This window comes from Radiobacillus sp. PE A8.2 (genome assembly GCF_045635475.1).
Classification (GTDB): Bacteria; Bacillota; Bacilli; order Bacillales; family Amphibacillaceae; genus JBJGXI01.
The window spans coordinates 115,343-167,450 of record NZ_JBJGXI010000003.1 but is presented as its reverse complement, the minus strand read 5'-3'; the positions used below and the strand labels follow the sequence as shown (position 1 = coordinate 167,450).

48 protein-coding genes, 6 tRNA genes and 1 other annotated feature are annotated in these 52,108 nt (G+C 37.2%); of the genes, 47 read left to right on the top strand and 7 right to left on the bottom strand.

Annotated elements, in window-relative coordinates; translation table 11 throughout:
* Together ACI6MV_RS03110 and ACI6MV_RS03105 are read right to left on the bottom strand one after the other, a co-directional pair.
* Window positions 1–898, bottom strand: an 898-nt coding sequence (locus ACI6MV_RS03110) for an IS4 family transposase (RefSeq protein ID WP_407268449.1), incomplete at its 3' end; no start/stop codon positions are given.
* 921 nt (window positions 899–1,819) lie between these two features.
* A complete protein-coding gene (locus ACI6MV_RS03105) occupies window positions 1,820–2,749 on the bottom strand; it encodes a Na/Pi symporter (protein WP_407268448.1) in 930 nt (309 codons plus the stop codon).
* A gap of 192 nt (window positions 2,750–2,941) precedes the next feature.
* Here ACI6MV_RS03105 and rpsU point away from each other — a divergent pair, with 192 nt between their 5' ends.
* The 22 genes from rpsU to ACI6MV_RS02995 all read left to right on the top strand — a co-directional run bounded on the left by rpsU (window position 2,942) and on the right by ACI6MV_RS02995 (window position 25,533).
* On the top strand, window positions 2,942–3,118 hold the full coding sequence (gene rpsU / locus ACI6MV_RS03100) for a 30S ribosomal protein S21 (protein WP_186575744.1): 177 nt from the start codon (window positions 2,942–2,944) through the stop codon (window positions 3,116–3,118).
* Window positions 3,119–3,132: 14 nt separating this feature from the next.
* Window positions 3,133–3,579 (top strand): GatB/YqeY domain-containing protein, encoded by a 447-nt coding sequence (locus ACI6MV_RS03095; protein ID WP_407268447.1) that lies wholly within the window; start codon window positions 3,133–3,135, stop codon window positions 3,577–3,579.
* Between the two features lie 184 nt (window positions 3,580–3,763).
* A complete protein-coding gene (locus ACI6MV_RS03090) occupies window positions 3,764–5,071 on the top strand; it encodes an NfeD family protein (protein ID WP_407268457.1) in 1,308 nt (435 codons plus the stop codon).
* A gap of 24 nt (window positions 5,072–5,095) precedes the next feature.
* A complete protein-coding gene (gene floA / locus ACI6MV_RS03085; protein WP_407268446.1) occupies window positions 5,096–6,091 on the top strand; it encodes a flotillin-like protein FloA in 996 nt (331 codons plus the stop codon).
* Window positions 6,092–6,130: 39 nt separating this feature from the next.
* Window positions 6,131–6,619 (top strand): hypothetical protein, encoded by a 489-nt coding sequence (locus ACI6MV_RS03080; protein ID WP_407268444.1) that lies wholly within the window; start codon window positions 6,131–6,133, stop codon window positions 6,617–6,619.
* Between the two features lie 456 nt (window positions 6,620–7,075).
* Complete coding sequence (gene yqfC / locus ACI6MV_RS03075) at window positions 7,076–7,360, top strand: sporulation protein YqfC (protein WP_407268443.1); 285 nt, start codon at window positions 7,076–7,078, stop codon at window positions 7,358–7,360.
* Window positions 7,361–7,389: 29 nt separating this feature from the next.
* Complete coding sequence (gene yqfD, locus ACI6MV_RS03070) at window positions 7,390–8,619, top strand: sporulation protein YqfD (RefSeq protein ID WP_407268441.1); 1,230 nt, start codon at window positions 7,390–7,392, stop codon at window positions 8,617–8,619.
* Between the two features lie 3 nt (window positions 8,620–8,622).
* A complete protein-coding gene (locus tag ACI6MV_RS03065) occupies window positions 8,623–9,579 on the top strand; it encodes a PhoH family protein (protein ID WP_407268439.1) in 957 nt (318 codons plus the stop codon).
* Window positions 9,580–9,655: 76 nt separating this feature from the next.
* A complete protein-coding gene (locus ACI6MV_RS03060; RefSeq protein ID WP_407268437.1) occupies window positions 9,656–11,866 on the top strand; it encodes an HD family phosphohydrolase in 2,211 nt (736 codons plus the stop codon).
* Window positions 11,867–12,331, top strand: a complete 465-nt coding sequence (ybeY, locus tag ACI6MV_RS03055; protein WP_407268434.1) for an rRNA maturation RNase YbeY — start codon at window positions 11,867–11,869, stop codon at window positions 12,329–12,331.
* A complete protein-coding gene (locus tag ACI6MV_RS03050; protein ID WP_407268432.1) occupies window positions 12,309–12,692 on the top strand; it encodes a diacylglycerol kinase family protein in 384 nt (127 codons plus the stop codon). The genes ybeY and ACI6MV_RS03050 overlap by 23 nt, the downstream gene beginning before the upstream one ends.
* Before the next feature lie 309 nt (window positions 12,693–13,001).
* Window positions 13,002–13,904, top strand: coding sequence for a GTPase Era (gene era / locus ACI6MV_RS03045; RefSeq protein WP_407268429.1), 903 nt, complete (start codon window positions 13,002–13,004; stop codon window positions 13,902–13,904).
* Between the two features lie 121 nt (window positions 13,905–14,025).
* Window positions 14,026–14,175: a YqzL family protein gene (locus ACI6MV_RS03040; RefSeq protein WP_407268426.1), complete on the top strand. Its 150-nt coding sequence runs from the start codon at window positions 14,026–14,028 to the stop codon at window positions 14,173–14,175.
* Window positions 14,176–14,199: 24 nt separating this feature from the next.
* Window positions 14,200–14,952 (top strand): DNA repair protein RecO, encoded by a 753-nt coding sequence (gene recO, locus ACI6MV_RS03035; protein ID WP_407268424.1) that lies wholly within the window; start codon window positions 14,200–14,202, stop codon window positions 14,950–14,952.
* A 101-nt stretch (window positions 14,953–15,053) separates the two neighbouring features.
* Window positions 15,054–15,234, top strand: a binding site (T-box leader).
* Window positions 15,235–15,513: 279 nt separating this feature from the next.
* Window positions 15,514–16,398 carry a glycine--tRNA ligase subunit alpha gene (gene glyQ, locus ACI6MV_RS03030; protein WP_407268423.1) on the top strand — a complete coding sequence of 295 codons (885 nt, stop codon included), beginning with the start codon at window positions 15,514–15,516 and terminating at the stop codon, window positions 16,396–16,398.
* On the top strand, window positions 16,391–18,478 hold the full coding sequence (gene glyS / locus ACI6MV_RS03025; RefSeq protein ID WP_407268422.1) for a glycine--tRNA ligase subunit beta: 2,088 nt from the start codon (window positions 16,391–16,393) through the stop codon (window positions 18,476–18,478). Before glyQ ends, glyS begins: the two co-directional genes overlap by 8 nt.
* 29 nt (window positions 18,479–18,507) lie before the next feature.
* Window positions 18,508–19,314, top strand: coding sequence for a pyruvate, water dikinase regulatory protein (locus ACI6MV_RS03020; protein ID WP_407268421.1), 807 nt, complete (start codon window positions 18,508–18,510; stop codon window positions 19,312–19,314).
* A gap of 713 nt (window positions 19,315–20,027) precedes the next feature.
* A complete protein-coding gene (dnaG, locus tag ACI6MV_RS03015; protein ID WP_407268419.1) occupies window positions 20,028–21,848 on the top strand; it encodes a DNA primase in 1,821 nt (606 codons plus the stop codon).
* Window positions 21,849–21,883: 35 nt separating this feature from the next.
* Window positions 21,884–23,005 (top strand): RNA polymerase sigma factor RpoD, encoded by a 1,122-nt coding sequence (gene rpoD, locus ACI6MV_RS03010; RefSeq protein ID WP_407268417.1) that lies wholly within the window; start codon window positions 21,884–21,886, stop codon window positions 23,003–23,005.
* A gap of 279 nt (window positions 23,006–23,284) precedes the next feature.
* Window positions 23,285–23,647 carry a cytochrome c550 gene (gene cccA / locus ACI6MV_RS03005; protein WP_407268415.1) on the top strand — a complete coding sequence of 121 codons (363 nt, stop codon included), beginning with the start codon at window positions 23,285–23,287 and terminating at the stop codon, window positions 23,645–23,647.
* 67 nt (window positions 23,648–23,714) lie between these two features.
* Window positions 23,715–24,434, top strand: a complete 720-nt coding sequence (locus tag ACI6MV_RS03000) for a tRNA (adenine(22)-N(1))-methyltransferase (protein ID WP_407268413.1) — start codon at window positions 23,715–23,717, stop codon at window positions 24,432–24,434.
* Entirely contained in the window at window positions 24,415–25,533 is a 1,119-nt protein-coding gene (locus tag ACI6MV_RS02995; protein ID WP_407268412.1) for a Nif3-like dinuclear metal center hexameric protein, read from the top strand. The genes ACI6MV_RS03000 and ACI6MV_RS02995 overlap by 20 nt, the downstream gene beginning before the upstream one ends.
* Before the next feature lie 277 nt (window positions 25,534–25,810).
* On the opposite strand, the gene ACI6MV_RS02990 is transcribed toward ACI6MV_RS02995, so the two are convergent.
* Entirely contained in the window at window positions 25,811–26,761 is a 951-nt protein-coding gene (locus ACI6MV_RS02990; RefSeq protein WP_407268411.1) for a 4-hydroxy-3-methylbut-2-enyl diphosphate reductase, read from the bottom strand.
* Window positions 26,762–26,943: 182 nt separating this feature from the next.
* On the opposite strand from ACI6MV_RS02990, the gene ACI6MV_RS02985 reads away from it, so the two are divergent.
* Together ACI6MV_RS02985 and ACI6MV_RS02980 are read left to right on the top strand one after the other, a co-directional pair.
* Entirely contained in the window at window positions 26,944–28,257 is a 1,314-nt protein-coding gene (locus ACI6MV_RS02985) for a DEAD/DEAH box helicase (protein WP_407268409.1), read from the top strand.
* 225 nt (window positions 28,258–28,482) lie between these two features.
* Window positions 28,483–29,385 (top strand): deoxyribonuclease IV, encoded by a 903-nt coding sequence (locus ACI6MV_RS02980; RefSeq protein ID WP_407268407.1) that lies wholly within the window; start codon window positions 28,483–28,485, stop codon window positions 29,383–29,385.
* A 654-nt stretch (window positions 29,386–30,039) separates the two neighbouring features.
* On the opposite strand, the gene ACI6MV_RS02975 is transcribed toward ACI6MV_RS02980, so the two are convergent.
* A complete protein-coding gene (locus ACI6MV_RS02975; RefSeq protein WP_407268406.1) occupies window positions 30,040–30,324 on the bottom strand; it encodes a DUF2624 family protein in 285 nt (94 codons plus the stop codon).
* A gap of 166 nt (window positions 30,325–30,490) precedes the next feature.
* Between ACI6MV_RS02975 and ACI6MV_RS02970 the strand changes: the two genes are divergently transcribed.
* The gene (locus ACI6MV_RS02970; protein ID WP_407268404.1) at window positions 30,491–31,198 is read left to right on the top strand and encodes a transglycosylase SLT domain-containing protein; all 708 of its coding nucleotides are present in this window, start codon (window positions 30,491–30,493) and stop codon (window positions 31,196–31,198) included.
* Window positions 31,199–31,301: 103 nt separating this feature from the next.
* Window positions 31,302–31,748 (top strand): DUF4190 domain-containing protein, encoded by a 447-nt coding sequence (locus ACI6MV_RS02965; RefSeq protein ID WP_407268403.1) that lies wholly within the window; start codon window positions 31,302–31,304, stop codon window positions 31,746–31,748.
* A gap of 32 nt (window positions 31,749–31,780) precedes the next feature.
* Here ACI6MV_RS02965 and ispG read toward each other — a convergent pair whose 3' ends face one another.
* Together ispG and ACI6MV_RS02955 are read right to left on the bottom strand one after the other, a co-directional pair.
* Window positions 31,781–32,884: a flavodoxin-dependent (E)-4-hydroxy-3-methylbut-2-enyl-diphosphate synthase gene (gene ispG, locus ACI6MV_RS02960; protein ID WP_407268402.1), complete on the bottom strand. Its 1,104-nt coding sequence runs from the start codon at window positions 32,882–32,884 to the stop codon at window positions 31,781–31,783.
* 101 nt (window positions 32,885–32,985) lie between these two features.
* Window positions 32,986–33,393, bottom strand: a complete 408-nt coding sequence (locus ACI6MV_RS02955) for a hypothetical protein (RefSeq protein WP_407268401.1) — start codon at window positions 33,391–33,393, stop codon at window positions 32,986–32,988.
* 123 nt (window positions 33,394–33,516) lie between these two features.
* Here ACI6MV_RS02955 and ACI6MV_RS02950 point away from each other — a divergent pair, with 123 nt between their 5' ends.
* The 19 genes from ACI6MV_RS02950 (at window position 33,517) to ACI6MV_RS02860 (ending at window position 48,891) form a co-directional block, all read left to right on the top strand.
* Entirely contained in the window at window positions 33,517–34,143 is a 627-nt protein-coding gene (locus ACI6MV_RS02950) for an NfeD family protein (protein ID WP_407268400.1), read from the top strand.
* 218 nt (window positions 34,144–34,361) lie between these two features.
* Window positions 34,362–35,993, top strand: coding sequence for a Na/Pi cotransporter family protein (locus ACI6MV_RS02945; RefSeq protein ID WP_407268399.1), 1,632 nt, complete (start codon window positions 34,362–34,364; stop codon window positions 35,991–35,993).
* A 283-nt stretch (window positions 35,994–36,276) separates the two neighbouring features.
* Window positions 36,277–36,351, top strand: a tRNA-Asn gene (locus tag ACI6MV_RS02940).
* Between the two features lie 3 nt (window positions 36,352–36,354).
* Window positions 36,355–36,431: transfer RNA gene (locus ACI6MV_RS02935), tRNA-Met, on the top strand.
* A 21-nt stretch (window positions 36,432–36,452) separates the two neighbouring features.
* A tRNA-His gene (locus ACI6MV_RS02930) sits at window positions 36,453–36,528 on the top strand.
* Window positions 36,529–36,541: 13 nt separating this feature from the next.
* Window positions 36,542–36,618: transfer RNA gene (locus tag ACI6MV_RS02925), tRNA-Ile, on the top strand.
* A 22-nt stretch (window positions 36,619–36,640) separates the two neighbouring features.
* A tRNA-Ser gene (locus ACI6MV_RS02920) sits at window positions 36,641–36,733 on the top strand.
* Window positions 36,734–36,952: 219 nt separating this feature from the next.
* A tRNA-Phe gene (locus tag ACI6MV_RS02915) sits at window positions 36,953–37,025 on the top strand.
* Window positions 37,026–37,243: 218 nt separating this feature from the next.
* Complete coding sequence (sodA, locus tag ACI6MV_RS02910; RefSeq protein ID WP_407268398.1) at window positions 37,244–37,855, top strand: superoxide dismutase SodA; 612 nt, start codon at window positions 37,244–37,246, stop codon at window positions 37,853–37,855.
* A 155-nt stretch (window positions 37,856–38,010) separates the two neighbouring features.
* Entirely contained in the window at window positions 38,011–39,276 is a 1,266-nt protein-coding gene (locus ACI6MV_RS02905) for an MFS transporter (protein ID WP_407268397.1), read from the top strand.
* A gap of 76 nt (window positions 39,277–39,352) precedes the next feature.
* Entirely contained in the window at window positions 39,353–41,506 is a 2,154-nt protein-coding gene (locus ACI6MV_RS02900) for a peptidoglycan D,D-transpeptidase FtsI family protein (protein ID WP_407268396.1), read from the top strand.
* A 189-nt stretch (window positions 41,507–41,695) separates the two neighbouring features.
* Window positions 41,696–42,757 (top strand): PstS family phosphate ABC transporter substrate-binding protein, encoded by a 1,062-nt coding sequence (locus ACI6MV_RS02895; protein ID WP_407268395.1) that lies wholly within the window; start codon window positions 41,696–41,698, stop codon window positions 42,755–42,757.
* Between the two features lie 95 nt (window positions 42,758–42,852).
* A complete protein-coding gene (pstC, locus tag ACI6MV_RS02890; RefSeq protein ID WP_407268394.1) occupies window positions 42,853–43,794 on the top strand; it encodes a phosphate ABC transporter permease subunit PstC in 942 nt (313 codons plus the stop codon).
* 1 nt (window position 43,795) lies between these two features.
* Complete coding sequence (gene pstA / locus ACI6MV_RS02885; protein WP_407268392.1) at window positions 43,796–44,680, top strand: phosphate ABC transporter permease PstA; 885 nt, start codon at window positions 43,796–43,798, stop codon at window positions 44,678–44,680.
* A 15-nt stretch (window positions 44,681–44,695) separates the two neighbouring features.
* On the top strand, window positions 44,696–45,508 hold the full coding sequence (pstB, locus tag ACI6MV_RS02880) for a phosphate ABC transporter ATP-binding protein PstB (RefSeq protein WP_407268391.1): 813 nt from the start codon (window positions 44,696–44,698) through the stop codon (window positions 45,506–45,508).
* A gap of 18 nt (window positions 45,509–45,526) precedes the next feature.
* Window positions 45,527–46,186: a phosphate signaling complex protein PhoU gene (gene phoU / locus ACI6MV_RS02875; protein WP_407268390.1), complete on the top strand. Its 660-nt coding sequence runs from the start codon at window positions 45,527–45,529 to the stop codon at window positions 46,184–46,186.
* 140 nt (window positions 46,187–46,326) lie between these two features.
* Window positions 46,327–46,476, top strand: a complete 150-nt coding sequence (rpmG, locus tag ACI6MV_RS02870) for a 50S ribosomal protein L33 (protein WP_153736744.1) — start codon at window positions 46,327–46,329, stop codon at window positions 46,474–46,476.
* 70 nt (window positions 46,477–46,546) lie between these two features.
* Window positions 46,547–47,104, top strand: coding sequence for a 5-formyltetrahydrofolate cyclo-ligase (locus tag ACI6MV_RS02865; protein WP_407268389.1), 558 nt, complete (start codon window positions 46,547–46,549; stop codon window positions 47,102–47,104).
* Window positions 47,105–47,709: 605 nt separating this feature from the next.
* On the top strand, window positions 47,710–48,891 hold the full coding sequence (locus tag ACI6MV_RS02860) for a rhomboid family intramembrane serine protease (protein ID WP_407268388.1): 1,182 nt from the start codon (window positions 47,710–47,712) through the stop codon (window positions 48,889–48,891).
* 10 nt (window positions 48,892–48,901) lie between these two features.
* On the opposite strand, the gene ACI6MV_RS02855 is transcribed toward ACI6MV_RS02860, so the two are convergent.
* Window positions 48,902–49,771: a hypothetical protein gene (locus ACI6MV_RS02855; RefSeq protein ID WP_407268387.1), complete on the bottom strand. Its 870-nt coding sequence runs from the start codon at window positions 49,769–49,771 to the stop codon at window positions 48,902–48,904.
* Window positions 49,772–49,946: 175 nt separating this feature from the next.
* On the opposite strand from ACI6MV_RS02855, the gene ACI6MV_RS02850 reads away from it, so the two are divergent.
* Both ACI6MV_RS02850 and ACI6MV_RS02845 read left to right on the top strand, forming a co-directional pair.
* Complete coding sequence (locus ACI6MV_RS02850) at window positions 49,947–51,404, top strand: spore germination protein (protein WP_407268386.1); 1,458 nt, start codon at window positions 49,947–49,949, stop codon at window positions 51,402–51,404.
* Window positions 51,405–51,816: 412 nt separating this feature from the next.
* Window positions 51,817–52,011: a YqgQ family protein gene (locus ACI6MV_RS02845; RefSeq protein ID WP_407268385.1), complete on the top strand. Its 195-nt coding sequence runs from the start codon at window positions 51,817–51,819 to the stop codon at window positions 52,009–52,011.
* The last annotated feature ends 97 nt before the right edge of the window (window positions 52,012–52,108 follow it).

The following is a 52,108-nucleotide window of genomic DNA, read 5'->3' as shown; positions in this document are numbered from 1 at the left end:
CAAATAATCCAAACGTTTGGATTATTTGCCAGCGTGTTCGGTAGAGGTCACTAATCTCCTGTGCATTTATTTTTGCGTCATTACACACAATGGAAATATTGTTTCCTTCACTATCAACTGTTTCTATTAATCGTAAAGGATGTTTCATCTTACCGATCCTCACGATAGCATCTCGAAGGATAGATGAGGAAGGATCAACTTTTAATTCTTCTATCACATGTACAACCGTATTCGTTTTGATTCGAGTAACAAATCGAATTCCTTTTTCACAATAGGTATCAAACTTTGCAAAGTTGAAATAACCTCTGTCAAATACGTGAAGCGCATTTTTATCTAGCACAATCAATGCATCCAACTGTGTTTCGTCTGCCGGTCTAGCTGGTGTAACGATGACATCGTTTGGATAGGATTCACCATCGCAAAAAACAAGAGACGTGTGCATCTTTATCCCGGATTTTGTATCTCGAAAATCTGCCCATTCATATTGACTAAGGCACATGGAAAGCGTTGATGAGTCAATTAAATGAATCTTTCCGAGTGCTTTTTCAGCCTTCTTGGGACCAAGTATTAGATGTAACTTTTGAATCAAATGGTGCATGATAACTTGGAATATTTCAGATGGTATCTCACCAAACTTTCTGGAAAGTTGTGATTTACTGATACTCTCCAAACCTACTTGTCTTTGCACCGTTTTCTTACGTTTCACATTTTCACTTACTCGTCGTAAACTAGGCAGTCCTTTTAGCTGGGCATGGATAAAAAGCCTTGTAAACGTTAGTACATCTAGCTTTTTAACATACTTGTCAATCTCAGCATGATCAATCATTTTTTGAATAACTTTCGAATCTAATGGATGTATGTATTCCTTGAATACAGTTTTTATGGTATTATTGTCCATGGATGTATTCTCCTTATAATTAGGGATTTGGACAGGACTACCATACCCTAATTATAAGGTTTTTTTGTGCATTTTTATAGTTAAAATTGCCAATATTCCTAATCTTCTAACGATTTTTATTCCTATTTTATTCCTTGACTTTTGCTTAGAAAGTTTATGCAACGCTAGTGAGGAAATTATAAAATATACTAAATGTGGATAACATTAAGCATTAGCCAAGGCCAGCTCCGAGTGCCAGCGACTAGCGAGACTTCCCTCGCCTCCGTCCGATAAGTCATCATCGGTTCAGGTTTTATGGAAGGTCGACTAAATGCGGACTTGTCGTCCAACGTCGACATACCCCTTATGCAGGGGCATGTTTCCTTACTCCATCGAAAATATAGAACAATTTTCTTCGTGCGAGGTAAAGCTTCGAAGCATACTCTGGTCCTACGGTTCAGTCCAAATGTTTTCGGTGGGGCGAGTAATCGCACTAAGGAAAGCTACAATGAATATACACCGCAGAAACAAGTGAATTTATTGTTTCGAGTCCCAGTCCGTACGTCGCTAACCGGCGCTCTGCGCTTTTGTTCTTAGTCTTCACTGTAAACCTACTTGTCGGGGAATAAGCGGACACAGAAGCACTTATTTAACCTGAAATTACTGCTTGCAATCATACCCGGACAGGATGGCGCTTATTTACCCTCAACAGTCCACAGTAATAGCATTTTTATAAAAATAAGAGCGCTGGTGGCCGCTTAATTCCAATAAAGCATTTTTTGTCACAGATAAGAGCACTGATGTCCGCAAAACAACTCCCCGACTTCCGTAATGCATCATCACAGCATCTATACTAGAATTCACTACAAATAAATCACCTTCATACCACCATCACAAAAAAATCGCAACGGCAGACCCCATTGCGATTTTCAGCTACTATTTCTATTGTTTTGAACCATGCATTCGAACGATAAACTTTTCAAACATCCCTATAAACGGTAGCATACAAACAACCGTCAACAGATTAAATACCACAGAAATATGTGCCAGTTGCTGCTTAGCATCTGTTGCTAACAAGCTTGCTAGATCTGTTAACCAGCCAAGAAACGGCATGAATAGCAGTACGCCTAGTACGTTAAACCAAACATGAGACATCGCGACGAGCTTCTCTTCTTTTTTTAGTCCGATAATTGCTAACAGTGCAGTTATACACGTTCCAATATTTGCACCAAGTACAATTGCGATCGATGCTTTTAGTTCAATGATTCCTTCATGCAGGAAACTCATTGTGATTGCAATAGTTGCACTAGATGATTGGATTACGGCACTTACTAAGGTACCTACAAGAATACCAAATAAAGCAAAGTGGTCAGATATAGCTAAGCTTTCTTGAACAATCGGTAACTGGTTAATGGATTCTGCTAATGATTCAAAGCCCTGCAAGGCAACGAAAATACTTCCTAGACCCACAAAGATAGCACCAATCCCAAATATGAATCGGTTATTAATGAAAATTAAGAAAGCTCCAATTACAACAAAGCTCCATTCAGGAATAATGTTCGAAAAAGCCATTAGTTCACCAGTTATGGTTGTACCAATATTCGCCCCTAGAATTATACCAAGCGTCTGTTTAAACGACAGCATGCCCACGCTAACAAAGCCGATGGTGAGTACTAGCACGAGCGAGCTGCTTTGAAGGAACGCTGTAGCAACAAATCCAGTTATGATTCCTGTATAATGGTTTTTAGTCATTGTCGTTAATATATATTTAATTTTGTTGTAGGATAAATGGTATAATCCTACTCGAAGAATACTCATGCCCAAGAAAAAAAGCATAACAAATACTGCGGCTAATGAAAATAAATCCCCCAAATTGTCCACCTCGCTATAGTTTCATTGTATGGACAAGTGAGGGAAAAATGCTTAATTATTTCTTTAGTCTTGTTTTATTCTAAAAAAAGTTGACCAAGAAAAGGCATTATATTATAATTGGCAAGAGGCATATGGTACGTAATCATATGCTGTTACAATTTTGTTGTATGCTTCGGAGGGAGGGAAATTAGTATGTCAAACACTACTCGCGTTCGTAAAAACGAGTCTCTTGAAGATGCTCTTCGTCGCTTTAAACGCAGTGTATCTAAATCTGGTACATTAGCTGAATATCGTAAAAAAGAATTTTATGAAAAACCTAGTGTGCGCCGTAAGAAGAAATCTGAGGCTGCTAGAAAGCGTAAGTTCTAAAGAGGGTGTAAAATGTGTCACTATTAGAACGTCTAAACCAGGATATGAAACAAGCTATGAGAGCAAAGGATAAAGAAACCTTAAGCGTTATTCGTATGGTGAAAGCATCCTTGCAAAATGAAGCAATTAAACTGGGAAAAGATGAGTTAGCTGAACAAGAGGAATTAACCGTACTATCAAGAGAATTAAAACAACGAAAAGATTCCCTCCATGAGTTTAAAGAAGCTGGACGCGATGATCTTGTATTAAAACTCGAAGATGAATTGAAAATTTTACAAGTATATATGCCGAAACAGCTTTCTGAAGAAGAAGTTGAATCGATTGTTGTGGAAACAATACAGGAAGTGTCAGCTACTTCCAAAAAGGATATGGGTAAAGTAATGGGTGCCCTTATGCCGAAAGTTAAAGGTAAAGCTGACGGTGCGTTAGTGAACCAACTTGTTCAAAAGCACTTGTCTTAAAAAATTACATTACAATACGACGCACAGCGTTGTTTAAAAGATATCCCTTGTCACATTTGTGGCAAGGGATTAATCTTTTTTAATAAGGAAAAGATAAAAATGAAACTTCTCGCCTTTTATATCGTATATAATGGAGGAGATAGAAAGGAGGACGGTAGTGAGAAAACATATAATAACCTCTATCATGGTCCTAATCAGTCTAGTATGCATTATTCCTTTACTTTTTCAGCCTGCTCAGGTTACTGCAGCTGGTGAAGGTAAATTAGTTTATGTTATACCGATTAAAAAGGAAGTTGAAAGAGGATTGGAAGCGTTTCTAAAAAGGACAACTACAGAAGCAACTGAAGCAGACGCCGATCATATTATTTTTGAACTAAACACTCCTGGTGGACGGGTTGATGCAGCGGGTAATATTGGGGAAGTGCTGCAAGATTTAGAAATCCCAACCACCTCATTTATCACCGTTAAAGCATTGTCAGCAGGTTCCTATATTGCACTAAATACTGATTTTATATATATGAAACCTCAAGCGACAATGGGTTCAAGTGGAGTTATAAATTCAGATGGCACGGCAGCAGATAAGAAAGCACAATCCGCATGGTTAGATGCTATGCAGGGTGCTGCTGAATCCAAAGGTCGTGACCCGCTATATGCAAAAGCAATGGCCAATCCGGATATCGACCTTGCTGAATATGATGCACCTGTAGGCCAATATTTGACGTTAAGTGCTGGCGATGCAGTTGAAGTTGGCTACGCAGAAGCGATTGTTCGACATCGCAGGGCCTTATTGACTGAGCTCGAACTGGGTGATGCGGCAGTTGTTGAATTAAAGCCAACCTTAGCAGAAGAAATTGCACGTTTCTTAACGCATCCTACTGTGATACCAATCTTGTTATCATTAGCGAGTATTGGATTAATCGTTGAATTGTATTCTCCTGGATTTGGTATTCCTGGTTCTGTTGGATTATTATCCTTAGTCTTATTCTTTTATGGTCATATCGTAGCCGGTTTAGCTGGATATGAAGCAATTATTTTGTTAGTGTTAGGGATTGTTATGATCATAGCGGAGCTGTTTGTGCCAGGTGGGATTATAGGTATTCTAGGCATAGGTGCGGTTGTTGGAGCGTTGTTTATGTCTTCCAATAATGTAGGGCATATGGCGATGAGTATTTCGATTGCACTTATAGCATCTATTGTGGTGTCTATTATTCTATTTAAGACAATGGGAATGGAAAAAGGTTTCTTTAGACACATAATTTTAAAAGATGCTACGACAACAGACCTCGGCTATGTTTCATCTGTTAATCGGATCGAACTAGTCGGTCTAGAAGGAAATGCTGCTACAACATTACGTCCGGCCGGAAAAGGTATTTTTAATGATGAGTGGCTAGATGTTGTTTCAGAAGGTGGATACATTGCAAAAGATAGTACGATAAAAATCGTGAAAACAGAAGGATCTCGGATTGTTGTTCGAGAAGTAACTAAAAATTAACCAAATCATAGGAGGAATTCTTACATGACTATTGAAGGTATTAATCTATTACCGATTATTATAATCGGGATTATCATCATCGCGCTTGCAGTATTGTTAACTTTTATTCCAGTAATGCTATGGATCAGTGCACTTGCTGCTGGTGTGCATGTAAACATCTTTACACTCGTTGGGATGCGTTTAAGACGAGTTGTCCCGGCACGTGTTATTAATCCGTTAATTAAGGCGCATAAAGCTGGTATTGATGTTAATACGAACCAGTTGGAGAGTCACTACTTAGCTGGTGGTAACGTAGATAGAGTTGTCAACGCATTGATTGCAGCGCAACGAGCAAATATTGAACTTATTTTTGAACGTGCAGCAGCGATTGACCTAGCTGGTCGTGACGTATTAGAAGCTGTGCAAATGAGTGTTAATCCTAAGGTAATCGAAACACCGTTTATTGCGGGTATCGCAATGGATGGTATTGAAGTAAAAGCAAAAGCAAGAATAACAGTACGAGCTAACATTGACCGTCTTGTCGGTGGTGCTGGTGAAGATACAGTTATCGCTCGTGTTGGTGAAGGTGTAGTAAGTACAATTGGTAGCTCTGTTACGCATAAAAAAGTATTAGAAAACCCTGATTCCATTTCACACAATGTACTTAGCAGAGGATTAGATGCAGGAACGGCTTTTGAAATCCTGTCGATTGATATCGCGGATGTTGATGTAGGTAAAAACATTGGTGCGATCTTACAAACAGACCAAGCAGAAGCAGACAAAAACATTGCCCAAGCGAAAGCAGAAGAACGTCGCGCGATGGCTGTTGCACAAGAACAAGAAATGGTTGCTAAAGTACAAGAGATGCGTGCGAAAGTTGTTGAAGCAGAAGCAGATGTACCACTTGCTTTAGCTGAGGCATTACGTTCTGGAAACATGGGTGTGATGGATTATATGAATTATAAAAACATCAATGCTGATACGGATATGAGAAATTCTATCGGCAAAGTCTCTAAAGAAGATCATGAGGACGATGAATAAGCAACAGATGTACTTTAACAAATTGGAAGGAGGGTTTTAATGGATGAGTTAATTGGATTTCTACTACCGTTAATTTTTGTGATAGGTGGAATCCTAGGCTTATTTAAAAAGTCAGAGGATAGTAATGAAAACAAGCCTGTACAAAGAACTAATCCGAGTCCAAGGCCGACACCAACTCCCTCCGGTGGAATGGACCAACGTGCAGAATTGCAGCAAGAAAGTGAACCAGAACATAAAGGTGCAAAAACATTTCAAGAAAAAATGTACGATAAGCTAGAATCAATCGAATCAACTTCTGGCAATACTCGTACGAAAGAAATACAACAAAATGCAAGTATCCATGATGCCATAAAGGGTGAGCATACACCTCGTGCGTATAAAAAAACGTCAACGAATCGCAAATCAATGGTTTCGGTGAGAGGTCAACTTACTAAAAAAGGACTTGTCAATAGTGTCGTGATGGCAGAAGTATTAGGGCAGCCACGTGCTACAAAGCCTTATCGATATGGATGGAATCAAAACAAGTAATATACAGGGAACCTTGTCGCTTTTAGAGTGGCAAGGTCCTTTTTATATTCTGTGGACCAATCAGTGTTGGTTATGCGGCCGCAGCTGGGCTTATTTGTGAAAAACCTAAATACGTTAAGTTCTCTATCCACAGTGCTCAAAACATCACTACACACTGAATGACAACACTTTCTAAGACGCTGGACACCTCAGTTAATTTCTTCTAACTAGTGATAGTTATCAAAAATAGCCACCCACCTCTTTCTCTAAACAGCCACTTTGCATTTATCACAACAAAAAATTATTTCCATTAAACCTGTTTATCACTGATCTCATCTCTCTGAATATAATAACCAATGTATCCGGACATCTGCCCGGTTTTTTAATTTAATAATTATTTCCCATCTGTTTCGTTATGATTTTACTGTTCTTATAAGGTGGAAATGTTCATACATATGTATGGGAGAGGGGGCATCTTTGATGAAAAAATGGCAACAAAGAGTGGGCAATTGGTTAAGCGAACATCTGGAACTTCCTTCTGATGTGGTCCTCGAGCTTCCGAGAATTACAACCATCGGTCAATTACATGTATACATTGAAAATCATAGAGGTTTATTACTTTTTTCTGAGACCGAATTACGTCTTGATATGGATACAGGTTATTTACGTATTACTGGAGAACGTTTTGTATTGAAAATGATGTTGCCCGAAGAGATCTTACTCGAAGGCAAAATAAAAGCAATTATGTTTGTTGATGAATAGAAACTGGAGAGTTCGTAAAGGAGGCAGTTATGAAGAGCACGCAAGGCGTTTTTTTCACTGGCTATGTTACAGTTCGGGTGATGGGCCACCATCCTGAATTGTTTTTCGATTTATGTACAAGGTATCAGATTATGGTATGGAATATGAAGAAAATTGATAAAACAACCTGTGAAGGCAACGTACGCTTAAAGGATCTTAGTAAAATAAGAGGTTTAAGAAGAAAAACTACGTATAAATTAGCATTTAAAAATAAAAAGGGTCTTCCCTTTTTATCGAACAAGCTATGGCTAAGAAAGCCCTTATTGGCAGGTTTACTTATTAGTATTTTATTCGTAGTACTGTTATCGAATATTGTATGGGATGTTACGATTAAAGGGGTCCATCCAGAGTTGGAGCAACAAATTAATAAGCAATTAGTTTCTTACGGGATAGAACCGGGTGCCTTTAAATTTCACATTAAGACTCCTGGTGAGATTCAACAACAATTACTAACAGATATCCCTGAGTTATTATGGGTTGGTGTATCTGAAAAAGGGACAACCTACCAATTAGAAGGTGTAGAAAAAACGATGGTTTCTGAGCCAGAGAAACAAGGTCCAAGTAACTTAGTTGCTTCAAAAAAGGGTGTTATTGTGGACATGTTTGTTTCCAAAGGTAGACCAATGGTGAAAATAAATCAATTGGTAAACAAGGGGGACATGCTTGTATCGGGTAATTTAAGTGCTAATCAGGAAGTGAAGCAAGAAGATGAAGAGGACCAAGAACCGCAAAAAGAACAGCATTATGTCCATGCTGACGGTGAAGTAATAGCGACCACTTGGTATAAACTTACAATAGAAGTACCTTTAGATGCGAATTATGATGTATTAACAGGGAAAAATAAGAAAAAATATTTTATTAAAATTGGCCCGCTTTCAATTCCTATTTGGGGATTTACGAATCCGGATTACAAAGAAAAACAAGTGGAAACGCATGAGAAACCATTCTATTTTCTGCAATGGAAGTTACCTGTATACTTTACTTCCGAAAATGTACAAGAAAAACGTACAGTAGAAGAAAAACGTAATCAAGAAAAGGCAACAACGATTGCAATATCCCAAGCAGAGAAACAATTAAGAGCGGAACTAGGTAAAGATGCAGAAATTAGTTTTCAAAAAGTTTTGCACGAAAGTATAGACAATGGTAAAGTAAACTTAATCCTATACTTTAAGGTGCTTGAAAATATTGCAAAAAACCAACCAATATCTCAAGGAGATTGATGTATGCCTGAAGAGCTAAAAACAATCGATTTACATTTAGAAAATCCTTCCGAAGCACTATCTTTATTCGGGACTGAGGATAAACATTTAAAACAATTAGAGCAACAATTGAGCGTTTCAATCGTTACTAGAGGTGAACAGGTTAGTGTCTCTGGTACTAGTACAGAAGTTCCTTTAGTAGAAGAAATTTTGCTTGCCTTGCTAGGCATTATTCGCAAAGGCTTAACCATTTCTGAACGTGATGTGGTATACGCTGTAGAACTAGCGAAAAAAGGGAATATAAAACAATTTGAAACGTTATTTGAAGATGAAATTACAAAAAATGCAAAAGGCAAGTCGATTCGAGTTAAAACACTTGGACAAAGAAATTATGTTTCTGCGATCAAATCCCACGATTTAGTGTTTGGTATTGGTCCAGCTGGTACAGGTAAAACGTATTTAGCTGTTGTTATGGCGATTAATGCGATGAAGAAAGGTCTTGTCAAAAAAATTATTTTGACGCGTCCTGCAGTAGAAGCTGGGGAGAGCCTAGGCTTTTTGCCAGGGGATCTAAAGGAAAAAGTAGATCCTTATTTACGTCCTCTATACGATGCATTGCATGATCTTTTGGGTAATGAACATACACTTCGATTAATCGAACGTGGCACAATCGAAATTGCTCCATTAGCTTATATGCGTGGCCGTACGTTGGATGATGCTTTTGTAATTTTGGATGAAGCGCAAAATACAACACCAGCTCAAATGAAAATGTTCTTGACACGATTAGGATTTGGGTCAAAAATGGTAATTACAGGGGATATTACACAAGTTGATTTGCCAAAGGGTGTCGCTTCAGGATTAAGAGAGATTGAAGGTAAGCTTTCAGGAATAAAAGGCATATCGCTCATCTATCTAAAACAATCTGATGTTGTTCGTCATCCATTGGTCCAAAAAATCATTAATGCATACGAACAGGAATAACAGAATTAAACTTGCTAAGACCCTCCCCTCGGGTCTTATTTCTGTATAAACTTCTCTTTAGAAAAGAGGGTAAGCAATGAAGAATAAGTGGTATGAATTAATGAAATTCACTTTTAGGCAAAGAAAATGGATTCAACTAGGTATTCCAGCTTTGTTATTAGCTGCTATCTTCTTTTTGGCAACCTTATCTAATGTGTTTACGAAAACATATGATATTGAGCGGTTTAGCAATGCAAAGGAAACGATTCGTTCTCCAATTACGATTGAGAATGAATCAGAGACAGAACAGCGTATAAGAGAAGCAGTAGCATCAGTCGAAGAAAGATATACAATTTCTACGAAAATAACACAGGAGCGTGTCGGATTAGTAAATGAATTGTTTGAGGCTCTAGATATACTAGAGGAACAAGAGCAAGAACGAATAGCCCAAGAACAAATTGAAAAAGAGCAGCTAGAGCAGGAATTAGGAGAAGGGAAGGAATCCCCAGTTGTAACAGAACCTGAAACAACTACAGTCTTAACTGATTTTGAAAAAGTGCAACAGCTAAATCAACTACTATCTTCGGAGCTAACACAAGCGCTAGAAGATGATGATCTTTTAAAGATCGTTTCTGCCAGCCAAAATGAACGTTCTATCGCCAAGGAATTGTTAACTACATCCCTGTTAGATGTGTTGAATAGCGGTGTGCGTACAAAAAATGTGGAGGCAGCAAAGATAGATATAAATGACAAGCTAAGGTATTCTAGCTTAGGTGAAGATATTAAAGAAGCATTATATGCACTTAGTGATATGGCATTAGTAGAGAACTCTTTTTACGATTATGAAAAAACAAATGAAGCGCAAAAACAAGCAATTACGAATGTTGAGCCTGTCATGATTCGTGCTGGAGAAGTTATCGTAAGAGAAGGGCAAACGATAACGAACGAGATTTATGAGCAGTTGGCACTCGTTGGCCTATTGAATAATGATAGAAATATTTATCCTGTGATTGGTCTTGTTATCTTAGTTCTGTTAATCAGCGGCGTCGCTACTTATGAATTACATACTTTTTCTAAGAAAAACCTGCTTGATCCTGGTAAGATTGCATCTATTATTATTATTAGTGTGTTTATGATTGCTGTAATGAAGACGATAAGTGTATTCGCTGCTTCTGTTGATCAAGTGTTCTTACTTGTGCCAGCAGTGACTGGCGCGATGCTACTAAAAATCTTAATAAATGAGCGTTTAGCTATTGTGATGGCAATTATTTATTCAATTTTAGGTAGCGTTATATTTAATTTAGAAATACCAGGGGCACTTAATATGGAAGCTGCTTTGTATTTCTTTTTATCACAAATGGCTGGTATTGTTTTACTAATTAACTTGAAAGATCGGACCGCAATCTTGAAAGCGGGTGCTGGTATTGTTGTTGTACAAGTATTAACTGTATTAATATTTTTATTTCTTTCTTTCGAGAAATATACCATTACAGACGCTTTAGTTCAGTCCGGTTTTGCATTGGCTGCCGCCTTTTTATCAATCGTTTTAACAATCGGTATGCTACCAATATTTGAAACAGGATTAGGAATTCTTTCCGATACGAAGCTATTAACACTTTCTAGTCCAAATCACCCGTTACTTCGAAAAATTTTAACAGAAGCTCCAGGAACATATCATCACAGTGTAATGGTTGCAAATTTAAGTGAAGCTTCTTGTGAAGCAATTGGAGCGAATGGATTATTAGCTAGGGTAGCATCCTATTACCATGATTTAGGTAAAACGGTTCGACCGCATTATTTTATTGAAAACCAAATGGGAATTCAAAATCCCCATGACTTGATTGAACCGAAGCAAAGTGCAGATATTATTATTAGTCACCCTTATGATGGTGCTGCACTATTAAAAAAACAAAGACTCCCTAAAGAGATTATTGACATTGCGGAGCAACATCATGGCACGACATTGTTGAAGTATTTCTACTTCAAGGCAAAGGATAAATATAAGAATCTAAAAGAGTCGGATTTTCGTTACCCTGGTCCAAAGCCTAGATCGAAAGAAGCGGCAATTGTTAGTATTTGTGACTCCGTGGAAGCTGCTGTGCGCTCTTTGCAAGAGCCTACAAAAGAAAAAATCGAAAATATCGTTACATCGATCATTAACGATCGGTTAATGGACGGTCAATTGAATGATAGTTCTTTAACTTTTCATGAACTTGATCGGATTCATATTGCAATCTGCGAAACATTAAACGGTATTTTTCATTCGAGAATTCAATATCCAGACGACAAAGTAAAGGAGGCAAATTAAATGCACATTGATTTTCATGACCAAACCAATTCAATTGAGGAAGACTATGTTGACCTGCTTGACCGCTTAATAAATTTTGCTGGTAAACAAGAAAAAGTAACTACGGAAGCCGAGTTATCGATTAATTTTGTTTATAATGATGAAATTCAAGAATTAAATCGAAATTATCGTCAAATTGATAGACCGACAGACGTCATCTCGTTTGCGCTTCAAGAAAGTGGAGAAGGAGAAATGAAGATCATCGGTGAAGAGTTGCCGATTGTACTAGGAGACATCGTTATTTCTGTAGACAAGGCCAAAGAACAAGCAACCGAATATGATCATTCATTAGAGCGAGAACTTGGGTTTTTGGCGTTACATGGTTTTCTTCATTTGTTGGGATATGATCATATAAATCCAGAGGATGAAAAGGTTATGTTTCAAAGACAAGAGGAAATTTTAGATGCATTCGGACTTTCAAGGTAGTAAACAAAAGAAATGGATCGGTCTTCGTCCTGCCTTTCACGGATTGATGTATGTTACAAAAACAGAAAAAAACTTTCGAATTCAGCTTGTGATAACAGTGCTTGCCTTATTAAGCGGATTATTCCTGCGCTTAAATGGTCTAGAGTGGGTATTGTTATCTTTGACGATTGGATTAGTCTTAGCTCTAGAACTGGCAAATACAGCGATAGAACAGGTTATGAATCATTTATCGCCTGATTTTCATCCGATAGTGGGTAGGATTAAGGATATATCTGCTGGAGCAGTACTCGTTACAGCGGTTATTGCTATTGTAAATGGATGTATTCTATTTCTACCTAAGATTATTGCATTGATTTGGTAGACAATCAATTTCTTATACTGATGTTTCGCCGATTTCAAGGATATGATGTTGCAAAAGGGCTATAAAAGTAAGAAATTGACTACAAAGCAACTATTCGACAAAATGTTGTAATTGCAAACTACTTGTATATATTAAGAGAGAAAGCCTTTATACCTAAAGCTGGTTAAGTAAGGCTTTTTTCTGTTTTTATCTTCTGTATTTGAGCATCTATATATTAGAGGTTTTGTCGAAAGTATGAAACAAAGATGATTTTATAGTAAAATAAGAATAACCGAAATAGTGAATCGAGAATATGATGGAGGATACAGCATGGACCAAGCATACAAATCAGGATTTATTTCTATTATTGGAAGACCAAACGTAGGAAAATCAACATTTATGAATCGAGTTATCGGACAGAAGATAGCAATTATGAGTGATAAGCCGCAGACAACGAGAAATACCATTCAAGGGGTACTAACTGAAAAAGATGCGCAATTTGTATTTATTGATACACCAGGAATTCATAAACCGAAGCACAAACTTGGCGATTTTATGGTAAAGGTAGCAGAAAATACGCTGAATGAGGTAGACGTGGTTATGTTTATGATTAATGCAGCAGAAGGCTTTGGTCGAGGTGACCAGTTCATCATCGATCGTCTTCAAAAAGTTCGTGGTCCTGTATTTTTAATAATAAATAAAATAGACCAAGTACATCCAGAAAAGCTACTAGAACTAATTACGGAGTATAAGGACAAGTATGATTTCGAAGAGATTGTTCCAATATCTGCTCTAGAAGGTAACAATGTAGATCATCTACTGACTGTAATTAAACAGCATCTCCCAGAAGGACCGCAATATTATCCAGAAGATCAGGTTACCGATCATCCGGAACGATTTATTATGGGTGAACTTATAAGGGAAAAAGTATTACAGTTGACTCGTGAAGAAGTGCCTCATTCCATTGCTGTAGTGATTGAAAATATCGAAGAACGTGAAGACGATAAGCTATTATTGCAAGCTTCTGTGATAACGGAAAGATCATCGCAAAAAGGAATCATCATAGGAAAACAAGGATCTATGTTAAAGGAAATAGGTAAGCGAGCAAGAAAGGATATTGAATCGTTATTGGGTACAAAAATTTACCTGGAGTTGTGGGTAAAAGTGCAGAAGGACTGGCGTAACCGTCCGCATCAACTGCATGAATACGGATTCAGAAGTGATGAGTATTAACATACATGGTAAATATTTTAACACATGCTTCTAACTAAAAGAGACATCCTATTAATAGAAAGTTCATTAGTTTCCCGGACTTTTGAAACATCTCTTAAAATACAGAAAGGTGGGGTTTCTTGTGGCAGACTTACCATGGAAAATCTTTAGTCAAACAGGAAACATTGAAGCCTATTTATTGATGAAAGAAATGGAAACGATGCATGATCAAGATGGTACTTGTTCTGACTTTTTAAACAAAGATATGACAGAATTAGATACACAGATGTAATAAGCTTACGAGGTAAAGGGAACGGTGAAGGCATTGTTCGAAAAAGTAGAGGGAATTATTTTACGCACACAAGCTTATGGGGAAACACACAAGATTGTCAGGATTTTCACGAAAGAAAGAGGCAAAATTGGTTTAATGGCAAGAGGAGCTAAAAAACCGAAAAGTAGAATGGCTGCTATTACGCAGCCATTTATTCATGGTTCTTTTCTTATTCAGTCTGGATCTGGTATGGGAACATTGCAACAAGGAGAGGTGCTTACTTCTCTAAGAACAATTCGGGAAGATATTGTCCAAACAGCTTATGCGACATACTTAGCTGAGCTTACTGATAAATTACTAGATGAGAAGAAACCGGATCCATTTTTGTATCAGCAATTACTGCAAACCTATACGTGGATGACAGAGGGAAAAGATGCAGAAGTACTAGCAATCATATATGAATTAAAAATGTACCGCAAAGCGGGTTTTGCCCCGGTGTTACACGAGTGTGTCAATTGTGGGAATAAGGAGACACCTAATTCATTTTCGGTAAACCAAGGGGGAATCCTTTGTACGCGTTGCATGCATATTGACCCCAATGCTTACCATATGACAGATAAACTTGTACAATTAATGCGGCTATTTTCGACGATAGACGTAGCAAGAATTGGTGACATAAATATTAAGCAAGAAAACAAGCAAAAATTGCAACAAATCATGGAGGCGTACTATGAGCAATACGGTGGTTATTTCCTAAAATCAAAAAAGTTTTTGAAGCAGCTAGATCTATTAAAATAGTCGATGATTGTTAAGTCCATTTCATAGCTATGTAAAGAAATCATGAAATGGACTCAGTTGACAAACGTCGTAAAGTTAAGTATGATTTAAATCAAAATTGAGATATTGCTACGATGGAGAATAGTATGTACGGAACTTTCCATTAAGCGAGTCCAGGATGGTGAAAGCTGGATATGGAAAACGTAAGGAAGGCACTCTTGAGCATTTAAAATGATAAAAGTGGCTATTCGTTCGAAATGAATAGCAAGTAGGGTGGAACCGCGGAAAAATCCCGTCCCTATGTTTCTAATGGAGACATAGGGATGGGATTTTTCTTTGCAAGTTAAGGAAGTATCTAAATCCAGGAGTATCTAGCTCCGAGCGAATTCACGAATTGTCCTACGATAAGTCATCATCGATTAACGTTTTATCGAAGGTCGACTAAAAGCGGACTTGTCGTCAAACGTCGACATACCCCGATGGATAGGGATGATTTCTTTATCTCAGTATATTCGCTCCAGTCACTAAGTTTCTAAACGGGCGCACTGCGCTTTTCTTATTTCATACAGGAGGTAAAAAGACATGAATATTCAAGAAATGATTTTAACGTTACAGAAGCATTGGTCTGATCAGAATTGTATTTTGATGCAAGCATATGATGTTGAAAAAGGTGCGGGTACAATGTCGCCAATGACATTACTTAGGAGCCTAGGGCCAGAACCGTGGAATGTTGCCTATGTAGAGCCTTCCAGACGGCCAGCAGATGGTAGATACGGGGAAAACCCAAACAGATTGTATCAACACCATCAATTCCAAGTAATCATGAAGCCTTCTCCTGATAATATTCAAGAATTGTATTTGGAGTCGATTAAGGCACTCGGTATTGATCCATTGCAACACGATATACGTTTTGTTGAAGATAACTGGGAAAACCCTACCTTAGGTGCAGCAGGATTAGGATGGGAAGTTTGGTTAGATGGTATGGAAATAACGCAATTTACGTACTTTCAACAAATTGGTGGACTAGAAGCAAAACCGGTAGCCGTTGAAATCACCTATGGTATTGAACGACTAGCATCTTATATTCAAGATAAGGAAAATGTCTTTGATCTCGAGTGGACAACAGGTGTCACCGTTGGAGATATTTTTTACCAACCAGAATATGAACATTCAAAATATACGTTTGAAGAATCGGACACAGATATGCTGTTTACGTTATTTTCTACATATGAAAAAGAGGCAAAACAAATAATGGAGAAAGGACTCGTATTCCCAGCCTATGATTACGTTTTAAAATGTTCTCACACGTTTAACTTGCTAGATGCAAAAGGTGTGATATCTGTTACGGAACGGACAGGGTATATCTCGCGAGTACGTAATCTAGCAAGAGCAATTGCTAAGCTATATGTTGATGAGCGAGAGCGATTAGGATTCCCAATGTTGAAGGAGGCAAATCAAAATGTCTAAGTCTGATGTATTGATCGAGGTTGGCTTAGAGGAAATGCCAGCACGATTTTTAAACGATACACAAAAACAATTAGAGCAAAAAACAAAAGACTGGTTAACACAACTAGGGTTACCTTATGACCAGCTTTCTACTTATATTACACCACGGCGATTTGCAGTTAAAATCAAGCAAATTGAAGATAAACAGCCTGATGTGGAAGAAGAAGCGAAAGGACCTGCGAAAAAAATTGCTGTTGATGAAAATGGGAATTGGACGAAAGCGGCTATAGGCTTTTCAAAAGGGCAAGGAGTAGAAGTGGATGACATTTATATAAAAGAAGTAAAAGGAACGGAGTACATATTTGTCAAAAAGTTCGTTAAAGGACAGCAAACAGCTGCGTTACTTCCTAGCTTTAAAGATGTTGTTTTAGGACTTAATTTTCCTAAGAATATGCGTTGGAGTAATTCTAGTCTTCGTTTTATTCGTCCGGTGCGTTGGATTTTAGCTTTATATGGTGATCAAACGATCCCATTGGAAATTGCAACGGTAAAAGCATCAAACACGACAAATGGTCATCGTTTCTTAGGGGAAGAAATCCAAATATTGACCCCAAATGAATATGAAGAAAAGATGAAACAACAATTTGTACTCGTAAATCCAGAGGAAAGAAAACAAAAGATTTTACAAGGAATCAAAGAACTCGAGACTAAGCAGAATTGGAATATTGTAGTAGATGATGAGTTGCTAAACGAGGTTACTCACTTAGTAGAATATCCGACTGTTTTTTATGGTTCTTTTAGTGAGGAATTTCTATCTGTTCCGGAAGAGGCTTTAATTACCTCAATGAAAGAGCATCAACGCTATTTTCCTGTGCGGTCCAATACAGGTGAACTATTACCGCATTTTGTTGCAGTTAGAAACGGTGATGATCAATATTTAGATATAGTAGCAAGAGGGAATGAAAAAGTACTAAATGCTAGACTATCAGATGCGCGCTTCTTCTTTGAAGAAGACCAAAGACAATCGATCGAGAGAAATTTAGAGAAGTTAAAAAGAATGGTCTACCAAGAAGATCTCGGTACGATTGCTGATAAAGTTGGCCGGGTTACAATCCTTACTGAACAAATAGCTAACCTAATAGGTGTTAACGAGCAAGTGAAAAATAATGCAACAAGGGCTGCAGCAATTGGAAAATTTGATTTAGTGACAAATATGGTTTCAGAATTTACTGAATTACAAGGGATGATGGGTGAGAAGTATGCGTTGTTGTTTGGAGAAAACGAGCAAGTGGCACGTGCCATTAATGAACAATATATGCCGCGTAATGCAAATGATCAATTACCACAATCTACAGAAGGAGCAATCGTCAGCATTGCAGATAAATTAGATACGATTGTTGGTTGTATAGCCGTAGGTATTATTCCAAGTGGTTCACAAGATCCATATGCCCTTAGAAGACAAGCGTTAGGAATTTTACAAATCGTGCGAGACCAAAAATGGGATCTTTCTGTCGAAGCGTTAATTGAATTAGCCTTACAGCTATATAGAAATTCAGCAGTTGAAACGAACGATATGAAAAATGTAGAAAAAAGTGTGCGCGATTTCTTTCATATGCGTGCTGCATTTATTATTAAAGAGGCTGGCGTTGAACAAGATGTTATCGAGGCGGTTCTGTATGCTGGGATTGGCAACTTTGCATTTACGATTGAAAAAGCAAAAGTGTTAGCCGCAAAACGACTAGACCCATCATTTAAAGCAGTACAGGAAGCACTTGTTAGGGTGTGGAATTTAGCTGAGAAAGCCGACAGTACGGATGTTGATGAATCATTGTTTGAGAATGACTATGAGAAAGCACTGTATCAAACGTACGTGCAGACAGCAAGTGATTATAATCAAGCCTTAGAAAACAAGGATGCAACGCAAGCAATTGAAATGCTTGCACAATTTGCTGCACCGATTCATGCGTTTTTCGATCATACAATGGTAATGGCGGATGAGGAAAAGCTAAAGCATAATCGCTTAGCGATATTATTAAATGTAGCTAGTTTAATGTATAAGTATGCAAATCTATCTGTTATTCAGTGGAAGCAACAAGCATAATTTGTGGGGTAAGAGAGAGGAGGGAGTAGATGGAGAGACCAATTGTATATGTTATATCAGATTCGGTTGGTGAAACTGCAGAACTAGTCGTTAAAGCAGCTTTGAGTCAATTTAGCTACGAAGGGAATTATAAACTATTCCGAGTTCCCTATGTAGATAACTTAAATATTTTAAAGCAGACGATTGAACAGGCAAATCGAAATGGAGCGATCATCAGCTTCACATTAGTAGACCCGGTATTTCGTAAATACTTAAAAAAGGAAGCAGCAATTTACGGAATTGAATGTATTGATATTATGGGTCCAATGATGGATGCAATGGCAAGAGTATACAACCAAGCACCACGACAAGAGCCTGGTCTTGTCCATAAGCTGGATGAAGACTATTTTAAGCGTGTAGAGGCAATCGAGTTTGCGGTAAGATATGATGACGGGCGAGACCCAAGAGGAATTGGTCGTGCTGATATTGTGCTAATTGGTGTGTCAAGAACGTCTAAAACTCCTCTATCTCAATATCTTGCTCACAAAAAGTTCAAAGTTGCCAATGTACCAATCGTTCCTGAGGTGAATCCTCCTAGTGAATTATTTAAAGTGTCACCATCGATGTGTATTGGTTTAAAGATTAGCCCAGAAAAACTTAATGATATAAGACGAGAAAGATTAAGAGCATTAGGTCTAGGAAGTCAGGCTAGCTATGCCAACATGGAAAGAATTCAATTAGAATTACATCACTTTGAACAAATTGTTGATCGAATTGGTTGTGATGTAATTGATGTTTCGAATAAAGCTGTTGAAGAAACAGCCAATCTAATTATTAATATGATGAATAAAAAATGAGAAAAATGTTTAGCTCTTTTGATAGAGCTAAGCATTTTTATTGGGCTTTTTTTCGTAAAGTTTGTTGCTTCGTATTGGAAGTAAACGCCGACTTAGTTGGAAAGTGCATTTCCCACTCAGGAAATGCACTTTGCTTTCCGCGGGGGGCTAGTGAGCCTCCTCGAACAGATGAAGCCGTGGCCGCGAAAAGCGACTGCCTGGAGCGGAAATCACGAGCACTATGTCGGAGTTTAGTTATTTTGCTCAAAAACAAAAAATCATTAGAAAACAACCTTTTTTATTAAAAAAACTACGAAAAACGTAAAAAAACGCAAAAAAATCATAGCAATTTTTATTTTTTTGTATTATAATTACTTTTTGTGTAAAAATGGTTCTAAGATAACTGTTTTGAAAAATATCTAAAAAGTAGGAAGGATTCTTTCCGTTTTATGTAGAATATTTGTCTATGCACATATTTATAATATGATGCTTACACATACTGAGTGGTAAATGTCGCTCTTGAAGCGATCCATTTGCTCGTAATGTTTATAGCTAAATAAAAAGAGGTAAGATTATATTGTAAGGTTCAGCGTAGAAATATACATAGGAAGTGGATTTCTTTCATAATTTTTTTCGAAGAGAAAATTTTTTTTCGATTTTCTAAAAAAAAATGTCGAAATATGAAGGGATTTCTTTGTCTCTATAGAATAAATGTAAAGCATGGTGGTTTTCTAATGGCTGGACTAATTCCAGATGAAACGATTGAAGAAATTAGAAAAGCAAACGACATCGTTGATATTGTTGGAGAATACGTACAATTAAAAAAACAGGGTAGGAACTTCTTTGGGTTATGCCCATTTCATGGTGAAAAATCCCCGTCCTTTTCGGTTACACAAGATAAGCAAATTTTCCATTGCTTTGGCTGTGGTAAAGGCGGAAATGTGTTCACTTTTTTAATGGAATTAGAGGGCTATTCCTTTTATGAGGCTTTAAGGTTTCTTGCCGATAAGAGTGGTCACAATCTGCCAGAAGAGTCTTCGACAAATCAACCCAATCAACAGGTTAACAAAGAAACTCAAGATTTCCTTCAAGCCTATGAATGGTTAACTAAACTATACCACCATTTGCTAAGACATACAAAAGAGGGTAAGGAAGGCTACCAGTATTTAAAGGAACGGGGTTTCTCGGATGATACAATTGACACATTTCAATTAGGGTTTTCTCCTAATTCTAAGGATTTTATCGTTCAGTTTCTCGAAAAAAAAGGTTTTCACAAACAGTCGATGGTTAAGGCAGGATTGTTAACAGTAACAGAGCAAAATGAAGTGTTTGACCGTTTTAGAGGTAGAGTCATGTTCCCAATTCGAAACCATCAAGGCAAAGCAATAGCTTTTGGTGGTAGATCACTTGGAAGCTCTGAGCCTAAATATTTGAATAGCCCAGAAACAGAGTTATTTCAAAAAGGAAAGTTGTTTTATAACTTTGACTTAGCAAGAGGGAATATCCGAAAGCAAGGAGAAGCGATTCTTTTTGAAGGATATATGGACGTTATCGCTGCACATCAAGCCGGAGTTAAAAATGGGATTGCGACATTAGGAACATCAATAACTGAGTCCCAGGCAAAGCTTTTACGGAGGTATGTGGATACAGTAATTATCTGCTATGATTCGGACAAAGCGGGGTATCAAGCTAGCTATAAAGCAGCTAAATTACTCCATAAGATAGGCTGTCAAACCAAAATTGCATCGATGCCTGATGGATTAGATCCAGATGAATTTATCAGAACATATGGCTCAGAACGGTTTAAAAACGAGGTTATAGCAGCAAGTGACACGTATATGACATTTGTGATGAATTTTATTAAAAAAGATTATAATCTAAATCTAGAAGGAGATCGCATACAATATGTTGAAAGTGTACTTGATGAAATAGCATTAATTGAACGACCGGTAGAAAGAGAACATTATTTAAAGGAAATTGTCAATGATTTTGATTTGTCATTATCTACATTGGCTCAAGAAATCCAGTCGCGCAGGCAAAAGATAGGATTTAAACGGGATAAGCCTACTCAAACGAGCCATACTAAGATGACAAATAACCTGTATAAATCAACAAAATTATTACCTGCCTTTCATAATGCAGAAAAGTTACTGATTGCATATATGCTTTATGATATGCAAATAGCAGAAAAGGTGCAAGAGGAACTAGGCGCGTCATTTAATATTGAGATGCATAAAATAATTGTCACCTACTTATATGCGTTTTATGAAGAAGGTCATTTACCAAATGTAAGTCACTTTATTGAGACATTGCCGGATGAAGCAAGTCAGAATCTTGTTACACAAATTGCAATGCATCCCATCAATACGGATATTAGTGATAAAGAGGTTAATGATTATATTTATACTATAAAATCAGAGCATAGCGATAAAGCATTAATAAAATCGTTACGAGCGGAGCAAAAGCTCGCTGAAAAGCAGAGTGATCCGGTCAAGGCAGCACAAATAGGCATGAAAATATTAGAGATTCAAAAACAAATTAAAAATCCGCACTAAGAATATAGTAAGTAAGATTGGAAGGAGGGGGACTCATGGCAAATAATAAGCCATCACGTTCTAAAGAAAACGAAAATGAACTAACATTAGAACAAGCAAAAGAACAATTGCTCGAACTAGGGAAAAAGCGCGGTGTTCTGGCTTATGAAGAAGTCGCAGAACGTCTGTCTACATTTGAATTAGAATCAAATGAAATGGATGAGTATTATGAGTACCTAGGTGAACAAGGAATAGAAGTAATTGGTGATTCTGAAGAGGACCCAAGCATGCAACAGCTTTCTAAAGAGGAAGAATTTGATCTTAGTGATTTAAGTGTTCCTCTCGGGATAAAAATAAATGATCCAGTTCGGATGTATTTAAAAGAAATTGGTCGTGTTGATTTATTATCTGCTGAGGAAGAAATTAGCCTTGCTAAAAGAATCGAAGAAGGCGATGAAGAAGCTAAAAAACGTCTAGCAGAAGCAAACCTTCGACTAGTTGTAAGTATTGCTAAACGCTATGTTGGCCGTGGTATGTTATTTCTTGATTTAATTCAAGAAGGTAACATGGGTTTAATCAAAGCGGTAGAAAAGTTTGACTACCGTAAAGGTTACAAATTTAGTACGTATGCTACCTGGTGGATTCGCCAAGCGATTACCCGTGCAATTGCTGACCAAGCAAGAACGATTCGGATTCCGGTTCATATGGTTGAAACGATAAATAAGTTAATTCGAGTGCAAAGACAGCTACTTCAAGATCTTGGTCGTGAGCCTATTCCAGAAGAAATTGCCAAGGAAATGGAATTAACACCGGATAAAGTGCGTGAAATATTAAAAATCGCACAAGAGCCTGTTTCTTTAGAAACGCCAATCGGTGAAGAAGACGACTCACATTTAGGTGATTTCATTGAAGATCAAGAAGCAACCTCACCTTCTGATCATGCGGCATATGAGCTATTAAAAGAACAGCTAGAAGATGTTCTGGACACGTTAACAGATAGAGAAGAAAATGTGTTAAGATTACGCTTTGGTTTAGACGATGGGCGAACTAGAACATTAGAAGAAGTAGGGAAAGTGTTTGGTGTGACGAGAGAGCGGATTAGACAGATAGAGGCAAAAGCATTACGAAAGTTACGTCATCCAAGTCGTAGCAAACGACTAAAAGACTTTTTAGAATAAGTATGTACAATTATTTGCACAGTCATTGTAAAATGAAACGATTGCAGTGACTGTGCAATGGCTTCTTAATTACTTGCTTCTTATTTTACTTAATTCAATTAGTTAATGCAAATTAATATCGAAACTGGAAAAAGATAACCAGCAATCTACATACTAAAATTTTTTTATTTTTAATTGTCTTTTTCCTTTTCTCGATTCACTTTTTACAGTAAAATAATAGTAGTTTGTCCAAGTCGAGTTTTTTATGGAAAAAGGGGTTACATAAGGAGGAAGAAAATCATGAAGAAAAACCCGGTTATCCCTTATGCACTGATCGCTGTATTGGGAATTCTTACAATTATCGTCTTATCTATGGTAGGGCTAAATCAACAAGAAAAGATTGAAATGGCTGGAGAAGGCGGCGGGGAATCACAAGAAGTAAATACGGATCCAGAACAAATTTCTCAAAACTGTACAGTCTGTCATGGTGCAGACCTTGCTGGTGGTACTGGTCCGAACTTACAAAATATTGGTAGTAAATATGACGCAGATCAGATTTTAAACATTATTCAAAACGGTATTGAAGGAACCTCTATGCCTCCGGGTGTAGTAAAAGGTGAAGAAGCAGAAGTGCTTGCAGAGTGGTTAGCAGAAAAGAAATAATATAGTAGTATGAAAAGCTTTCTGGGGAATGAGCAGAAAGCTTTTCTTTTTAAGGAGGTATAATAATTTGCAGGAAAGTACATTATCTAACCGTCTACAATTAGTAGCATCTTTTCTTCCAACCGCTGCAAATTTTGCTGATATTGGATCAGATCATGCTTATTTACCATGTGTCGTATGTGCGAGGGATCCTCAGGCACAGGCGATTGCAGGAGAAATAAATGAGGGGCCGTTCCAAAATGCGAGAAAAACGGTCGAGTATTATAATCTTACACATCAAATTCAAGTAAGAAAAGGGGATGGCCTCGCTGTCATAGCCGCTGATGAAGTAAATCAAATAACGATATCAGGTATGGGTGGCACGCTCATCACGCAAATTCTAGAACACGGAAAAAGTAAACTTGGAAAAGCAAACAGAATCATTACCCAACCAAATGTTGATGCAATTTCAGTCCGCAAATGGTTTGATCAGAATCATTATAACTTGGTAATAGAAAGTATTTTAGAAGAAGATGGTCATATTTATGAAGTTTTAGTAGCAGATAAAAATGAGCAGTCATCCCCTTACAAAGAAGACGATAAGCAGAAGCAATTGTTATTTGGTCCGCATTTGTTAAAACAAAGGACGGCTCCATTCTTCGCCAAGTGGAAGATAGAGCAGGAAAAAAGACAATTGGCATTATCGCAAATGAAGAAAGCTACGATGCCAGATCAAGACAAAATCGCACATTTTGAATCGGAAATATCGATGATTCAGGAGGTATTAGATGATGACAGTGCAAGGTAAAGAAATCATAGACATATTGGAAGCTTGGGCGCCTAAGCAGCTTGCATATGATTGGGATAATGTAGGTTTGCAAGTAGGAACACTCAATAAACCAATTAGTAAGGTAATGATTAGTTTAGATGTATTAGAAAATGTGGTAGATGAAGCGATTGAAAAACAAGTGAATTTGATTATTGCACATCATCCTTTACTGTTTAGCGCTTTAAAGAGCGTAAATACAAACACTCCTAAGGGACGTGTGATAGAAAAGTTAATCAAGCACGATATAAGTGTATATGCAGCTCATACAAACCTCGATATCGCTTGTGGTGGAGTTAGTGATATATTAGCTGACAAGCTGGGTGTTTATGATACGAAGGTGTTAATTCCGGATACATATGAATCGCTCTACAAACTAGTTGTTTATTCTCCAGTTAGTCATGCACAAAGGATAAAAACTGCATTGGCTGAATCGGGTGCTGGTCATATTGGTAATTATAGCGATTGTTTCTTTGAAAGCAGAGGAGAAGGTTCCTTTAAGCCACTTGCGGGTACAAATCCTTATATAGGCAAGCAAGGTGAAGAGGAAAAAGTAGAAGAAGCAAGAATTGAAACGATTGTTCCGGATCACTTAATTAAACGTGCAATCGAAGCTGTTCAAGAAGCACATCCGTATGAGGAAGTTGCTTATGATCTCATTCCTCTTAAAAATCAAGGTAATCCGATTGGTGCTGGAAGAATTGGTCAATTGCCCGAAACGATGTTATTAAGTGATTTTTGTGAAGTGGTTAAAAAGAAGCTAGAAGTTTCAGTCGTTCGGGTTACTGGGAATCTTAATGAAATAGTACAAAAGGTTGCAATTCTTGGTGGAAGTGGCAAGGGATTCATTAACCAGGCAAAAGCAATGGGCGCAGACGTTTATGTGACTGGAGATATGGCCTTCCATGAGGCACAGGATGCAGAGCAAATGGGACTATCTGTGATTGATCCTGGACATTATGTTGAAAAAGTGATGAAGCAGGCTGTACAATCTCATCTGCAAAGACAGTTAAAGGATGCTAATTTAGACACAGAAGTTATCATTTCAAATGTAAGTACTGATCCATTTAAATTTGTGTAAAAGTAAAACATCCCCCAATTCCATGTTGGGGGATGTTTTCTTATTGCTAGGAAATAACAAAATTAAGATGTCTAGCTCCGAGCGCCCAGCAACTAGCGAGACTTCACGAATCGCCCTACGATAAGTCATCATCGATTCAAGTTTTATGGAAGGTCTACTAAAAGCGAACTTGTAGTAAAACGTCGACATATCACCTATGCGGGGGCATGAATCCTTTATCTCAGCCGATTCGATCCAGTCGCTACGTTGCTTAACGGGCGCTCTGGGCTTTTCTTATTTAAGCATTTTTCTTCGCTTTTACTTTAGGTAGAATTTTGTGTTGCTCTACATTTGATTTTGTATCCCATGTTTCGTCGTTTTCTAAATCATATGTTTCGATAAACTTAATAACTTCTTTGGTAATTGGTGTTGGCGTAGATGCACCTGCGGTTACCGCAACTTTTTTAACATCTTTAAGCCATTCTAGTTTAATTTCACTAACATCAGCGATTCGATAAGCAACTGTACCAGCAATTTCTTGTGAAACTTGAGCTAATCGATTGGAGTTGTTACTTCTAGGATCTCCAACTACTAATGTTAAATCTGCTTCTTTCGCTTGTTCGGCAACGGCTTCTTGCCTAACCTGTGTAGCCATACAGATTTCTCTTACCATTTCTGTTTGAGGATATTTTTCTTTCACTTTCTGCATAACGTCATAAACATCCCACTGACTCATCGTGGTTTGGTTTGTAACGATGATTTTATCATGATCAAGATGTAAATTTTCAACATCCGTTTCTGTTTGGACTAAATGAACATGTCCAGGAGCGACGCCAATTGCCCCTTCTGGCTCTGGGTGTCCCTTTTTACCGATATAAACTACTTCATAGCCTTCTGCGACTCTATCCCTAATTAAATCATGAGTACGCGTTACATCTGGGCACGTAGCGTCTAATACAGTCAATCCTTTTACTCTTGCGCGCTCTTTTACTTGTGGTGATACACCATGAGCTGTAAAAATAACTGTACCTTCGTGTATGTCTTCTAACAATTCTTCTCTATTTTTGCCATCAAGTGTAATAACTCCTTCCATTTGGAAGGCATCTGTTACATGTGAATTATGAACAATCATCCCTAGAATATAAATTGGTCGGGGCAGATTTGGATCTTTTATTGCATTTTGAGCAATAACCATTGCGTCTACAACTCCGTAGCAATAACCACGTGGAGCGATTTTAATTACTTCCATTTCGGTTCCCCCTCGGGTAAATAGTAGAAACAGCTTTTGTCTTTTTTAAGCATCACATCCATTATAAAGGTAAAACTACTATATGACAAAAGAAATTAATTTTTAGCGAGATGTGCATTTTTCTTTATACTTCTCTATAATAGGAAAGTAACGGAATAAGAGTTAGTTAAAGGAGTTTTATAATGGACAACCATTTATTTAAACAATATGCTATTAATCCGACGATAACGGATGTGATAGATCGACTAGGTTTTTATGAACCAACAGCAATACAGCAAAAAGTAATTCCGGCAGTGCTTCGCGGGGAAAGTGTAATTGGCCAGTCACATACAGGATCTGGAAAGACACATGCCTATCTATTGCCACTTTTTAACGAGATAGAAGAGTCAAAAGAAGAAGTCCAATTTGTAGTTACAGCTCCAACAAGAGAATTGGCGATACAAATTCATGATGTTGTCAAACAGGTAATTGCCTATGCAGATAAAACAAGTGTGTGGACCTCAAAATTATTTATTGGTGGAACAGATAAAAAGAAGACAATTGAAAAATTAAAAGTGATGCCACATGTTGTTGTCGGTACCCCAGGGAGAATATTAGATTTAATTGAAGAGGGCGCATTAAACATTCATTCAGCCAAATCATTCGTCATTGATGAAGCAGATTTAATGTTGGATCTAGGATTTATTGAAGAGGTAGATAAAATTCTTGTACGAGCAGATGAATCGATTCAGTTGTTAGTTTTTTCAGCAACAATTCCGGAACGACTGCAGCATTTCTTAAAAAAATATCTTGAGAACCCAAATCATTTCCGGATTGACGAGCAACGGCTTTCACCGGAAACGATGGAGCATCGACTTGTACCATTACGCCATCGTTCAATTGCTGAAGTTATCTTTCGTATATCAGAGACAATTAATCCTTATCTAGCAATCATCTTTGCAAATGGTAAAGATAAAGCAGATGAGTTAGCAGCAGATTTAACGGAAAAGGGCCTAGAAGTCGGTTTAATCCATGGTGGATTAACGCCAAGAGAGCGGAAACGTGTATTAAAGGATATCCAAGGCTTGCGCTATCAGTATATTGTAGCTACAGATCTTGCTTCTAGAGGGATAGATATAAAAGGTGTAAGTCATGTCATAAATGCACAATTACCGAAGGAAGAGGAATTCTACATTCATCGGGTTGGCCGAACAGCGCGTGCAGGTGCGGAAGGCATTGCTATTAACTTGTATACTGATGAGGACATAGCCTTAGTAGAGCGCTTGGAGAAAAAAGGACTATCTTTCCAAAGCTATGATGTAAAGAATGGTGAATGGCAAGAGGTTAAAGCATGGAACGAGAGAAAGAAGCGGAAAAAGACAGAATCAGATGCAGAAACAGAAGCATGGAGAAAAGTAAAAAAGCCGAACAAAGTGAAGCCGGGATATAAGAAAAAAATGAAATATCAACAACAACAAATTAAAAAGAAGTTGAATCGTAACAAATTTAAAAAATAATAAGATATTAGTCAATTTCATAATACTGATTTTTAGCTATCTGCATCCATGTATAGTCGAATTAGACCATCTCCGAACTATATATGAATGCAGATAGCTGTATAAGGTAATTATGAAATTGACTCATATGGTAAAATAATTATTTCATAAACACAATTAACTCTAAAAAGCACATAAAAAAATGGTGATTATGAAAGCTACTGAGGTTGAAGAGGAGAGAGGGGTATGAAAATGAAAATGAAAATAGGATCGCACGTTTCCATGAGCGGGAAAAAGATGCTTCTAGGTTCAAGTGAAGAAGCAACTTCATATGGAGCAACTACCTTTATGATCTATACGGGAGCTCCGCAAAATACAAGAAGACGTCCAATTGAAGAATTGAATATCGAAGCAGGACGAGAACATATGAGTAAAGCAGGTATCTTAGATATTGTTGTCCATGCCCCATATATTATTAACATAGGGAATAGTGTAAAAAAAGAAACTTTCCAACTTGGTGTCGATTTCCTAACTAGTGAAATAGAACGTACAGACGCAATCGGTGCAACGCAAATCGTACTTCATCCAGGAGCACATGTTGGTGAAGGTCCTGAAAAAGGAATTGCAAAAATTATTGAAGGACTGAACGAAGTGCTTTACGCCGGTCAAAACGTGCAAATCGCATTAGAAACGATGGCGGGTAAAGGCTCGGAGATTGGTCGTCGTTTTGAAGAAATAGCACAGATTATGGAAGGTGTTACCCATAATGATAAACTATCCGTATGCTTAGACACTTGCCACATCCACGATGCAGGTTATGATATCGTTAATGATTTTGACGGTGTATTGGACGAGTTTGACCGGATTGTAGGCATAGATAAAATTAAGGTTGTCCATGTAAACGATAGTAAAAATGAACGGGGAGCACATAAAGACCGTCATGAAAATATCGGATTTGGTCACATTGGTTTCGATGCTTTACGCTATATCGTTCATCACCCACAGCTTGCTGAATTGCCAAAAATATTAGAGACACCATATGTGGGTGAAGATAAGAAAAATAAAAAACCACCATATAAATTTGAAATTGAAATGCTAAAAGGCAATGCTTTTTTACCAGATTTAAAAGAAACCATAGTTAATCAGTAAAGGAAAATCTCTCGTTGACTCGAGAGATTTTTTGATTTTGACTAATTATATCTAATATCCGACACAGCTATATGGATAGTGCTTTCACCCGCTCCAGAAATACACTTTGCTTTCCGCGGGGGGCTAGTGAGCCTCCTCGTCGCTTCGCTCCTGTGGGGTCTCACTTCGGCCGTTTCTTAAGGACTACAGGCTAAAACCGTCCTTGTCGGACAACGCCTGCATGACCCTTGCCGGGCCTCAGGAGTCAAAGTGTATTTCTTCCGCTGACTTAGGATCTTCTGCTTTTAACGCACTACCTACCATTAGAAAACCTATGCAGTGGAGGCAAAATACTTCGACTCCTCGGAAATACAACCCGATTTTCTTCGTGCTATGTTACGCTGTCGTAGCTTTCCTTGTCCTGCGGGAAAAAAGAGCAAATGGTTTCGCTCCCCGCGGAAAGCGAAGTATTCTGACGGAACGGTGTCAAAGTACGCACCTTTATTATTAAAACGTTACGACGCATTATACTTCAAATCTAAATATTCCATATACCAGCCATTTTCCTTTTTTATTTTTTAAAGCATAAAATTCCTTATTCTACTATAAGCTAGCAGAGGAATAAGGAATTTTGAATAAGAAATAAAAATTCTACTATTCGAGATGATTGTTCTCTTATTGAAACCATGATTCGACGCCGTATTGTTTGATTAACTGATTAAAAAGTTTTTGTGCTTTCTTGGCTGTATCAAGGTCTGTTATTTGTGCAAGTTTTTTGAACATTTTCATTCGATCTGCTTGTATTATAGGGTCTAGTTCAACCTTTTTTACATATGAAGAAATTGCTTGAGCTTGCTGCTTATTTATAGAAATATCATATTGTTTGCTATACGTAAGTATTTCTTCTGAACTAAGGTTCTTTATTTTTTTTACAATCATTTGATGGACGATTTTATTCAACAGTTACACTCCTTTTGATTGTCGTTATTCATAAATAACATATGTACGATGGAGACATAATGTTTATAGATAATGAGTATATGTATTGCATTATTAGTAAATCTTCGTTACTATAGGTTGCTGCAGGTATCCATTAGTTTCTAACTTATGGTAAGGAGTGAAATTTATGAGAAAAACAACAATATTTAGTACGATTGCAATGATTACTTTAATAATTGGAATAATAGGATTTGGAAACATGGTTCAGGTGCAAAAAGCTGAAAGTCACGCTTTACAAACGGAAAATATCCAATTGGTAGAAGAAAACGAACAGTTAAAGGCACAAAATAAATATATGAAAATGGACACTGCAGATACTTCAGATGTGAATTACAATACTTGGGCAGCGATGGAAACTCAGGCACAACTTATGGTAGAGGATAGCGAGGGTAATTTTAAAAAACCTTGGGCGCTTTTTCTAGTTAAGGAAGCTGATCGTTATGAAATGGATCCATACTTAGTATATGAACTATTGAAGGTTGAAACAGGGCATACGTTTGATCCATATTTAGAAGGACCAGAAACAATATATGGACGAGCGTACGGATTAGCTCAATTTATGAAAAATACGGCACCTTGGATTGCTGACATGGCAGGACTACCATATGAAGATGAGCTTTTATTTGATCCGTATTATTCCATTCAACTGTCGTTTGTTTATTTGGACTTTTTACATGGTGAATATGGAAATTGGAACGAAGCACTGACGGCATATCACCGTGGAATGGCGGGAATGGAGCAGTATAAAGAAGAGAATGGTCATGCTGCGAGTACGTACGCTACTGTTATCCAAGAAAGAGCAGAAGATCATTCCGATTTAGTTGTAGTAAGATAAAAATATTCAATACTTTCCTTTTTAAGAGAAAAGTACCTCGTAATAAAATTGGATAAGTCCATACACTATAACTGCACCTCGAACAGAAAGAGAGGGTTTAGTTATGGACGAATCGTATCGTGATGAACAGAACGAGGAAGTCGAAGATGCCCCTAAATTCGGGGAAGAAAGCCCGAGTGTCATTACTGGCCAACAGCAAGCTACGCAGCTAACGCCAATTGTTGAAGACGAAGAGCTTTATTCCCTAGATGAAGCGTATAAACGAGATGAAGAAATAGCGCAAGAAATTTCTGCAGCTGAATTTAATCGACCAATGCAAGCCACTGAGAAAGAAACAGAAATGAAATCAGAAGTAAAAACCGGTATGGGGTGGCTTGCGCTAATACTTGCAGCACTATCATTTTTTATAATGCCTGTTATTTTAGGTGCTGCAGGGATCATATTTGGATTTGTATCAAAAAGTCGAGGTGCAGATACACTTGGTAATACAGCGATCATTGCAGGTGCTATTTCGATTATCATTACACTCTTTATAGCTCCATTTGTATAATTAAAAAGAGCTGGCCTATAGGCCAGCTCTTTTTAATTAGCTTCTTGTTCTTGTTTTTGTTTTTCCAAGTATTCCTCAGCTATTTTATCGACTTCTTTTTTCAATTCCTCAACCATTGTTGCTTCAGGAACTTTACGAATAATTTCTCCGTGGCGGAAAAGCAAGCCTTCCCCACGAGCACCAGCAATCCCGATATCAGCCTCTCGTGCTTCCCCTGGGCCGTTCACTGCACAGCCAAGTACAGCAACTTTAATTGGAGCTTTGATTGTAGAAATGTACTCTTCTACTTCGTTAGCAATTTTGATAAGATCAATCTCAATGCGTCCGCATGTTGGACACGAAATTAATGTTGCGGCATTAGAAGCTAATCCAAATGTTTTTAAAAGCTCTCTTGCTACTTTAACTTCTTGAACTGGGTCAGCGCTTAAGGAAATACGCATCGTGCTACCAATTCCTTTACTTAGGATGGCACCCATCCCTGCGGCACTTTTAATACTGCCTGCAAATAACGTCCCAGATTCCGTGATGCCTAAGTGCAGTGGATAATTAATAACTTCTGCAGCTTTTTCATACGCTTCGATAGCTAATCGAACATCTGATGCTTTTAACGAAACGATGATATCATGGAAATCGAGTTCTTCTAAAATTCGAATATGGTGAAGGGCACTCTCAACCATGCCGTCCGCTGTTGGGTAACCGTATTTTTCTAATATGTGTCTTTCTAGTGATCCGGCATTAACTCCAATTCGAATTGGGATACCTTTTGCTTTTGCTGCATTTACTACTGCTTCCACTCGTTCGCGTTTCCCGATATTACCAGGGTTAATCCGTATTTTATCTGCTCCGCCCTCAATCGCCATAAGGGCAAGTTTATAATTGAAATGAATATCAACTACTAAAGGGATATTAATCTGTTTTTTTATTTCTGGTATTGCTTTAGCTGCTCGCTCATCAGGACAAGCCACACGAACTACCTGGCAACCAGCTTCTTCAAGACGCTTGATCTCTGCTACAGTTGCTTCTACATCATGTGTTTTCGTAGTCGTCATCGATTGAATAACAATTTCGTCTCTGCCACCAACGACAACATTACCTACTTTGACTTGACGTGTGTCTTTTCTGTGTGTTAAAGCCATAAATAAATCGCTCCTTCATATACTCGCGATAATAATAGTACCATGTTACATTATAAGGGCAATAAGAAAAAATGAGAAGTGACAACCCTTAATATTTTTATTTAATTTTCGTTAACTATTGGGTAAACAGGAAAATAATATGCTGTCTTAGGATTAATTTGATGTGGATTTGCATCCGGGTTTAACGTTACAAAATCATCAATAATCTGATTCATCTTTAGGGTAGAAGTGTTCTGATTTAAATCTTCAACAATGGATAGGACAGTATCACCTGGCTTTGGATAAATACGGATAGTTTCGTATGGTTGGTCTTGTTGTGGCTCATTCTCTATATTTTTAGTTGGATTTTGATTCTGTTCCAGAGATTGTTCCGAATTATCAGCTTCTGTTTGTTGTTGCTCTTCATAATAAGCCTTGTTCACAACGGTTCCTTGTGTCAAATCTTTAAAAACACTTACTAAGAATAATATAGTGAAAAGTATAAGGGCTAGTCGTTTCAACAAATCCATCAGTTGTTCCTCCTTGTCCTACTACTATTATTATTCTACATTTATTCTAAAAACCTTTTTTTTGAAACGAAAACGATTTTTAAAACGTAAAGATATTATCGTTTGTGAGGGAGTGATTGGTCTATGTTAGATCTGGACTGGATAAGTTTCGTTATTGTTGGACTAGGTACTTTGTTCTTAATTGGCGAATTACTTGTAAATATGAAAGGATTCTTCGCAATATTAGGAATGGGTTTTATTGCAGTGTATTTTTTGTCTTATTTGGAACCAGGAATGTTTATTATGATGATGGTCATTTATTTAATAGGAATAATTTTGATTGTGATTGATGGCAAGGTATTAAATGATGGAACACTAGCTACGATCGGTGCGGGTTGTATGATTTTATCCGTTGGTATCAGTTCACCAAACTGGGTTGCTGGTCTTTATGCAATCATCGGTATAATAATTGGTGGTTTTGCTTCACTTATTTTTCTGAAAGTATTCAAGAGAAGAGAAATGTGGACGAAACTAACTTTATCGGATCAATTAACGAGTGATCGCGGATACAGTTCGATGAATGTATCTTACGGCAGTTTAATTAATAAAGAAGGAATAACATTAACTGATATGCATCCAGTTGGTACGATAAGGGTAGATGACAAAGATTATAGTGCAGTCTCTAATGGGCAGTGGATTCCACATGATACGAAAATTAAAATCATGCATGTAGATGGAACAAAAATTTTGGTATCAAAATTAGATTCTTAATTAAACTAATAAGAGTAAAAAGAAATATTGCTTCGATAAAAGAAGCAATATTTTTATGTTTGGAATTAACTGTTTGCGAAATTTGTCATAAATTGAAAAAAGTTTTGTAAACTGAGTGTAAAAAATGAGAATTTTTCTTTACAAATGATTTACTTTTAATTAATAATGGATAGGGTGTCAATTAAACAAGTAATTGAGTGAGAAGGGATGAAAGTCCATTGGATATTAATATTCAGGATTTACTGTTTGAGTTTATTGGCGGTCTAGGTATCTTCCTACTAGGGATTAAATACATGGGAGATGGTCTGCAAAAATCAGCAGGAGATCGTTTGCGAGATATTTTAGATCGGTTTACCAGCAATCCTTTTATGGGCGTTCTTGCAGGTATCATTGTTACCGTCTTAATCCAGAGTAGTTCAGGGACTACGGTACTAACGGTCGGACTAGTAAATGCAGGATTTATGACGTTAAGGCAATCGATTGGTGTTATAATGGGTGCTAATATCGGTACGACAGTTACAGCATTCATTATTGGTGTTGACATCGGAGCATACTCCCTACCTATAATGGCTATTGGAGCATTCCTTTTGTTTTTCTTTAAAAACAAACAATTTTCATACATAGGTCAGACAATCTTTGGGTTTGGTTCCTTGTTTTATGGCTTGGAATTAATGAGTAATGGCATGAAGCCGTTGCGTGATGTACAAGCCTTCATAGATTTAACGGTAAATATGAGCGAACACCCTATTTTAGGGGTTGTCGTAGGAACTTTGTTTACGTTTATCGTTCAAAGTTCAAGTGCGACAATAGGTATTTTGCAAGGACTGTCTGAACAAGGTGCGATATCACTAGAGGCTGCCTTACCAGTATTATTTGGTGACAACATTGGAACTACAATTACAGCTATACTGGCATCAATTGGTGCAAGTATCGCTGCAAGGCGTGCAGCTTTTACTCACGTTATCTTTAATTTAATCGGTACAGCACTATTTTTAATTCTATTAACACCATTTTCGAATTTTATTGTGTACTTACAAGGACAATTAAATCTAGATCCAAAGATGACAATTGCATTTGCACACGGTACATTTAACGTTACGAATACGATTATTCAATTTCCGTTTATTGCAGGATTAGCTCTCATTGTTACGAAGCTAATTCCTGGAGAAGACGTTGTTGTTGAATACAAACCGAAACATTTGGATCCAATCTTTATCCAACAATCTCCTGCTGTAGCGCTTGACCAAGCAAAGGCAGAAGTGATTCGTATGGGTGAGTATGCATATAAGGGATTGGAAGAGACAAATCTCTATTTAAATAATAATCTTCAGAAGCATGCCGACATGGCTCTCCAGATTGAAGGTGCATTAAATAATTTAGATCGTGAAATTACTAGTTATTTAGTCCAACTTTCTGGTACTTCATTTACGGAAGCAGATAGTGCGAAACATTCTGCTCTAATTGATTCAGTTCGAGATATTGAACGAATCGGAGATCATTTTGAAAATATTGTCGAACTTATCGATTATAAGATCTCTAACAAAGTAATCTTAACAGAATCAGCACTAGCTGATTTAAATGATATGATTGATTTAACACTTATAACGGTAAAGCAATCTTTAGTAGCCCTAGATAATATGGATCGTGAGGCAGCGCTAGCTGTAGTACAAAAAGAAGATCAAATTGATCAGATGGAACGTCGATACCGTAAAAAACATATTATTCGCTTAAATGAAGGTGCATGTGATGGAGCGGCTGGAATAGTATTTGTTGATATAATAAGTAATTTAGAACGAATTGGTGACCATGCAGTGAACATTGCAGAGCAAGTATTGGAAGAAAATCCATAAGAATTAAGGGGGGATGAGTCCCCTCTTAATTAATGAATTAAAATAATTTATAAGAAAAGTCTTGAAGGAATACGTTGTACATGCTATATTATTTTTGTTGCTCATTTATAAAATTCGTTTAAAACGGTTGACTTAATAATTTAGATGTGTTAAATTATATTTCGTCGCTTCTATAAGAACAAGCAACAAGAACTTAATGAAAAATGAAAGTATAGACCAAGTAATTTACCACAGTAATTGAAAAAACAAGTATTATCTTTAAAATGAAATTACTGAATTTTATTCCACAGTAGCTCAGTGGTAGAGCAATCGGCTGTTAACCGATCGGTCGTAGGTTCGAGTCCTACCTGTGGAGCCATTTGGCGGTGTAGCTCAGCTGGCTAGAGCGTACGGTTCATACCCGTGAGGTCGGGGGTTCGATCCCCTCTGCCGCTACCAATTACAATTTTATATTTTATGGCGGTCGTGGTGAAGTGGTTAACACACCGGATTGTGGTTCCGGCATGCGTGGGTTCGAGCCCCACCGGTCGCCCCATAAAATTTAAAAAGGACCCTTAGCTCAGTTGGTTAGAGCTATCGGCTCATAACCGATCGGTCGCAGGTTCGAGTCCTGCAGGGTCCACCAATCACATAGTCATTTTTATCCTGGAGGAATACCCAAGTTTGGCTGAAGGGATCGGTCTTGAAAACCGACAGGGGTGTCAAAGCCCGCGGGGGTTCGAATCCCTCTTCCTCCTCCATACATATTCTATACAAGATTACATAATAAAGTAATTTCAAGAATCGATAGCTCAGTCGGTAGAGCAACCGAAAAACATCTCGAATAAACTGCTTTATAAGTTTTTCGAGGAGCTTAAGCATCACTGAAAAAGCTTCCAACATGACGATCATAGTACAACATCTAATAAGTTTCGAAAACTCTGGAGTGCAAATCAAGTTCAAGCACAAATTTATATTATGGCTCGGTAGCTCAGTCGGTAGAGCAACGGACTGAAAATCCGTGTGTCGGCGGTTCGATTCCGTCCCGAGCCATCCTATTTAAAAACAGGTGAAAGCCTGTTTTTTTATTTTTATTTATTTTTTTACGTTTAACTTTATATGATTTAGGAAATTAGATATATATGTGATGGTTACGGTTAGGCTAGAGCATAACTGTTGCATCTTGAAAGTTGCTTTGATAATCTAACTAAAAGAGGAAACGCACCAAATGTGTGTCGTTTTTCTTACATATTTTTTGAGGAGGAATTATAATGGCTAAATTTGAACTACCAGATTTACCTTATGCGTATGATGCACTAGAACCTCATATCGATAAGGAAACTATGAACATTCACCACACAAAACACCATAACACGTATGTAACAAAACTTAATGGTGCATTAGAAGGACATGCTGATCTGCAAGACAAATCATTAGAAGACTTATTATCAGATTTAGACAGTGTGCCAGCTGAAATTCGTACGGCTGTTCAAAATAATGGTGGTGGACATGCCAACCATAGCCTTTTCTGGACTCTTTTATCACCAAACGGTGGCGGTGAGCCAACAGGTGAATTAGCAGAGAAAATCACTGCTAAATTCGGAAGCTTGGACAAGTTTAAAGAAGAGTTTGCTGCAGCGGGTGCAGGACGTTTTGGTTCTGGCTGGGCTTGGTTAGTAGTAAATAACGGTGAGTTAGAAATTACGAGCACACCAAATCAAGATACACCTGTAATGGAAGGTAAAACTCCTGTTCTAGGTCTTGATGTTTGGGAGCATGCTTACTATTTAAAATATCAAAACAAGCGTCCTGATTACATTGCTGCATTTTGGAATGTAGTTAATTGGGATGAAGTTTCTAAGCTTTATGAAGCTGCAAAATAAATAAAGAAAAAAAGCCTGCGGTAGAGTTTTTTCTATCGCAGGCTTTTTTTCTGAAACGACTTAGTTATATTAACCATATATACAATTGCATTCTCCTGCATATCTCCTTTTGATTTGAAAATAATAATGGGTACACAGAAAAGGAGACGGGAGATATGAAAAAAAGTTTGCGTTTTATTCTAGGCGATTTAGAAGTGAATCGTGATTTAAAACTTCTACTTATTATTGGTGGATTGTACGCTTTATCCACTTTTTTATCGAATACATTTGTAAATATATATTTATGGAAGCAATCTGGTGAATATGTAGATATTGCTTTATATAATTTAGCTATATATATTTTACAACCAATTACCTTCATTTTAGCAGGGCGCTGGGCGAAGAAAGTTGACCGTGTCATTGTGCTTCGCTTAGGGGTGATTTTTTTATCTCTTTTTTATATGGCCGTATTAATCGTTGGAGAAAATGCAGCAACCTATAATATAATGTTAGGTGCATTACTTGGTATTGGTGCCGGTTTTTATTGGCTAGCCTTTAACGTACTGACTTTTGAAATTACGGAGCCGGAAACACGTGATTTTTTTAATGGATTCTTAGGATTGATGCAATCATTTGGTGGTATGGTCGGTCCGATTCTTGCGGGCTTTATCATCTCTCGATTAGATAATTTTCAAGGATATACGATTATATTCGCCATTTCATTTGGATTATTTGCTCTTGCTGTTGTTTCATCATTATTTTTAAATCGTCGTTCCGCTAAAGGTAATTTCTCGTTCACAAGGATTATAAAGGAAAGAAAAAATAATAAAGATTGGAAACGAATTCTATATGCGCACACTTTTCAAGGTTTGCGTGAAGGTGTATTCGTTTTTCTTATTTCTGTATGGGTTTTTATTGCTACGGAAAGTGAATTCGCTCTTGGAACGTTCAATTTAGTATTTTCAGGTTTCTCGTTTGTTTTTTATTTCCTAGCTACGAAGTTTATAAAACCACGAATGAGGAAATGGGCCATTTTTGTTGGGGGATTATCGTTATATCTTTCCATCTCTATAATAATAATTCACACTAGCTTTACAACGTTGCTCATATATGGGGCGATCGTTGGGTTATCTTATCCAATTGTAAATGTCCCCTACATCTCAATGACATTTGATATTATTGGTAAAGCCTGGCATGCAGCGGAGATGCGTATTGAATATATTGTTGTTAGAGAACTATTTCTTAATTTAGGACGGGTGAGTTCCATAGTGATTTTTATCATTTCTATATCTCTTTTTGAGCCAGAAACGGTTATCCCATATTTATTAATGACATTGGGAGCGGGGCACTTTATCATATATTTCTTTGTTAAAGGCATCCAACTTAAATCACCTTCACATGAACCTGTAAGAAGCAGTCAAATTATTAATGAAGAAAAATAGTTATTCGCAAATATAGTACCACAAATAAAGAAGTGATATAATATATGGAAGAATGCGTAGAGGGTGAGGGGAACCTATGGGGAATAAAAAGAAAAAGAAGCCGCAACTTCCCTTCCGTTTAAATATATTGTTTTTATTTGTGTTTGTATTGTTTTCATTACTCATACTCCAGCTTGGGGTAGTACAAATATTAAACGGGGAAGAAGCACAAAAGGAAATTGATAAAACGATCGACACAACTTCCAAAGTACCTGTGCCACGTGGAGTAATGTATGACCGCTTTGGTAGAATTGTTTTAGATAACGAACCGGTTCGTTCGATTACTTATACACCTCCTAAAGGAGGAGACACTGCGCAAGAAAGACTGGATCTTGCTGAGAAATTAGCTGAATATATTACATTAGAAGAAAACGAAAAGGAATTAAACAAGTTATTAAGAGAACGCGATAAGAAAGAATATTGGTATTTGTTTAATGCAGATGTAATAAGCGAACGCTTGACTGAAGAAGAAAAGGATCTTGATGTTTCTGCGCAGTATAGAGTTATGTTAGAAAAGATTACAGAAGAAGATTTAAGCACGATTGACTGGACTTTTGAAATAAAAAATATTATTGCTATAAAAAAAGAACTAGATCAAGCTTTTCAATTATCTCCACATATCGTAAAAAGTGGAAGTGTGACTCAAGAAGAATATGCCTGGGTTGCCGAGCATTTAAATGAATTGCCTGGAATTGATGCTGCAATTAATTGGGACCGTAAATGGATTTATGGTAATACATTCAGGAACTATATTGGCAGCATATCTACTTCTGATGAGGGATATCCACTTGATAATGCAGACTATTACGTTACAAGAGGCTATAGTCGAAATGACCGCGTAGGTAAAAGTGGATTAGAGCTACAATATGAAAGTGAGTTGAAAGGTAGAAAAGAGCAAGTGGAGTACACAACAGATAAAAAGGGTAACATCGTTAATTCAGAGGTAGTAGTTGACGGGAAATCTGGTAACGATCTTATACTTACTGTTGACATCGAACTTCAACAACAAATTGATCAAATTGTAAAAGAAGAACTGCAAACAGCGATTGAAATGCATCCATACGAAAATCGATTTATGAAAGATGCGTTAGTTGCGATGATGGATCCTCAAACAGGAGAGATACTTGCCTTATCAGGTGTTCGCTATGACCGTGAAAATAACGAATATGATGATGAATCTTTCCGTGTAATTTATGATGTTCATACACCTGGTTCAGTAGTTAAGGGAGCAACATTACTTGCTGGTCTTGATTCTGGCGTCATCGGTATAGGGGAAACAATACTAGATACACCTATTAATATTGCAGGGCAAATCAAAAGCTCATGGACCTCAACAATAGGAAGAGTGAGTGATTTAGAAGCGCTTGAACGTTCATCAAATATTTATATGATGACGATTGCGATACGTATAGCTGGTGCGTCGTATTCGTATGGGGATAGACTGCGAAATTTTGATTATGAGGCATTCCAAACGATGAGGAATTATTTTAGCCAGTTTGGTCTGGGTCCGAAAACCGGAGTTGATTTTCCTGGAGAGGCAGATAGCTATCAGGGATCAAATCCGCAAGCCGGTAATTTATTAGACTTTTCTATTGGGCAATATGATACTTTTTCTACATTACAACTGGCGCAATACGTATCCACAATAGCTAACGATGGCTATCGGGTACAGCCAAGGCTAGTGAAGGAAATACGTGCACCTGAAGCTGAAAGGGGAAAATTAGGCCCAGTTGTAACTACATTTAATCCGAATGTGCTAAATAAAATTGAAATGGATGAAACATATTTAGATCGAGTTCAACAAGGGTTCATTGATGTGTTTCATGGCTCTCAAGGTACTGCTACGGGTAGATGGTCAGAAGCACCTTATCCAAGCTATAAAGTTGCTGGTAAAACTGGTACCGCTCAGCGGGTGATTTATGAGGATGGCGTAAGATATGATCGTCAGAATTTGACGTTAGTCGGTTACGCTCCTTATGATAATCCAGAAGTAGCCTTCGCGGTTGTTGTCCCTGATAATGGTGGCGGGGATGATCAATATTCAATCAACCATGAAATAGGCAAACGTATTATGGATGCTTATTATAATTTAAAAGCAGAACGAGCAGCATCAGGGGTTAACCCTAACCCTGCAAACGAAGATCAACAACTTGAACAAGTAGAGCCAAATGATGAAGAGGTTTCAGATTAAGAATAGCAATTTTAAAATAATCCTTTGGGACGCCTAGTGCCCAAAGGATTATTTTTTATGACAAATTTCTTTACTAATTTACAATTTCTTTACATTCCCTTAACCGTAAGTTCAAACTGACAAGTTATGATGTATTTAGTTGCTTAGGTAAGCAAACTTCAATTTAGAAATCTAGGGGGAAAAGAATCAATGAAGAACTTTAAGCTATTTGCAATTGCTGCAATGCTTGTAATGATGATTGGACTACTTGCAGCTTGTGGTAACGGTGAAGAGGGAAATAACACAGAAACAGAGAATAACGCAGAACAAAATGATGCTACAAACGGAAATAACGCTGCTGAAGAACCAGCAGAAGAAGAGCCTGCTGAAGAGGAAGCTGCATTAGAAGGCCAAGTTATTGTTGATGGTTCTGGAACTGTTTATCCTTTAATGGCACATATTGCTGACCAGTACATGTCTGAAGAACAACCAGAGGTTAGTGTACAAGTTGGCCGTGCTGGATCATCTGCTGGATTTGAAAAATTTATCCCAGGTGAAACGGATTTCTCCGACGCTTCTCGTCCGATTAAAGATGAAGAAATTGCTGGCCTTGAAGATAATGGATACACATTTGGTGAAGATATTTTAGAATTCAAACTTGCTTATGATGGTTTAACAATGGTGATTAACCCTGAAAATGATTGGGCTTCTGAAATGACTAAAGAAGAAATTGTAAACATGTACCTTTCTGGAAAATATGCAGATGATGATGTTGTAATGTGGTCTGATGTTCGTGAAGGTTGGCCAGAAGAAGAAATTAAATTCTACGGTCCAAACGAAAACCACGGTACTAACGAATTTTTCGTAGAAAATATTCTTGAAGAACAACCAATGGTTGAAACAGCTGAACTTCAACAAGAGTACTCTACTTTAGTTGACCTAGTATCAAAAGATGTTAATGCAATTGCATTCTTTGGATATGGTTACTATGTAAATAACCAAGATAAACTTCAAGCAGTTTCAGTTGACTTTGGTGATGGACCAGTTGCACCTTCATTAGAAACTATCGGTGAAGATCTTGATTATGCTGGTTTCACTCGTCCTGTATTCACATACTTGAATGCTACTTATGCACAAGAAAAACCACAAGTGCTTGATTATGCTTACTATGTATTAGAAGCTGCTCCAGAATTAGCTGGAGAAAATGGATTTGCTCCACTTCCTGCTGATGTATACGCTGGATACAAAGAGCAATTAGATGCACTTAAATAATTTCATACGAGTTTAATATGTAATATAAGAAGATGAGGGAATTGGCTCTCATCTTCTTCACTCGTTTTTTATAAATGTTCTGGAGGGGCTGCTTTATGGCAAAAACTACGAGTAATTCAATTAGTGTAAAAGAACTAATTGATAAAAAGGTTACAAACGATAAAAGATATGTTGAAAAAATCATTCCTGTCATTCTGTTTCTACTAGCGACTGTATCAATATTAACTACGGTTGGGATTGTATTAACTTTAGTTTTTGATGCAAGCCAATTTTTTAGACAAGTGTCATTTTTAGATTTCTTTTTTAGTGTTGATTTAGACCCATTAAGTCGAAATGATCCTTCATTTGGTATATTACCACTTATAACTGGGACAATTGTTTCCTCTGCTATTGCAATGTGTGTAGCCATACCGATTGGGTTAACAGCAGCCATATTTCTAAGTGAATATGCATCAGAAAAGGTTAGAAAGACGATAAAGCCGTTAATGGAAGTGCTTGCTGGTATACCTACCATTGTATATGGCTTCTTTGCTTACTCCTTTGTCACTCCTCTATTATTAAATATTATTCCAGATTTAGGTGCAAAAAATGTACTTAGTCCTGGAATTGTGATGGGAATAATGATTATACCAATGGTGGCGTCTTTGTCCGAGGATGCCATGAGTTCTGTTCCAAATGCACTTAGAGAAGGTGCTGTTGCTCTAGGTGCAACAAAATTAGAAGTATCATTAAAGGTAATTGTACCAGCAGCTATTTCTGGTATTATAGCTTCCTTTGTATTAGGTATTTCTAGAGCAATTGGTGAAACGATGATTGTAACGATTGCAAGTGGGAGCTCGAAAAATTTCACTTTAGATATAACAGAGTCTATGCAAACAATGACGGCGTATATAGTTGAATTTACAAGCGGTGATGCAGGAGCGGGTACGGTTGGGTATTATAGTTTATATGCAGTCGGACTTACATTATTTGTATTTACCCTTGGGATGAACCTACTAGCACAGTATATTTCTCGTAAATTCAGGGAGGAATATTAAAATGAAGTATATCAATATCGAACAAGTGAACAAACGGATGGAATCACGACTGTTACTGAATCAAGTTGTGAAATATATTTTTCTAATCGCCACTTTATTTGCTTTATTTGTATTAGGTATTTTAATTTATCGAGTTGTGGCTGATAGTCTCGGTTGGATTGATCTTCAGTTTCTAAGTAATAAACTTTCTATTAACGCTGAAAGAGCCGGAATTCGAGGTGTAATTGCTGGTACGGTTTGGCTAATGTTAATCGTAGGACCGGTAACGTTCATACTAGGTGTGGGGACTGCGATTTATCTCGAGGAATATGCAAAAAAAGGAAAATTTCAATCCTTTATTCAAACCAATATCTCTAACTTGGCGGGTGTACCATCTGTAATTTTTGGTATGTTAGGCTTAACGATATTTTCAAGATTGTTTAATTTGGGTTCAAGCATACTAGCTGGTGGACTAACAATGTCTCTTCTTGTACTTCCAATCGTAGTTGTTGCAAGTCAGGAAGCAATCCGTTCTGTTCCATCATTCCTAAAGGAAGCATCATATGGAATGGGCGCTACCAAATGGCAGACGACAAAGAATGTTGTGTTACCGTCATCGTTACCTGGTATATTAACTGGATTTATTTTATCTCTTTCTCGTGCAATCGGTGAAACAGCTCCATTAATAGTAATAGGTATTCCAGCACTAATTATGCCTGTTCCAAATGGTATTATGGATGATTTCACAGCATTACCAATACAAATTTACTATTGGACATTGGATTCTGTGCTTACAAGAGAATATGCAAACCTTGCTGCAGCAACAATCGTTGTGTTGTTAATTGTATTATTTATTATGAATTCCATTGCAATTATTATTAGAAATAAGTATCAAAAAAGATATTAATTAGGGGTGAATGACATGCAAAATTTCAGTGGAATAACCTTAGAGAAAAATGCTTCAGTTAATACAGAAAAAAATACTAGCAATATTGTTTACGATACGAAAAACCTAAACCTATGGTACGGTGAGGACCAAGCATTATATGAAATAAATTTTCCTATTTATGAAAATGAAGTTACTGCTATGATTGGGCCTTCTGGCTGTGGAAAATCAACACTAATCAAAACATTCAACAGGATGGTTGAACTTATTCCTACTGTAAAAACATCTGGAGAAGTACTTTATCGTGGTAAGAATATATTTGATTTAAGAGTAGAAGAGTTAAGAACTCGTGTAGGAATGGTATTTCAGAAACCTAACCCATTCCCAAAATCAATTTATGATAATATTACTTATGGTCCGAAAATTCATGGCATACGCGATAAGAAAATTCTCGATGAGATTGTTGAGAATAGTTTACGTGGTGCAGCTATTTGGGATGAAGTGAAGGATCGCTTACATGAAAATGCATACGGTCTTTCAGGTGGACAGCAACAGCGTATCTGTATTGCGCGTTGTTTAGCTATTGAACCAGACGTCATATTAATGGATGAGCCTACATCTGCACTTGATCCAATATCTACACTAAAAGTAGAAGAGCTTGTTCAGGAACTTAAGAAAAATTTTAGTATCGTTATCGTAACGCATAATATGCAGCAAGCAGCTAGGATTTCAGATAAAACTGCCTTTATGTTAAACGGTGAATTAGTAGAATTTACAGAAACAGACACATTATTTTCTAACCCTAGGGATAAAAGAACAGAAGATTATATTACTGGCCGCTTCGGCTAGGCGAAAAGAGGGATAGTTATGGTTACAAGAGAAAATTTTCAAGTTGAATTAGATAAAATTAAAAATATGATTATTAATTTTGCTAAAGATACAGAAAAGGTATTAAATATGTCTATTGATGCCCTCTACAACCAAGATATCGAATTAGCAAAACAAATTATAATTGATGATAGACTACTTGATGCCCAAGATACTAAAATAAATGACGAAGCGATATTACTTATCGCAAAACAGCAGCCTGTTGCGTCCGATTTGAGAAGACTGATTGTAGCTTTAAGAATTTCTTCTGATCTTGAGCGTATGGCAGATAATGCTAAAAATATTGCGAAATCGACCATCCATCTTGGTGAAAGCCACGGACTAGATATCCATCCTACGATTAAAGATATGAAGAATATTGCTTTTAAGATGTTAGATATTGCAGTAGAAGCTTATCAAAACGAGGATATAGGTTTGTCGAGAAAACTTGCAGAGATGGATGATTTGGTAGATAGTATGTACGGTGATGTGATAAGAGCAATGCTTAAAGAAACGGCTACAAATCCGGAAAAGATACAACATATTATGCAGATGTCCTTTTGTGCTAGGTATATTGAACGATTCGCTGATCACTCAACAAACATAGGTGAGAGCATTCTTTACATGGTTAAGGGTGAAAATTTCGATTTGAATTATTAAAAATGCATTTGAATTTTTCACTAACATAAACTTATTTCTGTGCTTGAAATCTGACTTGTTATCTGCTAATATATATTAGTCTGGTAATTATTAAATTGCGAACTATAAAATGCTACTGATATAAGTTTGGAGGGATAGACATGCGTGTAAATATTACACTTGCTTGCACAGAAACTGGTGATCGTAATTATATTACGACTAAAAATAAGCGTAAACACCCAGAACGTTTAGAGCTTAAAAAATACAGTCCACGTCTTAAAAAACAAACATTGCATCGTGAAACAAAATAAGTGTGTGTTTGTCTTAAACTCTTACCAATCTTTGGTAGGGGTTTTATTATTTTTTTAAGGATGTATGCGAATGGTTAAGCGTGAATTAAGAAACCAACAGTTAAATAACATGAAAGCGTTAAGCCCTGACAGAAAAGTGGAGATAGAACGTGGATTGCAACATTACTTACATAAAACACAATATTGGCAAAACGCATCTGTAATTGGAATTACAATTTCACAATCGTTCGAATGGGATACGATTACGATCATTGAACAAGCTTGGTCACAACAAAAAAGAGTTTGTATTCCTAGAACAAATCCAATTAATAGGGAATTAACATTTTACCTAGTTGAATCCTTTGAACAATTAGAAACTGCTCATTATGGGTTAAAGGAACCGGTAGTAAGTGAATCGAAGAAAATTACGAAGAGCGGAATTGATTTATTGATCGTACCTGGAATGGTTTTTGATCAACAAGGCTATCGGATTGGATTTGGTGGAGGTTATTACGATCGTTTTCTTATTGATTTTTATGGGGCAACGCTGTCTCTTGCCTGGACAGAGCAATTAGTGGAGAGCGTACCGCACGAAGGTCATGATATTCCGGTTCAGCATATTGTTACCGAAAAGGGTGTCCTAATATAGTTGGATAGAATGAAAAGATTTCTGTTAAGATTGGCATAAATGTTTCATTTAAGCCAAAACTAATTCTATCCTAGGGAAAGAAAGGACGATATGTGATGAGAGCTTTTTTAATATCATGTTCCATTGTTGCTGGAATTAGTATGCTAGTCCGAGCAAGATATAAAATATTAAATGCTGTTTTAGCTGTAGGTGTACTTCGGAAATTCATCGTTACAATTACAATGAATATGCCTTATATCCGTGAAAAAATCTTACCTAGTCTTTTTGGACGTTCAGCTCAATGATGCTGGACGTTTTTTTATATAAGAAGAATGTATAAAATTTGTACATGTCTAGCTCCGAGAGCCAGAAACTAGGCACATTCACGAATCGCCTTATGATAAGTCATCATCGATTCAAATTTCATCGAGGGTCGACTAACAGCGGACTTGTCGTCCAACTTCAACATATCCCTTACGCAGGGCATGATTCCTTTATCTCAGTCGATTCGCTCCAGTCGCTACCTTTTTCGGGCGACGCTCTGCACTTTTGTTCTAAATATAATCTTTTTAGTCTCTACCAGGGTACCTATCGTGATATGATGTAGAGAAAGGAGGAGAGGAATAATGTTGATAAAACAAGAGTATTTTTTCTTTCGCCTTTGTTACGACCTTGTTGGCAAGCATGGGTTTGATATTATGCATATAGACAAAGATAACAAAGAAATTTGGATGGAGAAAAAAACAAACAAAACTGCTCATGTTGTTCGGCTGTACCTTCAAGGGTTTGACTGGAAAAATCATCTTAAGAATGACATTGCTAAATCTATTTATAAGGTTAAAACAGTGAAACGGCTATTAATGGGGAAAGCGATCAAAATTCATAATGTGTATATTGCAGCATACCCTCCTGTAGATAGTTGGGAACCTCTGAAAAAAACAATTGTGGTTAAAGATCGTAAGCCAACAGAGATGAAGGTATATTATTTAGATAATCAGGAATCAGCTAATGAAAAATCCCGTCTGTATCAAGATTTGGCAATTACTGAATCAGATATATCCTACCCAAACACAGAAGTGGAACTAGAGCAGGCTGTTCATTATTTGAAAACAAATTTAATCACTACATATAATAAAAAAAGAGAAGAAACTCAAGGGTTATTTACAAACGGAAAACCTTTAATCGCTTATGTGATATTGGCTGTTAATGTGCTTTTATTTTTGTTATTAGAAATAAATGGCGGAAGTACATCTGTAGATACATTGATCGAGTTCGGTGCAAAGTATAATCCTGCTATTTTATCCGGAGAATGGTGGCGGATTTTCACATCCATGTTTTTACACATTGGCTTACTGCATCTTGTATTAAATATGATTTTTTTAATTTATGTTGGGTCTGTAGTAGAACGGATATATGGAAACGCGCGGTTTGCAATTATCTATTTATTAGCAGGTATACTTGGCGGATTAACTAGCTTTAGCTTTAACTCTTCTGTTTCGGCAGGTGCTTCGGGTGCGTTGTTTGGATTAATGGGCGCATTATTATTTTTTGGTGTAAATTACAGAAAAGTATTTTTTCAAACGATGGGCTGGAACATTATTTTAGTCGTTGGATTAAATGTCTTGATAGGATTCTCCATACCGCAAATTGATAATGGTGCGCATCTAGGTGGCTTAATTGGTGGTTTTATAGCTGCAGCTATCGTATTTTTTCCAAAAAAGAAAATTGGCTTGATACAGGGTGTTTACATGCTTGTATATGCTGTCATAGCCGTCTCTTTATGGATGATCGGCTTTAGTGGAATCTAAGGGTGTGAGTTTATGCGTTCGGCTCAGCACCCGGATAATATTGAATTAATTGCTGTTTGTCTCCATTTTGATCCTGATATAGCACAAGCAAATGCTCTCCTTGTTTATCAAACAATATTAGTGGAATAAAGCTGTTGATCGGTTTATTATTTTCAGATATCGCTAAAATGTAATTTTTATATAACCCTTCCCACAGCTGACCGATCACTTGATGTGTTTCTGGTAAGGTCAGCTGTGGAATGGGTTCCGTTTGATAACGGTATAGTTCAGTTAATGGAACAAATTCGTATTTGTTTTCTGAAATACTAAAATATTTAATCAGTTGGTTCCAGTGATAAGATAATTGTTGATCAGTAGCGTGGTCTAGTGTTTTTTTCCATTCTTGTTGGTCTGTGTTGCCTGGTTGCTCAAATGATTCTAATGGAGTTAGCGGTGAATCAATCACGTACAATTCATCGTGTGACATTGCTTGTATACTTTTTATTTCATCATCTGGATAATGAATTTCTCCGTGATGAAACGTAATAGCCTTATAGTGACTGCTATCTTCGCCATGAATGTTTGATTTTAGTTCTATGTTTTGTTCCTCTTCTTTCCACTTACTTAGTATTCCTTTAAGTCTCCCATCTATATATAAAAGTGACACATCTTGACGTAAATATATAGGAGTGTCCATAGTAGAACTTGCTGTCCATGAAATTTCATATTCATCTTGGTCTGTTTCATAGCGTAGGTTCAATGCTGTATCAACTGCTGTAAAAGTTGTACTTGGATCGATCGGAAAGAATTTAATAACGGAAACATTTGATTTGAAAACCAAAAAAACACTCAGCACAAATGAAGAAAGAATAATGATCACGATAACATACGATTTATTCATATGAATACTCCTTTTTAAGTAATACAAGCCGTCCTACTATGTATATATGACGAATGCTGAGCGAATATGAGACGCAGCATAATAAAAGCCAATTATTACTAGTGAAGAAGGTTTTGCATGTAAAAGCAATTTCGGTACACCCTAATAGCAAGTAATTAGAGATTAGGGTGAGAGAATGGAAACGAAACAAAAACCTTTGTACAGAAAATATAGTGATAACGTTGCTTACATGAGAGATCGTTTAGGTGTAGAAAAAAGCTTTGATGTTATTCAATTAGATGTTGAATATGCCGGTCGTAAAATGGCATTGTTTATGATTGATGGATTCGTCAAGGACGATATTCTTCATTATTTAATGAAATTGCTTTCTCGATTGGAACCAGATCAATTAGACCCGAACCCACTTGAGCAACTATTAAAAAAACACCTACCATACGTTGAGTTAGACAAAGTGGATGATTTAGATGTAGCATCTGATACGGTGCTTGCTGGTCCTACAGCACTAGTTGTTGAAGGTATAGATAAAGTAATTATGATCGATGCCCGAACTTATCCCGTCAGAGGTCCACAAGAACCTGATTTAGAGCGGGTTGTACGTGGCTCACGAGATGGTTACGTAGAAACGATCGTATTCAATACGGCACTTACAAGAAGACGAATTCGTGACCGTTCTCTGCGAATGGAATATATGAGTATTGGTAGAAGGTCAAAAACAGATATTTGTGTCTGTTATCTGGAGGATATTGCGGATCCGGAAAAAGTGAAAACATTAAAAGATAATTTATCGAAAATTGATACAGATGGTCTACCAATGGCTGAAAAGACGGTGGAAGAATTCCTCGGAGGAAGGCACTGGAATCCATATCCTACAATACGTTATACGGAACGACCGGACACCGCAGCAGCTCATATTTATGAAGGACATATCCTGTTGATTATCGATGGCTCACCGAGTGTGATGATCACACCAGCAACGTATTGGCATCATCTACAGCATGCGGAAGAGTATAGACAAAAACCTTTAGTAGGTGCCTATTTGCGTGCTGTCAGATTTATTGCAGTAATTGCATCATTATTTGTTCTGCCACTTTATTATTTGTTTTCAATAGAGCCAACGCTGCTTCCTTCGGCAATTGAATTTATCGGTCCGAATGATTATGGAGTGATTCCGTTGCTTTTCCAATTTCTAATAGCAGAAATAGGGATAGATATGTTGCGGATGGCTGCGATTCATACTCCATCCGCTTTAGCGACTGCACTTGGTTTAGTGGCCGCGATCCTAATTGGACAAGTGGCTGTAGAAGTTGGATTGTTTTCGTATGAAGTTGTGCTGTATTTATCTGTTGCTGCAATTGGTACATTTGCAACCCCTAGTTATGAGATGAGTTTGGCAAATCGCCTTGTGCGCATGTTTTTGTTAATAGTCACAGCATCTTTTGGTGTTGTAGGCTATGTTGTTGGCATAACGGCCTGGCTTATTTATCTTTTACGTATGGATTCCTTTAAGGTCGGCTACTTATGGCCGTTTATCCCGTTCTCAGCAAAAGGAATGCGTGATATATTAATACGGGCACCAATACCACTTAAAAATCGTAGACCAGCTTTCTTGAACCCACAAGATCCAGACCGCTAATCGGTCCGGATTTTTGATCTTGTCTAGGAAATTATAAAATTAAACAACAGTGGATATCTTACTAAGTTATTTAGCCACATCCAGCTCCAGCGCCCAGCGACTAGTAAGACAACACCCGCCTCCGTACGATAAGTCAACATCGGTTCACTTCGTTCACCGTGTTTCCTTTATCTCCTACGGTTCATTCCAGTCCATACGTCGCTAGGGCGCTTGCGTTTTTGTTCTTGCATAGGAAATTATAAAATATACTAAATGTGGCTGACATTAAGCATTAGCCACGGCTAGCTCCGAGAGCCAGCGACTAGCGAGACTTCCCTCACCTCCGTACGTCGCTAACCGGCGCTCTGCGCTTTTGTTCTTATTTTCCATTTTCAATTTGCTTTATAACTGGTATAATGAGTCAGGTGATTAGATGAAGACAATGTATGATGTGCAGCAATTTTTAAAGAAATATGGTACTATTATTTACTTAGGAGATCGTCTAGCAGATCTCGAAATGATGGAAGATGAAGTGAGAGAATTATACAAAGCACAGTGTATGAGTACAACGGATTATCAGATGGCAATATTGCTCCTCAGGCAGGAAGCAACAAAGTGGCGTCGATAATAGGTTTAACAATCTACCGAAAAGTGAACTAAATATAGTAAGAAAAAAGTTCAGAAAAAATAATCCCTTGTTGTAGGGTTTATTTTTTTTGTAGCGT

Bases quoted from the DNA above. Each gene is read 5' to 3' on its own strand.
- ACI6MV_RS02845 (WP_407268385.1), top strand. From the start codon at position 51,817: ATGAAGACAATGTATGATGTGCAGCAATTTTTAAAGAAATATGGTACT.
- ACI6MV_RS02995 (WP_407268412.1), top strand. From the start codon at position 24,415: ATGATGACAGTGCAAGGTAAAGAAATCATAGACATATTGGAAGCTTGG.
- ACI6MV_RS02955 (WP_407268401.1), bottom strand. From the start codon at position 33,393: ATGGATTTGTTGAAACGACTAGCCCTTATACTTTTCACTATATTATTC.
- ACI6MV_RS03060 (WP_407268437.1), top strand. From the start codon at position 9,656: ATGAAGAATAAGTGGTATGAATTAATGAAATTCACTTTTAGGCAAAGA.
- pstA (WP_407268392.1), top strand. From the start codon at position 43,796: ATGAAGTATATCAATATCGAACAAGTGAACAAACGGATGGAATCACGA.
- ACI6MV_RS02950 (WP_407268400.1), top strand. From the start codon at position 33,517: ATGTTAGATCTGGACTGGATAAGTTTCGTTATTGTTGGACTAGGTACT.
- pstC (WP_407268394.1), top strand. From the start codon at position 42,853: ATGGCAAAAACTACGAGTAATTCAATTAGTGTAAAAGAACTAATTGAT.
- ACI6MV_RS02900 (WP_407268396.1), top strand. From the start codon at position 39,353: ATGGGGAATAAAAAGAAAAAGAAGCCGCAACTTCCCTTCCGTTTAAAT.
- ACI6MV_RS03065 (WP_407268439.1), top strand. From the start codon at position 8,623: ATGCCTGAAGAGCTAAAAACAATCGATTTACATTTAGAAAATCCTTCC.
- yqfD (WP_407268441.1), top strand. From the start codon at position 7,390: ATGAAGAGCACGCAAGGCGTTTTTTTCACTGGCTATGTTACAGTTCGG.
- ACI6MV_RS02985 (WP_407268409.1), top strand. From the start codon at position 26,944: ATGGACAACCATTTATTTAAACAATATGCTATTAATCCGACGATAACG.
- phoU (WP_407268390.1), top strand. From the start codon at position 45,527: ATGGTTACAAGAGAAAATTTTCAAGTTGAATTAGATAAAATTAAAAAT.
- rpsU (WP_186575744.1), top strand. From the start codon at position 2,942: ATGTCAAACACTACTCGCGTTCGTAAAAACGAGTCTCTTGAAGATGCT.
- pstB (WP_407268391.1), top strand. From the start codon at position 44,696: ATGCAAAATTTCAGTGGAATAACCTTAGAGAAAAATGCTTCAGTTAAT.
- ACI6MV_RS02980 (WP_407268407.1), top strand. From the start codon at position 28,483: ATGAAAATGAAAATGAAAATAGGATCGCACGTTTCCATGAGCGGGAAA.
- dnaG (WP_407268419.1), top strand. From the start codon at position 20,028: ATGGCTGGACTAATTCCAGATGAAACGATTGAAGAAATTAGAAAAGCA.
- ACI6MV_RS02865 (WP_407268389.1), top strand. From the start codon at position 46,547: ATGGTTAAGCGTGAATTAAGAAACCAACAGTTAAATAACATGAAAGCG.
- glyQ (WP_407268423.1), top strand. From the start codon at position 15,514: ATGAATATTCAAGAAATGATTTTAACGTTACAGAAGCATTGGTCTGAT.
- floA (WP_407268446.1), top strand. From the start codon at position 5,096: ATGACTATTGAAGGTATTAATCTATTACCGATTATTATAATCGGGATT.
- ybeY (WP_407268434.1), top strand. From the start codon at position 11,867: ATGCACATTGATTTTCATGACCAAACCAATTCAATTGAGGAAGACTAT.
- cccA (WP_407268415.1), top strand. From the start codon at position 23,285: ATGAAGAAAAACCCGGTTATCCCTTATGCACTGATCGCTGTATTGGGA.
- ACI6MV_RS03050 (WP_407268432.1), top strand. From the start codon at position 12,309: ATGCATTCGGACTTTCAAGGTAGTAAACAAAAGAAATGGATCGGTCTT.
- ACI6MV_RS03080 (WP_407268444.1), top strand. From the start codon at position 6,131: ATGGATGAGTTAATTGGATTTCTACTACCGTTAATTTTTGTGATAGGT.
- rpmG (WP_153736744.1), top strand. From the start codon at position 46,327: ATGCGTGTAAATATTACACTTGCTTGCACAGAAACTGGTGATCGTAAT.
- ACI6MV_RS02990 (WP_407268411.1), bottom strand. From the start codon at position 26,761: ATGGAAGTAATTAAAATCGCTCCACGTGGTTATTGCTACGGAGTTGTA.
- ACI6MV_RS02905 (WP_407268397.1), top strand. From the start codon at position 38,011: ATGAAAAAAAGTTTGCGTTTTATTCTAGGCGATTTAGAAGTGAATCGT.
- ACI6MV_RS02965 (WP_407268403.1), top strand. From the start codon at position 31,302: ATGGACGAATCGTATCGTGATGAACAGAACGAGGAAGTCGAAGATGCC.
- ACI6MV_RS02850 (WP_407268386.1), top strand. From the start codon at position 49,947: ATGGAAACGAAACAAAAACCTTTGTACAGAAAATATAGTGATAACGTT.
- ACI6MV_RS02895 (WP_407268395.1), top strand. From the start codon at position 41,696: ATGAAGAACTTTAAGCTATTTGCAATTGCTGCAATGCTTGTAATGATG.
- ACI6MV_RS03090 (WP_407268457.1), top strand. From the start codon at position 3,764: ATGGTCCTAATCAGTCTAGTATGCATTATTCCTTTACTTTTTCAGCCT.
- ACI6MV_RS03020 (WP_407268421.1), top strand. From the start codon at position 18,508: ATGGAGAGACCAATTGTATATGTTATATCAGATTCGGTTGGTGAAACT.
- rpoD (WP_407268417.1), top strand. From the start codon at position 21,884: ATGGCAAATAATAAGCCATCACGTTCTAAAGAAAACGAAAATGAACTA.
- glyS (WP_407268422.1), top strand. From the start codon at position 16,391: ATGTCTAAGTCTGATGTATTGATCGAGGTTGGCTTAGAGGAAATGCCA.
- ACI6MV_RS02855 (WP_407268387.1), bottom strand. From the start codon at position 49,771: ATGAATAAATCGTATGTTATCGTGATCATTATTCTTTCTTCATTTGTG.
- ACI6MV_RS02860 (WP_407268388.1), top strand. From the start codon at position 47,710: ATGTTGATAAAACAAGAGTATTTTTTCTTTCGCCTTTGTTACGACCTT.
- sodA (WP_407268398.1), top strand. From the start codon at position 37,244: ATGGCTAAATTTGAACTACCAGATTTACCTTATGCGTATGATGCACTA.
- era (WP_407268429.1), top strand. From the start codon at position 13,002: ATGGACCAAGCATACAAATCAGGATTTATTTCTATTATTGGAAGACCA.
- ispG (WP_407268402.1), bottom strand. From the start codon at position 32,884: ATGGCTTTAACACACAGAAAAGACACACGTCAAGTCAAAGTAGGTAAT.
- ACI6MV_RS02970 (WP_407268404.1), top strand. From the start codon at position 30,491: ATGAGAAAAACAACAATATTTAGTACGATTGCAATGATTACTTTAATA.